We start from the raw sequence: 54736 nt of genomic DNA on the forward strand, positions 1-54736 counted from the left end.
ACGCCAAGCAATGCTTGCAGATAGAGCACTCGCGCCAGCGTCGCGTTTATGTCGTCCTTGTCAAGGAAGAGGCTCACCACGGCGGAATAGACAGGCGCTCGCACTGCATCTGGCAACGGGGCCTTAGCCTCGGCTTCCGGCCATGCGCGGGAGTAGACGCCGAAAGTGTCGAGATTGTAGGCATACGCCAGATAATCGCGCGCATCGCCGCGTATCGGATGGTCGATTCGGGTCTGCGTTATGGCGGTAAAGAACAGTACGGCTGCCAGCAGGCAAATACCGAGCATGCCGATACGCCATATCCGGCCGGAAGAGTTAAACAAAGGCATAACGTCGACTCAGTTCGTAATTGATAAACATGGCTGCGATCGATCCGAGCGTCAGCCCGACATAGTATTGCCACGGCAGCCATACAGGATTCCAGATGACCAGCGAGAACACGGACATGTTCACGATCAGGCTCACCGTCTGGCCGGCTAGATAGACCAACGGCCGCGATTTCGCCCGTGCCTTGAAAGTGTAACGCCGGTTGAGTATGAAAGTCGTGGCAACCGCAACCAGAAAAGCCCCAAGTCGAGCAAGATGGGGCGCATGCCACGCACTTTGCAGCAGCGTGAACGCGCTAGCATCGACGACAAAGCCAATCGCACCGACGGCGCCGAAACGATAAAAGTGTTGGGGCATGGAAATATGTGGGCTTATTCGGAGAATTATTTCGAGCCTACCAGCGCCTTTACCGCGCCTACCAGATCCCCCGGTAACAATACCAGCTTGCTGTTTTCCGAGGTCGAAAGTTTCTGCATGGCCTGAATGTAGCGGTCTCCGAGCAGGAATGTGGCGGAAGTGTTGTTTTCCTTAACCGCTTCCGCGATCAGGCGGATGGATGCGGCGCTGGCCTTCGCAGCGACTTCCTGCGCTTCGGCGTCTTTTCTCGCTGCTTCCAGCCGCGCTTCGGCGTTGAGGATGGTGGCTTGTTTTTCGCCTTCCGATTTGGTCACCAGCGCCACGCGTTCGCGCTCGGCCGACGCCTGCATTTCCATCGCGTGCTGCATGTTGGGTGAAGGCTTGATATCCTGGATTTCGACGGATTTCACGGTCAGGCCCCAGTCTAGCGCTTCGTCGGCGATGGCGGTTTTCAGTTCGGCCTTGATGCGGTCGCGCGAGGTGAGCGCGTGGTTGAGATCCATGCCGCCGATGATGGAGCGTAAGGAAGTTTGCACCATGTTGCGCATGGCTTCGTGGAAATTCTCGATGCCATAAACCGTGCGTTCGATGTTCGATACCTTGATGAAGGCAATGGCGTTGGCGAGAATGACGGCGTTATCCTTGGTGATCACCTCCTGCTGAGGCACATCCAGGATGATATCCTTGGTAGTTACCTTGTAGCTGATCTTGCTGAAAATCGGGTTGATGACGTGCAAGCCGGGGCTTAGCACAGCGTTGAACTTGCCCAGGCGCTCGACTACCCACTCCTCCCCTTGCGGCACGATGCGGATGCCTTTCCAGATTGCGATGGCGACGAGGATGACCAATACATACATCAACACGGACATGATGATTCCTTCTTCTTGATTAATGGCGTTTGACGCGCAGGCTGTTGCCTTCGATGGCCACGATGACGGCTTCGGCGCCTGATTCGATATTTTCGTTCGACACGGCTGCCCATTCCCGGCTGCCCATGATGCCCTGCGCAAACTGGATGCGTCCCGGCTGCCTGGCGCTGACGGGCTCGATTATGGTGCCAATGCGGCCGATCTCATCGCCTTGCGATTGGCCGATATGCAAATCGGTGGAATTCTTCCTGTAATTGCGGCGCCAGATGACGAGCGCGCCGATAGACAGGCCGGCAAAAAGGAACAATTGAAGCGCGATGGGCATGGCGGGCGCCAGCCAGGTCAGGATAGCGAGCAGGATGGCGGCGATGCCGAACCACAGGACGTACATCGTGCCGGTGAGCATTTCGAAGCCCAGCAGCGCCAACCCCAGGATGCCCCAGATCCACATGATTTCCAGCATTCGATCCTCCCCGCTTTTGTTTTCCGCCATCCTACCAGAGTTGAAAACGCCGCGGCATTGCGTGCGCGGGGGTGGAGCATTACACTCGCTGCACAACAACTATCAGCCATGTGGAGGGCGTATGGGCAGCATCCTGTTTTTGGGGTTGATCGCAGTCATCCTGGTGTACTTCATCCTGATCTATAACAACCTGGTCGCGATCAAGCACAACGTGGCCAAGGCCTGGGCCAATATCGATGTGCTGCTGAAGCAGCGTCACGACGAACTGCCCAAGCTGGTGGATACCTGCAAACAGTACATGAAATTCGAGCAGGAAACGCTGGAGAAAGTCATCAATGCCCGTGCCCGCGTGGCCGATGCACGCGAGACGCACAACATCGCGGCGCTTGGCGCGGCTGAAAGCGCATTGCGTGCCGGGCTGGGCAATCTCTTCGCGCTGGTGGAGTCGTATCCGGAATTGAAGGCCAACGAGCAATTTGTCCATTTGCAGGCACGCATCACCGGACTTGAAAACGCCATCGCCGACCGCCGCGAGTTTTACAACGAATCGGTCAATATCAACAATGTGCGCATCCAGCAGTTCCCGGATCTGGTCGTTGCGCGCATGTTCAGCTTTCCTCCCCAGCAGATGCTGCGCTTTGAAGCTTCCGAGTTGCAGGACGTGAATATCGCCCGTCAGTTCGGTTAAGCGGCTTAACGTCATGCCCCGATTTTTGCGGGACAATTATGTCAACCTGCTCACGTCGGGTAGTCATCTGGTGTTGCTGTTGGTGGCTGTGCGGATCAATGAGCGCCCAGCCTGGACGGTCTGTTTTGCCTTGATCGCCGGTATCAGCTTTTTTGCGTGGGTATCGAATTTCCGGCGTGGACGCGTCATTGCGGATACACCCACCTCCAAAATCGGATCGGCTGCGCAAGGCTATGTCGAGCTGTACGGACGTGCCAACGGCAATAAAAAGCTGGTGCAGGCCAAAGGCGGCAGTTTCCCCGGCGTCTGGTACCGCTGCACCACGTATCGGCTGAATTCGGACAGAAAATGGGTTGCTTCGGATCATGTCGTCAGCGAATCCATTTTCGAAATCAATGACGGTAGCGGCGTGTGCATGGTGGATCCCGACCATGCCGAAGTGATTACCACCCACACGCGCACCTGGTATGAAGGCGAATACCGACATGTTGAAGAGCAACTGTTCGCGAGCGACAGAATTTATGTTCTAGGCGAATTTCACACGATGGGCGGCGCTCATACGCATTTGAGTCATAAAGAGGATGTGAGCGCCCTGCTCGCAGCATGGAAGCGCGATCCCGAGCATCTGTTGAAGCGGTTCGACCTGAACAGCGATGGTGAAATCGATATTCGGGAATGGGAGCTGGCGCGCAAAGCCGCTGCTCGCGAAGTGGAAAGGAACCATCGCGAATTGCGGCAGCAACCCGGCGTGCATGTGATGCGTCGTCCAGTTTCCGGACGCATGTACTTGATTTCCAATCTTTCACCGCACCAGCTCAAGCGCAAGTACCAGCTCTGGGGCGCATTTCACATTAGCGTGTTTTTTGCGGGCCTGGCCGCCGTTATCTGGCTCGGCGTGGGCTGAGCGGCGCCGGGGCTGTGATAAAATCCCGCCCCATGAGCGAACTCGACAAATCCTTTGAACCCAAGAACATAGAAAACCGCTGGTACTCCTTTTGGGAGGGCCAAGGTTACTTTGCCGCCGGCCTGGACACGGCAAAATCCGATAACTTCTGCATCCTGCTGCCGCCGCCCAACGTCACCGGCACGCTGCACATGGGGCATGGTTTCAACCAGACCATCATGGATGCGCTGACGCGTTACCATCGCATGCGCGGCGCCAATACGCTGTGGCAGCCGGGCACCGACCACGCCGGCATCGCGACGCAGATTGTCGTCGAGCGCCAACTTGATGCGCAGGGTCTCTCCCGCCACGACCTCGGCCGCGAAAAATTCCTCGAAAAAGTGTGGGAGTGGAAAGAGCATTCCGGCTCCACCATCACCCGCCAGATGCGCCGCCTGGGTACTTCGCCCGACTGGAGCCGCGAGCGTTTCACGATGGACGAAGGTCTTTCCAAGATCGTCACCGAAACCTTCGTGCGCCTGTTCCGCGAAGGCCTGATCTACCGCGGCAAGCGCCTGGTCAACTGGGATCCCAAGCTGCACACCGCCGTGTCCGACCTGGAAGTGATCAGCGAGGAAGAAGATGGTTCGCTGTGGCACATTCGCTACCCGCTGGCCGATGGCTCGGGCTCGCTGACCGTTGCCACCACACGTCCGGAAACCATGCTGGGCGATACCGCCGCGATGGTGCATCCGGAGGACGAACGCTACGCGCATCTGATCGGCAAGACCGTGAAGCTGCCGCTGTGTGATCGCGAAATCCCTATCATTGCCGACGACTACGTGGATCGCGAATTTGGAACCGGCGTGGTCAAGGTAACGCCAGCGCACGACTTCAACGACTACGCGGTCGGTCAACGCCACAACCTGCCGATCCTGTCCATCCTGACGCTGGATGCGAAGATCAACGATCACGCGCCGGAAAAATACCGCGGCATGGACCGCTTCGACGCGCGCAAGGCAATCGTTGCCGACCTCGAAGCGCTGGGCCTGCTGGAAAAAATCGACAAGCACAAGCTCAAGGTGCCCAGAGGCGACCGTACCGGCGTGGTGATCGAGCCGATGCTGACCGATCAGTGGTTCGTCGCAATGAGCAAGCCCGGCGAAAACGGCAAATCCATTACCGAACAGGCGCTGGAAGTGGTCGCCAACGGCGAGATCAAGTTTCATCCGGAAAACTGGGTCAACACCTACAACCAGTGGCTCAACAATATTCAGGACTGGTGCATCTCGCGCCAGCTCTGGTGGGGCCATCAGATACCTGCGTGGTACGGCGTCAATGGCGAAGTGTTCGTCGCGCACAGCGAGGAAGAAGCGCGCCACCTGGCAGACAAGGAAGGCTATGCCGGCGTGCTGACGCGCGACCCGGATGTGCTGGACACCTGGTACTCCTCCGCACTGTGGCCTTTCTCCACGCTGGACTGGACACCGGAATGGCCGGAGCAGTCCAACCCAGCGCTCGACTTGTTCTTGCCTTCTTCAGTGCTAGTAACCGGCTTCGACATCATCTTCTTCTGGGTGGCGCGCATGGTAATGATGACCAGGCACATCACCGGCAAGATTCCGTTCAAGGACGTATACGTGCATGGTCTGATCCGCGATGCGGAAGGCCAGAAGATGTCCAAGTCCAAAGGCAACGTGCTTGACCCGATCGACCTGATCGATGGCATCGGCATCGAAGAACTGGTGAAAAAGCGCACTACCGGCCTGATGAACCCCAAGCAGGCCGAACAGATTGAAAAGCGCACCCGCAAGGAATTTCCCGAAGGCATCCCGGCCTTCGGCACCGATGCGTTGCGCTTCACCTTCGCCAGCCTCGCCAGCCCCGGCCGCGACATCAAGTTCGACATGCATCGCTGCGAAGGCTACCGCAACTTCTGCAACAAGCTGTGGAACGCCACCCGCTTCGTACTGATGAATTGCGAAGGCCAGGACTGCGGCATGGAGCCGTGCAAGGCCGATTGCGGGCCGGACGGCTATCTCGATTTCTCCCAGGCCGATCGCTGGATCGTCAGCCTGCTGCAACGCACCGAAGCCGAAGTCGAAAAGAGCTTTGCCGACTACCGTTTCGATTACGTCGCACAAGCCATCTACAAATTCGTCTGGGATGAGTACTGCGATTGGTATCTGGAAATCGCCAAGGTGCAGCTCGCCAACGGCAGCGACGCGCAAAAGCGCGCCACCCGCCGTACTCTGCTCCGCGTGCTGGAAACCGTGCTGCGCCTGGCGCACCCGGTCATTCCCTTTATCACTGAAGAACTGTGGCAAACGGTATCCAAGTTCACCGGTGCGGAAGGCGAAACCATTATGGTGCAACGCTACCCGCAGCCGCAGTCCGAGAAAATCGACGTGGCCGCCGAAGCCTGGGTCGCTACGCTGAAACAAGCTGTCGATGCATGCCGAAGCCTGCGGGGTGAGATGGGCGTTTCCCCGGCGCAGCGTGTGCCGCTGGTGGCTGAGGGCTCAAAAGCCGTGCTGGAGGCCTATGCCCCTTATTTCAAGGCCTTGGCCAAGCTGTCGGACATGGATATTGTCGAAGCATTACCGCAAGCCGATGCCCCGGTCGCGGTTATCGGCGACTTCCGTCTGATGCTCAAGATCGAAGTGGATGTGGCTGCGGAGAAAGAACGCCTCGGCAAGGAAATCACTCGTCTCGAAAGTGAGATCACGAAAGCCAATGCCAAGCTGTCCAATGCCGGCTTTGTTGACCGGGCGCCTGCCGCCGTCGTGGCGCAAGAGAAGGAAAGGTTGGCTGGATTTAGTGCGACCTTGGAGAAAGTGCGCGGGCAATTCGCACGACTGAGCTGAGTCGAAAGGCGGGCTTTACCCGCCTTTCAGATAAACAGATTGACGTCCGATTCGCCGGCAAACTCGAAGAACGTTGCCGCGCCACCGATTTCGATGCCGTCGATGAACTCCTCACGTTTGAAGTCGAACAGGTCCATCGTCATCTGGCAGGCAATCAACTTGACGCCAGATTCCAGACAAATTTCGCGTAGTTCTTGAATTGACGCCACGCCCTTGTCGGCGATTTTCTGCTTCATCATCATGGTCGCCATCGACTCCAGTCCGGGCAACATTTGCACCAGGTTGGGCATCGGTACTGGCATCGGCATCGCCGGGTTGCCCAGCGGGCTGACTTTGAGATCGGAGATATCCTTTTTCAGTAGCGTCAGGCCATAAAAGGTGAAAAAAATGCTGACTTCATAATCCAGCGCGGCGGCCGTGGAAGCCAGAATAAACGGCGGATAAGCCCAATCCAGCGTGCCTTTCGATGCGATCAAGGCAAGCTTTTTTGCCATGATCTACGCTCTCTTTTTCATGACGAACGTGAATTCGCCATTGGCCGCTTCATGCGAAAGCAGTTCGTGCCCCGTTTGTTTGCAGAAGGCCTGAAAATCCTTGACTGACCCGGGGTCAGTCGCGACGACCTTCAAAATCTGGCCGGGCTGTAACTCGGCCAATGACTTTTTGCAACGCAGGATGGGCAACGGACAATTCAGTCCGCGCGCATCCAGTTCCTTGTCGAATTCCATCATCAACTCCTAGCGTTTTGGTTCCAGTGCATAGCCGGCAGCGCCCCAGCCAAGCACGCCGCCACGCAAGTTGAAAACGTTTTCGCGGCCTTGGCTAGCGATGAAGCTGGAGGCCTGTGCCGAGCGTATGCCGCTGTGGCAATAAAAAACCAATGGGGTTTCACCTTCGAGCTCCTGAGTGCGAAGTGGAATGAGGTGAAGTGGGATATGAGTCGCACCGTGAATGATGCCTCTTGCTGCTTCCTCGTCAGTTCTAACGTCTACGAGCATCACATCGCTGTCACTCATCAGAGCTTGCAGACGGATGCTATCGATTTCCTGATAACTAGCCATGAGGGTTTCTAACTCTAAAATCTATACTATATCAGCGCTTACTAAAGTTCGCCTGCTTAAGGTATTGCCGTTTCGCTGCTGATTCAGGCATGTTTTGACATCATTGGACGATGTTCTTTAATGAGAGACACCGTCACGCCGTAATACTTTTACGACAGTAAGCCATAATATCTGTAAATCGAACCACATGGATCTGCGTTGCAGATACTCCCTGTCCAGCTCTACCTTTTCGGGTATCGGCAATTCATCTCTTCCGTTGATCTGGGCCCATCCCGTCAGGCCCGGCGTGAGGACATGCAATCCGTATTGCGTGCGAAGCGCTATCAAATCCTCTTGGTTGAACAGGGCGGGCCGAGGACCGACGAAGCTCATCTCACCGCGCAGAATGGACCATATCTGGGGTAATTCATCCAGGCTTGATCTTCTCAGGAATGAACCAATGGGAGTGAGGTATTGGTCAGGCTCGGCGAGCAAGTGCGTTGCAACCGCCGGAGTATCGGTCCGCATGCTTCGGAATTTGGGCATTCTGAAAAGCCGATTATGCTTTCCGACCCTTTCGCTCCAATAGAAAATCGGGCCGACGGACGTTAAGCGTACGCACAGTGCGACCATCATAATTGGCACTAGCAATATCAGCCCCACGCATATTGCTAGCAACACATCAAAAGTACGTTTCAATTATTTTCTCTGTGCCAGTCTATTGAGGTATGCAATGGGCGGCAATCATTCAGATTGCGACAAATCACCAATTGAACGAATTGTGCCACTGGATTGATCGGCTTTGAAAGCGATTTAACCTCGCGCCTGAGCCTGCTTACTTTGAAATTTAATTATTGAGGGCATTGCCGATAGCATCATTGGCTTTGAGTAATGAGGAGTCAATGTCGGTTAAAGACATTTATGAGGGCCTTTCAGCGAGACAGCGCTTCAATGATTGTATTCAGCCTATCCAGACGCTACCCGGTTTCGCCCGGACGCCTTTGCGTGATACAGCGCTTCATCCACCCGTTTGAACAGGGTATCAACATCTTCGCCTGTTTGGCATTCGGCGACACCAATGCTAACGGTTATGTGCGGAAAGTCTGGTCGGCTAAATTGTTCGACAGTCTGCCGAAGCGATTCCGCCATGGACAGAGCACCATCCAGGTTGGTTTGAGGAAGAAGAATTACAAATTCCTCACCACCCCATCGACAAACAGAATCACTTTCTCGCACTCGGGACTCCAAGGTTCTCGCAAGCAATAACAAGACCTCATCGCCTTTGCGGTGACCGTATTGGTCATTGATATTCTTGAAGAGGTCCGCATCAATCATCAGCATGCTGTAATTTTGACCGTAACGCTCAGTCTGGGTATGGGCGCTTTGGACCAAGTGAAGAAACTGACGTCGATTCCACAGGCCGGTTAGCGGGTCTTGTAATGCTTGTTGCTGCAACTCCTGCTCTAGACGCTTTTGTTCGGTGATGTCATGAATGATGCCGAGCATCAGTCGCTTACCATTCAGTATCACGGGGCTGGCATAGGTCTGAACGTATCGCGTACTTCCATCAGACAATTTATGCATGAAGCTCAAAGGCTTATGGCCACCGGGAAGTTTTGCAACCTCATTCATGACGGGAAGGACATCCCGACCCATAACGTTGATTTCCCACGTATGTTTTTGGAGCATCTCTTCTGGGGGGTAGCCATAGAACCGGATTGCAGCCAGATTTGCGTCGACTATTCGTCCATCCTCTTCGGGGTCGATAAGTAGCATTGGCGCGCTACTGGTTCGAAAAAATTGCTCATAGCAGATGTCATCAATGCAATTATCTTCCCGATGATACGACCGGCCAAAGCCGGAGGTAAGCTCCGAGGAAGCTATTTCCGAACCAGTTATTCCTTCAACGACGATGACGGGTTCCTGCCCTTCCCACTGGGCTAAAGACAGGCGGCAACTCAGTGGCTGGGTTATTCCTTCTTTTTGGACGGTCCAGATTTCGACGATTAACTCTTTTTTAGCCAGGGCGCACAGATAGGCGTCGAGCTGAGTCTGAGAGCGTGCGGAAAAGCGACCATGACGCAGATGGCCCAGATTAAGCTCTACCGATAAATTCATAGCCGCTGAATTGGCAAAGAATATTTCCTGAGTTCTCGGCAAAACCAGCCAGACAGGTGTGCTCAGGAGACTTAGTGCATCTAGTTGGGGCGCTTCCATCGGGACTGAATGGTATTCGACACCAGCAGATTACCGTAATTTGGCGCTTCAGTCTCAGCCTACTCAAATTTCACTTAAAGAGGTTCTTCATCCCCCGATGGCAGACATCCAGATTGCGGTACTACCGCTGATCGGCTTCCGATGGGAAGCCGGAGCGGAAGATGTCCTGGCCCTGGATGCGCAGGCGAAAGGCCCAGCCTTTGCCGTCCTGATGGGGGTTAGTCATGGCTCACCTCCTGGTTGGAGGCAGGGTAGGAAACAACGCGTGGGGTAAATTACAACATCACCACTCCTTTTTGTGGAGTCGCGTATCGCTTGGGAAAACGATTTTTCTCACAGTTTTTGGCGGTCAACCGAAAATATTTTCCGTTGACCGCATACAACCGCAAGGGTCACCGAGATGCGAGTGTCAGAATCCAACAAAAAGCCCAACGCAGTGGTTGGGCTATGTTGTTGATTCTACTGAATCGTATCCTGGTGGCCAGGGGCGGAATCGAACCGTCGACACGCGGATTTTCAATCCGCTGCTCTACCAACTGAGCTACCTGGCCACATCCTGCTACCCGGTGAGGGCGTCAGGAGGCGGGATTATAGCAAACTCGCTGCGTCTGGCAAAAGAATTTTCTTTCTACTCGTTTGACTCTGCCTGTTCGGTGGGGTACAAACCATTTTCACTATTTATCACCTCATGATTTTCGGATTTTCTCATGCCTGTAGCGATCGATATTTCCATTAATCCACTTCCCGATGATATCAAGCGCCAATTGCAGTCGAAGGTTGACGGCAAGACCAAGCCGCTGGGCGCTCTTGGACGTCTGGAAAGACTGGCGCTGCAGGTTGGTCAGATTCAAGGCACGCTATCGCCGAAACTGGTGAAGCCTGTGATGTTGGTGTTTGCCGGCGATCATGGTGTGGCGACGGCGGGAGTCAGCCCGTTTCCTCAGGAAGTGACGCGGCAGATGGTGCTCAATTTCCTTGGCGGCGGAGCAGCCATTAATGTTTTTGCGCGTCAGAACGGCATTGCGGTGCGCGTGGTGGATGCCGGCGTCAATTACGACTTCGGTGACGTCGAAGGTCTGATCGATGCCAAGATCGGTTTGGGCACGCGTAATTTTCTTGAAGGTGAGGCAATGACGCGCGAAGAATGCGAAGCTGCTATTTCTCGCGGCGCAGTATTGGCCGCGCAGGAAATTGCTCAAGGCACCAACGTGCTGGGCTTTGGCGAAATGGGCATCGGCAATACTTCCTCGGCCGCCATCATCACCAGCAAAATTTGCGGTTTGCCTTTGGCGCAATGCGTCGGTCGCGGCACCGGGCTAGACGATGACGGTTTACAGAAGAAGCAAACCCTCCTGGCTGAAGCTGTCGCCAGGCATGGCACAGCCATTGACCCACTGGATGTGCTGGCTGCCTTCGGCGGCTTTGAAATTGCGATGATGGCCGGCGCAATGTTGGGCGCGGCACAACGCGGCGCGTTGCTGCTGATCGATGGTTACATTGCAACCTCTGCGTTGTTGGTCGCGGCAAACCTGCAGCCTGCCATCAAGGATTACTGCGTCTTCGCGCATGAATCCGGCGAGCCGGGGCATGCACGACAACTGGCCTGGCTAGGTGTGGAGCCGCTGCTGTCTCTGGATATGCGGCTAGGTGAAGGCACCGGTGCGGCACTGGCCTATCCGCTGGTGCAAGCGGCGGTGAATTTCCTGAATGAAATGGCCTCGTTCGAGTCTGCCGGCGTGAGCGGCCGCAGCGAGCAATGAAGCAGGAATTTCGGCTGTTTTTCACGGCCTTGATGTTTTTTACCCGCATTCCCTGTGCGCGATGGGCGGGCAGTAGCGAAGACGACCTGAATCGCGCTTCCAGATATTTTCCTTTGGTTGGCGTCATCGTCGGGCTGGTGGCTGCATTGGTTTACCTGGCGGCAAAGCTTGTTTTTCCGCAGGAAGTGGCGGTACTCGCCAGCATAGCCGCGACCTTGTGGCTGACGGGGGCATTTCACGAGGATGGCCTGGCGGATGCAGCCGATGGGCTGGGTGGAGGCTGGGAGAAAGAGCAAGTGCTCACCATCATGCAGGATTCACGGCTCGGCAGTTATGGCGCATTGGCGATGATCATGGCCCTGCTCACCAAATTCCAGACACTAGCGCATTTGACGCCGGCAATGATTCCTGCAATTCTCATTGCCGGTCACGCATTCAGCCGTTTCTGCGCCGTGCTGGTGATTTCTACACAACAATATGTGCGCTCCAACGGCAAGGCCAAACCGCTTGCGACGCGGCTTTCGAAAGGCGGCCTGGCAGTCGCTGCGGTGGGTGGCTTGGCACCATTGGCATTGCTCTCGCCCAACCTGCTTTGGGCGCTGGTGCCGGTGTCGCTGGTCTGGCTGTGGTTCAGCCGGATGCTGAAGCGCCGTTTGGGCGGCTATACCGGCGATTGTCTGGGCGCGATGCAGCAATTGTGCGAGCTGGCGTTTTACCTGGGCGTACTGGGAGCGATGGGGGTGGCTGTCTGATGGAGCTTTACCTCGTGCGCCACACGACGCCCGCAATTCAGCCCGGTATTTGCTATGGGCATGCCGAGCTTGATTTGCACGCGGATGCTGACGACGAAATTGCCGCGGTGTGTGACAAATTGGCTGCCTTGCAACCTGCCGGCTTCTACACCAGCCCATTATTGCGCTGCCGCCGCTTGGCCGCGGCACTGTCGTGGGGCGAGGCGCAGCAGGATGCGCGGCTCAAGGAATTGCACTTCGGCGATTGGGAAATGCAGCGCTGGGATGCGATTCCGCGCGAGATTTTCGATTACTGGGCGCTGCGTTTTGTGGAGCACGCGCCGCCTGGCGGTGAGTCATTTCAGGCCTTGTATCAACGCGCCAGCGAGTTTTTTGCCGAGTGTGCCGAAAAGCATGCCGGTCAATCCGTCGTGGCGATTACCCACGCTGGCGTGATTCGCGCCTTGCTGGCGCATGCGCTCAAGCTGCCACTGGAAAATGTCCCGGGTTTTCACCTGGATTTCGGCGGCGTGACCAAACTCATTGTGTCCGGACCTCATATCAATGTCGCCTATGTCAATCGTTAAGTGTCCGGCGCTCCTGATCGCCGCGCCATCCTCCGGCTCAGGAAAAACCAGCGTTACGGCGGCATTGGCGCGCTATTTCACCCGTCGGGGCAAACGCGTCCGCGTGTTCAAGACCGGCCCGGACTTTATTGACCCGGGCGTGCTTGAGTGTGCTTCCGGCAATCCGGTTTATCAGCTCGACCTGTGGATGGTGGGAGAAGCGGAATGCCGTCGCCTGTTGGCCGAGGCTGCCCGAGAAGCTGACCTGATCCTGATCGAAGGCGTGATGGGCCTGTTCGATGGAACGCCCAGCAGCGCCGACCTGGCGCAGCATTTCGGCATTCCCGTTCTGGCAGTGATCGATGCTTCCGCGCAGGCGCAGACTTTCGGGGCGCTGGCGTTGGGGCTGGCGACGTACCGGCCACAACTGCCTTTCGCCGGCGTTCTTGCGAATCGCGTGGCGGGCTCCGGCCATGCCGATATGCTGAAATCCAGCCTGCCGCCGGATTTACGCTGGTTCGGCTGGTTGCCGACAGAGCCCGATGCAGCGCTGCCGGAGCGCCATCTCGGGCTGGTCGGTGCCGCCGAGCAGCCGGATCTCGACGCCAAGCTGGACAAACTGGCCGAGGCTTTGATGATGAGTGAGAGTCCGCTGCCTGCCGCAGTCGTTTTTCCTGACTATCGGCCGGACAGCCTGCCCCGTTTGTTGCAAGACACGCGCATCGCCATCGCTCGCGACCATGCATTTGCCTTCATTTATCGCGCCAATCTCGACCTGCTGGCCGCGATGGGGGCGACACTGGAATTTTTCTCCCCGCTGACAGACAAGGTGTTGCCACGGGCGGATGCGTATTACTTCCCAGGCGGTTATCCCGAACTACATCTCGATACCCTGTCGAGCAACACGGGATTGCGTGATGACCTCTTGGCGGCGCAGGCGGCGGGCACGCCTATCTTGGCCGAATGCGGCGGCATGATGGCGATGTTCGAGGGGATTACCGATGCCGCAGGGCGGCGTGCGACCATGTGGGGTTTGTTGCCAGGCGAAGTGAAGATGCAAAAGCGCCTCGGCGGCCTGGGCCTGCAAGCGGCAGAATTGCCTGAGGGCACGCTGCGCGGTCACACTTTCCATTATTCAACGACGGAAACCGCGCTGCTGCCGCTGTCTCAAGCCGTCAAGCAATCCGGCAGCGAGGGCGAGGCGGTCTATCGCGTCGGCCGGCTCACCGCATCCTATCTGCACGCCTACTGGCCCTCCAACCCTGAAGCCACCGCGCGGCTGTTTCTGCGATGAGCGATTTCAACGAATCCGAAAAAGCCGCGATCTACCGCGTAATCGCTGAACGCCGCGACATGCGGCATTTTCTGCCCGACCCGGTGTCACCGGAGCTTCTAGCACGCCTGTTGCAGGCAGCGCATCTCGCGCCCAGCGTCGGTTATATGCAGCCGTGGCGCTTTATCCGCATCGCCGACCGCGCGCTGCGCCATCAAATCCATGCGTTGGTCGAAGCCGAGCGCATTGCTACTGCCTGCGCGCTGGCGGAGCGCGAAGACGAATTCATGCGCCTCAAGGTCGAAGGCATTCTGGAGTGCGGCGAATTGCTGGTGGTGGCCTTGGCTAACGGACGCGAGCAGCATGTATTCGGTCGCCGGACGCTGCCGGAAATGGATCTCGCGTCAGCCTCCTGCGCCATCCAGAATCTGTGGCTGGCCGCCCGCGCGGAAGGGCTGGGGATGGGCTGGGTGTCGTTGTTCGATCCTGCAAAACTGGCGCAATTACTGGAGATGCCGCCCGGCGCCAGCCCCATTGCAGTGCTGTGTCTCGGCTATGTCGAGGCGTTCTACCCGCGCCCGATGCTCGAAATGGAACACTGGGCCGACCGTATCCCGCTGGAAACACTGGTTTTCGAAGATCGCTGGAAGAACTGATGTGTTGATTTTTTAATTGCTGTCAGCTTTCGGCCGGAAAATTAAGGATTTTCCACTTGCCAATCGCGGATGAACCCGACGAGTGCGTCCAATCCATCGGTTAACGCTGCCGGGCCGGGCGACAGGATCAACGGCGATTTGATCTCGAATATTTGACCGTTTTGCACGGCGGGAATCGTTTCCCAGCCCGGTCGCGCCGCGACTTGCTCCGGGCGAAACTTCTTGCCGCACCAGGAGCCGATGATGATGTCTGGTTTGCGCTGCACGACTTCCATCGGGTCGGTGATGATGCGGTTACCGGCCAGAGATTGGGAAGACAGCTCCGGAAAGCTATCCTCGCCGCCTGCGATTTCGACGAGTTCCGACACCCAGCAGATGCCGGAAATCATCGGTTCGTCCCATTCCTCGAAATACACGCGTGGCTTGCGCGGCATATCGGCAGCCGCCGCGCGGATGGTCTCGACGCGTGCCGCGAGTTCATGTGCCAGCGCTTCGCCCTTGCCCGGCTCGCCGACCAGCGCGCCTAAAGTTGCGACCATGCGCAGGATGCCCTCTACGCTGCGATGATTGAACACGTACACCTCGACCCCAGCCTGGATCAGGTCGCGTGCGATGTCGCCCTGCAAATTGGAAAACCCCAGCACGAGATCCGGCTTGAGATCGAGGATGGCTTCGGTCTTGGCGCTGGTGAACGCAGAAATCTTCGGTTTTTCCTTGCGCGCTTGCGGCGGGCGCACGGTGAAACCGGAAATGCCGACGATGCGGTCCTGCTCGCCCAGCAAGTAAAGCGTTTCGGTCGTTTCTTCGGTGAGGCAGACAATGCGTTCGGGGTAGCGGATGGTCATGGCAGCAGATAGTCCAGTTTTGCCCAGGCGCGCTCGTCGGCGGGAAGGCCGAAGCGCAGGCTGGAGGTTTCGGTAAACAGGCGGGTAAGGATGCCGAGGCGCGCGAGTTGGCTGTGAATTTCTGCTGCCTCAGACGTCTGCACCCACTGAAACAGGGCTGTTCCCCCGTCCGGTTTCAGGCCGTGGCGGGTGAGCAATTCGGCGAGCTGATGGCTTTGCCCTTTAAGCCAGAGCCGTTGTTCCGCCTGCCATTCTAGGTTAGCGAGTGCTCGCTGCGTTACCCAGCGTGTCGGGTTGGCCACGCTCCAAGGCCCGAGCTTCTCGTGCAAGTTTTTCAGCAGCGCATCCCAAGCTAGAACAAAGCCGGCGCGTATGCCGGCCAGTCCGAAGAACTTGCCGAGTGAGCGCAGGATAATCAGATTCGGTAATCCGGCATGCGCCGCCAGGCTGTATTCCGGCGTGGCGTCCATGAAAGCTTCGTCCACGATCAGCCAGCCGCCGCGCGCCGCGAGTTCGGCATGCCATTCCAGCAGTGCCGGAGCGGCAATCAGTCGGCCCGTAGGGTTGTTGGGATTCGCCAGCACCAGCACGTCCAGGACCATGCCGGGTTCGTAATTCAGGATGATTTCTACTGCATGGCCGGCCTGCCGCCATGCGTGGGCATGCTCGGCGTAAGTCGGACTCAGGATGCCGACGCGGCAGGAAGGACGCAGCCATGGCAATGCCTGGATCGCCGCCTGTGAACCGGCACAAGGCAGCAGATGTGTCGTCCCATAGTAATTGGCTGCCGCCGGCAACAGGCCATCCTCGTCTTCCGGCAAGCGCAGCCAGCATTCGGGCGGGATAGGTGGCACCGGATAGCCGATGGGATGAATGCCGGTGGAAAGATCCACCCACTTGTCGAGCGGGATGCCATGTTCGCGCGCAGCTGCGGCCAGTTTTCCGCCGTGTTCAAGCATGAACAAACACTCCGGCGATCAAGGCAAGTGCCAGCCAGAGGTAAACGCCGTGTCTGACCAACTTTAAGGCGCGTTCGATATCGCCTGCCTGCGGAGCTTCGCCTACACCAAGTTCTGGGCGCTGATGCCATTCACCGTGGTAGCGCGCCGGACCGCCGAGCTTGACGCCCAATGCGCCCGCTCCGGCCGACATCACTGGCCCGGCGTTGGGGCTGTCCCATGCCGGGGCCTGTTTTTGCCAGCAGGCAAGCGCGAGGCGAGCCTTGCCCAGCACGGCATAGGTCAGGGCCGTCAGTCGCGCCGGGATGTAGTCCAATACATCGTCCAGCCGCGCTGCCGCCCAACCGTACATCAGGAAACGTTCGTTCTTGTAGCCCCACATCGCATCCAGCGTGTTGGCGAAACGGAACAGCAGCGCACCCGCGCCGCCGAAGATGAAAAACCAGAACAGCGCGCCGAACACGCCGTCGTTGCCGTTTTCCAGCACCGATTCCACGGTGGCCGGGATCGGGTCGATGGCGGAGGAGTCGCGGCTGACCATGTACGAGGCGGCCGTGCGCGCTTGCACTTCGTCGCCGGCCTGCAAGGCGCTCGATACGGCGCGTGCATGTTCGTGCAGGCTGCGATGGCCGATGGCGAAACAGAGCAGCAACACATCCACGACCGGGCCGATGCCGGGCAAGCGACACAGCCAGAAAGCGGCCGCGCCGAAAGGGATCAGCAGCAACGCTACGCCCACGACGCCAAAAAGCCGTGTGGCAGATTTCGCGCGACGCGATTCCGGATTGAGCCACGCGGCGACGGCGTTGGCCAGCCGGCCGAACCCCACCAGCGGATGCCAGCGGCGCGGCTCTCCCAGCAGGTGATCGAGCGCCACGGCGGCCACGGCCAGCAGCGGGGTTATGGGATAATGCAAGGATGAAATCATTAATGGTTCAGGGTACGACCTCGGATGCCGGCAAGAGTACCTTGGTCGCCGGATTGTGCCGGGTATTGTACCGCAGGGGCCTTCGCGTTGCGCCGTTCAAGCCGCAGAACATGGCGCTCAACTCCGCAGTGACGGCCGACGGCGGAGAAATCGGCCGCGCACAGGCGGTGCAGGCGATGGCATGCGGGCTGGAGCCGCATTCCGACATGAATCCTGTGTTGCTCAAGCCCAATAGCGATACCGGCGCGCAGGTGATTCTGCAAGGCAAAGTGGCTTTCAACCTGGAGGCGGGTGCCTATCATGGCTACAAACCTCATGCGATGCGTGCGGTGATGGATTCGTGGCAGCGCATGGCGGCGCAATACGAGTGTGTGCTGGTGGAAGGCGCCGGCAGCCCGGCCGAAATCAACCTGCGCGAGAACGACATCGCCAACATGGGCTTTGCCGAAGCCGCCGACTGTCCGGTAGTGCTGATCGCCGATATTGACCGCGGCGGCGTGTTCGCCCATCTCGTCGGCACATTGGCGCTGCTGTCCGCGTCGGAGCAGGCGCGGATCAAGGGGTTTGTCATCAACCGCTTTCGCGGCGATATGGGGCTGCTGCAACCGGGCCTGGACTGGCTGATGCAGCATACCGGCAAGCCGGTGTTGGGCGTATTGCCCTATCTGCACGGATTGCATATCGAGGCCGAGGATGCGCTGCCACATTCTTTTGCCGCTCCAAAGGCCTCCGGTGCATTGCGCGTTATTGCGCCGGTCTTTCCACGTATCAGCAACCACACCGATTTCGATGCGCTGCGTTTGCATCCGCAAGTGGATTTTAGTTTCATCGGGCCGGATTCGCCGATTCCTGCTTGCGATCTGATAATTCTTCCCGGCAGCAAAAGCGTACGCGACGATCTCGCCTGGCTGCGTAAACAAAAGTGGGATGCCGCGATCGCGCGTCATTTGCGCTACGGCGGCAAGGTGCTCGGCATCTGCGGCGGCTTCCAGATGCTGGGTAAGGCCGTGCATGATCCTGACGGGCTGGAAGGCGTGGGCGGAAGCGCAGTCGGACTGGGATTGCTGGACATGGAAACCACGCTGATGCCGGAAAAACAGTTGCGGCGCGTACATGGTGAGTTGATGCTTGAGCGGGCAATAATCGAAGGCTATGAAATTCATCAAGGCATCAGTCGCGGCGCGTCGTTGGCGCACCCGCTGGTACAAATGGAAAGCGGCAGCGATGGTGCGATTTCCGAGGATGGACATGTGATCGGCACCTATTTGCATGGGCTGTTCGATCATCCAGATGCATGTGGCACCTTGTTGCGTTGGGGCGGGCTCGCGGATGCGGAGGTGGTCGATTACCGCCGGCACCGCGAAGATCAGCTTGACCGGTTGGCGCAGGCGATAGAAACGCACCTCGACATGCCGCGCATGCTGCAAATCCTTGATGGCAGCACCGGCACTACTCCTTGAGCGTCAGCGGCAAGCCTGCAGCGATGAAATGAACATGCTCGCATGCCGCCGCCATTGCCTGATTCAGTCTTCCCTGCTCATCCTGAAAGCGGCGATTGATCTCGCCGAGCGGAACGATGCCCATGCCGACCTCGTTGCTGACCAGAATGATTTTCCCCGGCAGCGTCGGCAGCAGATCAAGAAACGCGGTGCGTTCCTGCTCCCAGCTGCCGTCCTGTGGAGGCTTGCAGTCCGGGCATATCCATTGCGCCAGCCATAGCGTCAGGCAATCGACAATGACGCAGTGGCCGGAGGCGGCGCGCGCTTTCAGCGCGGCGGTCAAGTGAAAAGGTTCCTCGAGGAGACACCAATGGTCGGGGCGGCGCTCCTGATGGTGGCGTATGCGCGTGGCCATTTCCTCGTCCCAGACTTGCGCGGTGGCGATGTAGGTGACCGGAAAGCCGGAAAACTCCGCCCGCTTTTCCGCGAAAGCGCTTTTGCCGGAGCGGGCGCCGCCCAGTATCAGTTCTCGCATGATTCTCTCCTTACCATTCCACGCCGGGCATGGCCTGTACCCCGGCCTCAAAGGCATGTTTCACAGGCTGCATTTCGGTGACGGTGTCGGCGATGGCGACCAGTTCCGGCAGCGCGCCGCGGCCAGTCACTATGACATGCTGCATCGGCGGACGATCCGTCAGGTCGTCCAGCACGGTGTCGAGATCGAGATATTTGTATTTGAGGACGATATTCAACTCATCGAGCACCAGCACGCCGATGGAGGGGTCGTTCAGATGTGTCTTGGCGATGGCCCAGCCCTGCTCCGCTGCGGCAATGTCGCGCTCGCGGTTCTGCGTTTCCCAGGTGAATCCTTCGCCCATCACATGCCAGGTGACGTCAGGATGACGTTTGAAGAAGGCTTCTTCTCCGGTGTCGGAGCGTCCTTTGACGAATTGCACCACCGCCGCTTTCATGCCGTGCCCCAGCGCGCGGGCCAGCAGCCCGAAGGCGGCGGTGGATTTTCCCTTGCCGTTGCCGGTATTCACCAGCAACAGACCCTGTTCGGTGTTCGCGGCCGCAATCCTGCTGTCGATCAGGGCCTTTTTGCGCGCCATGCGTGCGGCGTAGCGCGCCTCCCGTTCAGGGTCGGATTGCATCACGCCTGCTTGCGGGCGTTACCGCGCACCAGCGCGAAAGCGACATGCACGATCAGTGCGATGCCGGCCCAGAACGCGAAGGAACTCAGCGTGTGCGGGAAGTATTGCACTAGACGCGTACCGAATTCGGCCAGGTTTGTCTCGGTAAAGCGATCCGAGAAGAAGTAGAAGCCGCCGCTGGTGAAAGCTTCGGCCAGAGTAATGCTGACAACCAGGCTAGCCACCAATGCCGGCAGCGCGCGCAGGCTGAAGCTGTAACGCGTCGCAAACCAGCGGCCAGCCAGCCACAGCGTGCCGTAGGCCGGCAGCAGGAAGCCATAGGCCGGGCTCACGCAGAAAGCGCTGACGCCACCGAAGGCAACCGCGATGTAGTCGATAGCGACGACTTCCGCCAGCAGCGCGCCAAATGCCCAAGCGCTACGCAGGTAAAAGCCAGCCAGGAAAAACACAACCCAGGTCGCCGGCGGCAGATTCAACGCGGTAGCAAAGTGATGGCCATGCGTGGCGGCAATCAGTGCACCCAGCGCGATGCCGATCCAGATTTGGTGGCGTTTTTCGAGATTCATCATTAGTTCTCCTTATGTTCGATTTGCAGGATTGTACTCCATGCAAAGGTTATTTCGGCTGCCAGCGCAGGCCGACGAAGAGGCTGGTGCGCGGCGTGTTGTAATAGGTTCCCGTCGAGGTGCTGGCGAGGGCGTAGTCGCGGTCGAACAGATTGTCCACGCGTGCATTGACCGACCAGTCATCATCGAGACGGTAATTGGCCGTGAGATTGACCAGCGTATATCCGGCGAGCCGCAAGGTATTCGCAGCATCGTTGTAGCGGTCTCCGCTGACGATGACTTCCCCGGTCACTTCAAGGTCGCCCATGGTCCTGCCCAGCCAGAAAGTCGCATATTGGCGAGCGCGGCGGACGAGGATGTTGCCGGTGTCGTCATTCTTGGGGCTCAGCACATCCAAATTGGCGCGAGCATGATAACTGCTGAACCAACCCTCGTATGCGAGCGTTGCACCCTTGATCGTCGCATTGCCGACATTGACCGGAAAGTCGTTGTTCAAGCCTTGCGTGCCGACGATGAGGTCTTCAATCTTATTGTGATACATCGTGGCTGAAACGCGATGATGCCCTTGATCGTAAGTCAGCGTGATCTCCTTATTACGAGAAGTTTCCGGTTTCAGGTCGGGATTCCCTTCATAAGTAAAGTGCGGGCCTGCTGGGTTAAGAAAATCAATAGGACCAAAATCCTGAAACGGCCAGTAAAGATCGTTGAACGTAGGCGCACGGAAGGCCGTGCCTACATTACCTGAAATGCGCCAAGCGTTATCGAGGCGATAGCCGTAACCCAGATTCTCCGTTTCGTGGTCGCCGAACTGCGAGTTGTCGTCACGCCGAATACCCGCGCGGAAGGCGTGAGGACCGGATTCGAGAATGTAGTTGGCGAGCCATCCGTTGTTGCTGCGGTAGTCACGAGAAAAGTCGGTGCTGCCGTCCACGCGATCTTCCAGCCTGTCATAGGCCAGTGTCAGTGTACCGGCCGGCAGTATGAGGTCGTTTTGCCAGTAATACTGTAGTTGTTTGGTCCGCAGAGTGGACGTGCCAAAGGCGCCGACGCTGCTCAAGTCGTCCATGCTTTCGCCGATCTTGAGGTGGCTGGTCCAGATATGCGTGAAGCGGTTGTCGCTGGTCAGCGCGAAGATCTGCTGGCGGGTATTCTGGTAAGCATCGAAATTGCTGCTGTCGTATTGGTTGCTGCCCTTGCTGTGGAAAAACTGGAATCCAAGCTTGTGTCCCTCGGCCAATTGTCGGGTAAGGCGGCCCGAAACGCTCAGGTTGCGGTAGTTGTCGTCGTCGCCATCCTGGCCGGCGCGGGTATCCAGGGTTGAGAACCCATTCGTATCGATCGAGCTCGCGCTTAGTGCAAAACCCGTCCCATTTATCTCGCCCGCTGCGCTGACGCTTGCCTTACGTGTGTTATAGCTTCCATAACCGAGGTTGGCTGAAAAGGCGGGCTTACCTTCCGCCTTGCGCGTGAAAATCTGGATCACGCCACCAACCGCATCCGAGCCGTATAGGCTGGAAACCGAGCCGCGCACGATCTCGATGCGCTCGATTTGCTCGGTGGGAATCTGTTCCAATGCCGTGGTTCCGTTGGTCGCCGAGCCCATGCGCATGCCGTCGATCAGGACCACGACGGCTTGCGAGTGCGTGCCGCGGAGGTGGACATTGGACGTGGCGCCGAAACCGCCGTTGGATTCTATCTGAACGCCAGGTTGTGTGCGCAGCAGCTCGACGAGGGTTGATTGCCCTGCGCGCTCGATTTCCTCGCGAGTAATGACGGAAACGTCACTCAGAACGCTATCCCGAGGCTCTTCGATGCGACTAGCGGTAACGACAACGTCGTTGGTATAGATGGATTCTTGCGCCTGGGCGGAAAAAGCGGCTAATGCACCGGCAATTGTTGCCGGAATGAGGTATTTCATGATGATATCCCTGCTGCGCATGCGACCCCGCATGCGATATAAAATACGGAAACCGCAAGGGATTCAAAGAGATCAAGATGGGGAAAGCGCGTGAGCGTGCCCAAGCCTGAACACCGACACCCCGCGGTAATTCCAACGTTTGGTTGCGCAGGCCGGTCTCCGGGCTCGCAAGTTTTGGTTCATCGCCTTCCCGTGTAAATCACAGTGGCATGTTGATGAACCCGCGCTTGCTTACCGTTGCGGGGGCAGCACAGGTATTTCACCTGTTTCCCGTTTCACCTCGTCGCTGAACAGCGAGTCGGCACCTGACAACTCCCGGCATTCTAGCGGTAAAGGAAAGTCCTTGCCAGCAAGGTGTAGTAATACTTTCACTAAATATTGTTAGCGGTTGACCTTTCAAGGTTTTTCAAATTATAGTTCCAGCATGGAAGCGGATTTGAAAGCGCTGGAAGACAAGGTCGCTCAGCTCATTAGCCTGTGCCAGCAATTGCGCACGGAAAATATCGACCTGCGTCAGGAATTGGCGCAGGCGCAGAATGACGCGCGTCAGTTAAAGGAAAATATGGCGCTTGCCGGAGACCGCATCGAGGCACTGCTGGAAACCTTGCCGGAGGACAGCAATGGCTGAAGCCAAAGGTATTGATGTCAGCATCATGGGGCGCGAGTTTCGCGTTTCCTGTACCGATGACGAATATGAAGCGCTGATGACGGCGGTTTCCTATCTGGACCGCAAGATGCGAGACATCCGCGACAGCGGCAAGGTGATTGGTGTCGAGCGTATCGCCATCATGGCTGCCCTGAATATCGCCCATGAGCTCTTGACCACAAGGAGCGGAGGGTTTGACATCGGGGACTTCAAGCGTAGAATCAATTCCATGCAGGAACAGATCGATCAGGCGGTAGCTGAGCAAAACGAGTTGTTCTGATCTCAGGCCTGCATTCGGACGTAAGTGTTGTAGTCGAGTCTTGCCAAACTAGTGTAGTTTTCGCACCTCTCCCCCGCGCCTTCGTTTGAATGCGGTACTGAAACAAAAAAGTTTTTCCGGTTTGTTCCCTGCGATGTTGCCAGATCATAGATTCCTTGAACCAATATCAAGCATCTGGTTGTGACTTAAAACGAGTGCTGTTGTGCGTGCCCCTTCGCGGGCGTGCCTGATGCGCTCCCGTTACGACCCCCTGGTCTCCCAGGTTCAGGATGCCGATCTGGCGGCATTTGCGGGGAACTCCTAATTCTCGCCCCAGGTATCCCATGCGCTACTGGTTAATGAAGTCCGAGCCCGCGGACGTTTCCATCGACGATCTCGCCTCCTTCCCCAACCAGACCGTAGACTGGTATGGCGTGCGCAACTATCAGGCGCGCAACTTCATGCGCGATCAGATGCAGGTGGGCGACGGCGTTCTGTTCTATCATTCCAACTGCGCCGAGCCGGGTATTGCCGGCATCGCCGAGGTGAGCAAACAGGCTTATCCCGACCGCACGCAATTCGATCCCAAGCACAAGTATTTCGATGAAAAGGCCACGGCGGAGAAGCCGCGCTGGTTCAATGTGGACGTGAAGCTGGTCCGCAAGACGCGACTTTTGAGTCTCAAGGAGCTGCGCGAAACGCCGGAGCTGGCGAATCTCCGTATCTTGCAGCGCGGCAACCGATTATCCATTACGCCGGTCGATCCGCGCGATTGGGAAATCATTCTCGACAAGCTGAAATAGCCATGGCGCAACGTTATTCGGAACTTAGCCAGGAACTGATCCAGTTTATCTGGAAGCAGCAGATGTTCTTTGTCGCCACGGCGCCTGCCGATGGCTACGTTAATCTCTCGCCAAAAGGGCTGGATTCCCTGCGCATACTAGACCCCAATACGGTCGTATGGCTTAACGTCACCGGCAGCGGCAATGAATCCGCCGCGCATGTGCTGGAAAACGGACGCATGACCATCATGTTCTGCGCGTTCGAGGGCAAGCCGATGATCCTGCGCCTGTATGGCAAGGCGCGTGTTATTCACCAGCGTGATGAAGAATGGGATGCCATGTTTGCCCATTTCGATGGCCTGGCCGGCGCGCGACAGATTTTCGTGCTGGATATCGAGCTGGCGCTGACTTCGTGCGGCATGGGCGTCCCCTTGTTCGATTATCACGGGCAGCGCCAGCAGCTGGTCGAGTGGGCGGAAAAGAAAGGCCCGGACGGCCTGGAAGAGTATTGGGAACGAAAAAACCAGGTCAGCCTGGATGGCAAGCCGACCGGGATTTTCTCTGACGATTAGCGACGAGTCGCTTACTAACCCAGGAACAGCTTGTACGCCGGGTTCTGGCTTTCGTCCCAATACACGTAGCCGAGCTTATCCAGAAATTCCTTGAACGCGGCATGCTCCTGCTGCGGCACCTGAATACCGACTAGCACACGGCCGTAATCGGTGCCGTGGTTGCGGTAGTGGAACAGGCTGATGTTCCAGTTGTGCCCCATGTTTTCCAGAAACTGCATCAACGCGCCTGGGCGCTCCGGGAACTCAAAGCGGAACACTACTTCGTTTTTCACCTGTGGCGCATGGCCGCCAACCAGGTGACGCAGGTGCAGCTTGCCCATTTCGTTGTCGGTCAGATCCAGCGCTGGAAGATCATGCCGTTCGAGCATTTCAACCAGCTTGGCTGATTCGCCCTGCTGGTGCGTGGTGACACCGACGAAAATATGCGCCTGAGCCGGATCCGAGTAGCGATAGTTGAACTCGGTGATGTTGCGGTGGCCGAGCAGGCTGCAGAACTTCTTGAACGAGCCCGGTTTTTCGGGAATCGTGACGGCGAGCACCGCTTCGCGTTTTTCGCCGACCTCGGCACGCTCGGCGACGAAGCGCAGGCGATCAAAATTTGTGTTGGCGCCGGATGCGATGCCGATCAGGGTCTTGTCGTGCAGTTTGTTTCGCTTGGCGTACTCTTTCAGCCCGGCGATTGCCAATGCGCCCGAAGGTTCGAGAATGGAGCGCGTATCCTCGAACACATCCTTGATCGCGGCGCAGATGGCGTCGTTGTCGACCAGGATCATCTCGTCCACGTATTGCTGGCACAGGCGAAAAGTTTCGACGCCGACCTGCTTGACCGCCGTGCCGTCGGCGAACAGGCCGACCTGGTCGAGCGTTACGCGCTCCCCCGCGGCGAGTGAGCGCGTCATCGCATCGGCATCGATGGTTTCGACGCCGATGATCTTGGTTTCCGGGCGCAGGCGCTTGATGTAGGCGGCAACGCCGGAAATCAGGCCCCCGCCGCCCACGGCGCAGAAAATGGCATGGATGGGATCGGGATGGTCGCGCAGGATTTCCATCGCGATCGTACCCTGTCCGGCGATGACATAGGGGTCGTCGTAAGGATGCACGAAGGTGAGTTTTTCCTGCTTCTCCAGCTCCAGCGCGTGGGTGTAGGCATCGGAGTAGGAGTCGCCCGCCAGAACGACTTCCGCGCCCCGGTTTTTCACTGCTTCCACCTTGATCATCGGCGTGGTAGTCGGCATCACGATGACCGCGCGGCAGCCCAGTTTCTGCGCGGCGAGTGCCACGCCTTGTGCATGATTGCCCGCACTGGCGGCGATTACGCCGCGCTTCAATTGGGCAGGCGTTAAATGCGCCATTTTGTTGTAAGCGCCGCGCAGCTTGAAGGAAAACACGGGCTGCATGTCCTCGCGCTTCAGCAGCACCGTATTGCCTACGCGCCGCGAAAGATTGGGCTGCGCGTCCAGCGGGGTTTCCACGGCGACATCATAGACGCGGGCGGTAAGGACTTTTTCGAGGTAGTCGTTTTTCATCGATGGGCGGGGCGTGTATCATTGAGTTATTGGTTAATCCAGCGATTATAAAGAAAACGCAAGCGCGAAAGGGTAAAGAATGGCAACGCAAGACGAACTCAAACAACAGGTTGCACAAGCAGCCGTGGCTTATGTAAAGGGCGGCATTATCGGTGTGGGCACCGGCTCGACTGCCAACTTCTTCATCGACGAGCTGGCCAAGGTCAAGCACAAGATCGACGGCGCCGTAGCGAGTTCCGAAGCAACCGCCCAGCGCCTGCGTGCACACGGCATCGAAGTATTCGATCTCAACAGCGTGAGCGGCATGGAAATCTATGTCGACGGTGCCGATGAAATCACCGAGCACCTGCATATGCTGAAGGGCGGCGGCGGCGCGCTGACGCGGGAGAAGATCGTAGCGGCCTGTGCCGGCAAGTTCATCTGCATCTGCGATGCTACCAAGCTGGTGCCGGTGCTGGGCAAGTTTCCGCTGCCGGTGGAAGTGCTGCCGATGGCGCGCAGCTATGTGGCGCGCGAACTGACCCGCATGGGCGGCCAGCCGGTGTTGCGCGACTTCACGACCGACAACGGCAACGTGATTCTGGACGTGCACGGCCTGACCATCCTCGATCCGGTCGCAACGGAAGCCCAGATCAACCAGATCGTCGGCGTCGTGACCAACGGCCTGTTCGCAGCGCGGCCGGCCGATGTATTGCTGCTGGCGACCGAAAATGGCGTCAAGACTTATACTCGCTAAGGCTGCAACAAAAGTGTCACAGTGGCGGACTAAACTGCTAGGTTGACACTCATTCTAAAGGACCACTTCATGCAATCCGAACATACCTCCAAGCAATACGATGCCGAACTCGAGTCCGTCCGCGCCAAGGTGTTGCAGATGGGCGGGCTGGTCGAGCAGCAGATTGCCCAGGCGCTGGAAGCGCTCGTCAGCGCCAATCCCAAGCTTGCCGACGAAGTGATCTCCAACGACCATCGCGTCAATGCGCTCGAAGTTTCGGTGGATGAGGATTGCAGCCATATCATCGCGCGTCGCCAGCCTGCCGCCGGCGACTTGCGCATGATCATGATGGTGGTGAAGACCATCACGGACCTGGAGCGTATCGGCGACGAGGCGACCAAAATCGCGCGCGTCGCACAGAAAATCTATGAATCCGACCGCATGTACTCGCCGCGCTTCACCGAAATCAAGAACATGACGGCGATGACACGCGAAATGCTGCGGACTTCACTGGATGCATTCGCGCGTCTGGACGTCACCAAGACAGTTGAGGTGGCCCGCCAGGACGAGCAGGTGGACGAGCATTTCCGCGCCATCATGCGCCAGCTCATCACCTTCATGCTGGAAGATCCGCGCACGATTTCTATGTCGCTGGAAGTACTGTTTGTCGCCAAAGCCATCGAGCGCATCGGCGACCACGCCAAGAACATCGCCGAATATGTGGTGTACATGGTCAAGGGTAAGGATGTGCGACACACCAGCGTGCAGGAGATGGAGCGCGAAGCACTGCAGTAATCCGGTTGCGGGCAGGCATGAATCCGTCAATGAGCTTGCCCGCAATCATTCCTTCTGACCGTTTATACGGAGCCTCGGCATTGACCAAGAATGCGATGCCTTCCGAAATCGCTGCGGTCGATCTCGGTTCTAACAGTTTCCGCCTGCAAATGGCGCGGCTGATTGACGGCCAACTGGTTTTTCATGATTCCTTACGTGAAATGGTGCGGTTGGGTGCGGGCTTAAGCAAGGACAAGTTGCTCGATGCCGACTCCCAGACGCGTGCCATCGAGTGTCTGAAGCGCTTCGGCGAACGCCTGCGCGGTTTGTCGCCGAGCGGTGTCCGTGCCGTCGCCACCAATACCTTTCGCGTTGCCAAAAATGCCCCCCAGTTATTGAAGGAGGCGGAAGCCGCGCTCGGTTTCCCGATAGAGATCATCGCCGGGCGCGAGGAGGCGCGGATGATTTTCGTCGGCGTTACGCACGGGCTGACGACGGAAGCGCAAAAACGGCTGGTTATCGATATCGGCGGCGGATCGACCGAGTTCATCATCGGCAGCGGGTTCGAGCCGCAGGTGATGGAAAGCCTGTACATGGGCTGTGTCAGTTTCAGCATGAAATATTTTGCCGATGGCCGGCTGAGCGAGGGCAATCTCAGGCGAGCCGAAATCGCTGCCCGAGCCGAAGTGCAAGGCATACGCCGCACTTATACCGCTGGGCACTGGGAAGAGGCGGTTGGCTCTTCCGGTACGGCGCGTGCGCTGGGCGAAGTGCTACGAACGCACGGCTGGAGTGACGGGCAGATTACCCTGCAAGGCCTGGAAAATCTGCGTCATCTACTTCTGAAGGCCAAGGACATCAAAAAACTCCAGCTGGAAGGCCTGAGCGCCGAGCGCTTGCCTTCTTTCCCCGGCGGTTTCTGCATCATGCTCGCTGCCTTCCGGGAGCTGGGGATAGAGCACATGACGGTGGCCAGCGGCGCCTTGCGCGAAGGCGTGCTCTATGAGCTGGTGGGCCGCATGCATCATCACGACACGCGCGAGGCCACCGTGGCGCGGTTCAAACGCCGCTATCATGTGGATGCGCAGCAGGCGCGCCGTGTGGAGTCTCTGGCGCTGAATCTTTTCAAACAGGTGGCGCACGGAATGAAAAGCGGTGAAATAGCCGGGCGCTATCTTTCCTGGGCGTCGCGCCTGCACGAAATCGGTACCTCCATCGCGCATAGCGGCTATCACAAGCATTCATCCTATATCGTCGAAAACGCCGACATGCCCGGATTTTCGCGCATGGAGCAGCAGACCCTGGGTTTGCTGGTGCGCTGCCAGCGTCGTTCGTTGCCGAAGGCGCTGCTGCCTGCACTGGAAGACGATCGCTGCGCGCTGATCGCCGCTCTGCGGCTGGCGGTGTTATTTCATCGCAACCGCATGGATAGCGCGTTGCCCAGATTATCGTTCGATTGGAGTCGTGCGGGGTTTCATCTGACCGTAGACGCCGAGTGGCTGAGCAACAACCCGCTGACCGAAAGCGCGTTGATTGCCGAAACCGCTTACTGGAAAGACGCCAGTATCAGCTTTACGCTGGGCTGATCGGCACTTCATTCACGACCAGCTCCTGGCCGTATATGCCAAGCAGGCGCTGCTGGGCGTTGAACGGCGTGCCGCGTGAGCTTTTCAGGCGATAACTTCCTTCCTGCAGCATTTCCCACGCATTGGTGTTGTCCTTGAGGTAGGGCTGCAGTCCTTCCTTGATCACGCGTTTTTTCAGCTTGGGGTCGAGCAGCGGGAAGCAGGCTTCGATGCGGCGGAAGAAATTGCGGTACATCCAGTCGGCGCTGGCGAGGTACAGGTCTTCGGCTTTGTCGTTGTAGAAATAGAAAATGCGCGTGTGTTCCAGAAAGCGGCCGACGATGGAGCGCACGCGAATGTTTTCCGACACGCCGGGAATCCCGGGGCGCAGGGCACAGACGCCGCGCACGATGAGGTCGATCTGCACGCCGGCGGCGGACGCCTCGTATAGCGCGGCGATGATTTCAGGGTCGAGCAGCGCGTTCATCTTGGCGATGATCTGGGCTTTCTTGCCGGCGCGGGCGAATTCCGCTTCATTCTGGATGGCCTTGACCATTTGCTGATGCAGCGTGAAAGGCGATTGCCACAGGTGCTTGAGCTTGCTTGCCTTGCCGAGGCCGGTCAGCTGCGCGAAAAGAGCGTTCACGTCCTCGCAGATATCTTCATTGGCGGTCAACAGGCCGAAATCGGTGTAGAGACGCGCCGTGCGCTGGTGGTAGTTGCCAGTGGAGAGATGCACATAGCGGCGCAGGCGATCTTCTTCGCGCCGTACCACCATCGCCATCTTGGCGTGCGTCTTGTGGCCGACGACACCGTAGACCACATGCGCGCCGGCGTTTTCCAGCTTGGCGGCCCAGTTGATGTTGGCTTCCTCGTCGAAGCGCGCCATCAGCTCCACCACCACGGTGACTTCAGTGCCGCGCTTGGCGGCCTCGATCAGCGAACTCATCAGGGTGGAATCGGCGCTGGTGCGGTAGATCGTCATCTTGATCGCCAGCACATTGGCGTCGTTGGCCGCCTGCTGGATGAATTCGACGACGGGGTTGAACGACTGGAAGGGGTGATGCAGAAGGATATCGCCCTTGCGGATCGCCTTGAAAATATCGTCCTGCTTGACGATTTCCTTGGGCATGCAGGGAATGAAAGCCGGAAACTTCAGGTCGGGGCGATCCACCCAGTCCGGCACCTGCATCAGACGCACCAGATTGACCAGGCCGTTGACCTGATAGAGATCGTCCTGCTCCAGCCCGAACTGGCCGAGCAGAAATTCCGACATGGCCTGCGAACAGTTATCGGCCACCTCCAGGCGTACCGCATCGCCATATTGCCGGTGCGTCAGTTCGCCCTGCAAGGCGAGCCGGAGATCGGTCGTGCTTTCGTCGTCCAGCGAGAGTTCGCTGTTGCGCGTGACACGGAACTGATAGCAGCCGCGCACGTGCATGCCGGAAAACAATTCGCCGACGTGGGCGTGCAGGATGGACGACAGGAACACCAGTCCGTACTCTTGCCCGGCGATCTCCTTGGGCAGGCGGATCACACGCGGCAAGGCGCGTGGTGCCTGCACGATGGCCATGCCGGAATTGCGCCCGAAGGCGTCCTTGCCTTCCAGTTCTACCGCAAAGTTGAGACTTTTGTTGAGTACGCGCGGAAACGGATGCGAAGGGTCGAGCCCGATCGGCGTCAGGATAGGCATCAGTTCGCGGAAGAAGTAAGCGCGTATCCACTCCTGCTGCGCCTCGTTCCAGTGCGTGCGGCGCAGGATGCGGATGTCCTGCTCCGCCAGGCGCGGCAGGACGACATCGTTCAGTACCTGATACTGACGCGCCACCAGCTGATGGGCTTCGGCACTGACGCGGGCCATCACCTGGCGTGGTGTCAGTCCATCCGGCGCGGTACTGGGCGCGCCGAACTCGATCTGCTCCTTGATATCGGCGACACGCACCTCGAAAAATTCGTCGAGGTTGCTGCTGACAATGCACAGGAATTTCAGCCGTTCCAGCAGCGGGTTGCGCTCGTCTTCTGCTTGCGCCAGTACACGGCGGTTGAACTCCAGGATACCGAGTTCGCGATTCAGAAAGTATTCCGGCGACATAGTGAGCTTAGGCGGGGCCATCTAAAGCTCAGCAGCGTAACAGTGCTATGTGACGGATTTGTGACAATCCTGTTATTGCGCGGGAGGCACGTAGCCGGAAGCCTGCTCCGCGCCGCCGCCGAAGAAGTAAGCCTCGGTCTGTTCCTTCAGGTATTGGCGGGCACGCGGGTCGGCCAGGCTGAGGCGATTTTCGTTGACCAGCATGGTCTGGTGCTTGAGCCAGCCCGCCCAGGCTTCCTTGGAGACGCTTTCATAGATGCGTTTGCCGAGTTCGCCGGGGTACGGCGGGAAGTCCATGCCTTCCGCTTCGCGGCCGAGTTTTACGCAGTTCACCATTCTTGCCATTTTGAATACCTCAGGACGATTCTTGAAAAGGGACATGATAGCCGATGCTGCATGGCAGGGCGAGGCCGCAGCGGTGATGCTGCGGTGATTTACCCCTCACCCCGCCCTCTCCCACAAGGGGAAAGGGCGTCGAGAGGCTTAGAACTCGCCGCGTACTCCGAGCATCACGGAGCGGCCACCCAATGGTGCGATATCCTTCAGAACGGACGTATGCTCCCGCGCTTCTTCATCCAGCAGGTTGGTTGCTTTCACGAAAGCGTCGAGATGCAGCTTCGTCGGCAGGTGATAGCTGACGGTGGCATCGACCATCGTGTAGCCGTCGGTCGGCAACTCGTTGTCCGCAACGCGGTTCTGGCCGAACGTGCGCGTCACATCCAGGGCAGCGTCGAAGCGGCTGAAGGAGTAATCCAGCCCGAAGCCGAGACGCAGGGGTGAAATACGCGGCAAGGGGTCGCCGGTACGGCGGTTGGTGGCACGCACGTAATCACCCTTGAGGCGCAAATCCAGCGCACCGACGCCTTCGTACATATGGAACTTGCTAGCAATCTCCATCCCCTTGAACACCGCCGGTACGGCCTGGATCTGCGATTCCGGCAATTCGCCGCTGACGTTGTCGATCAGGCCATCTTCTGTGCGCAGGTTGCCGGTCAGCAGCGAGGTGATGTAGTTATCGAAGCGCGTATAGAACCCGCTTACGCTGAAGTTGTTGCCGCCCTTGCGCCAGCGCAATTGCAGGTCCAGGCCGTTCGATTTTTCCACCGAAAGGCTGCGGTCGCCCACTTCGTACTGGCCGGTAGCCGCGTGCGGTCCGTTGGAGAAAAGCTCATAGTATGTGGGCGCTCGCTCGCTGTGCGAAACATTGCCGGCCAGCGACCAGGCAGAGTTCAGATGATACAAGGCGCCGCCGGAAAAGCTGGTGGGCGTGAAATCCTGGCTTTCGGCACTGCCGAAACGCGGCGTACCCGGATTGTTGGGGTCGTCAGGACCGCCGCCGATGGAGGAAACCTTGGCACGCTCGACGCGTGTGCCGAAGGAAAGCTTGAGCGCTTCGTCGAACGCCGCGATGGGCCACTCTTCGTAAATGTACGCAGCACGGGTGTCGGTTTGTACTTTGGGAATCAGCGCTTCCTCCCCTTCCGCGCTGAAATCGCTGCGATGGAATTGCAGGCCAATCACGCCGCTGAGCGGGCCGATCTTGCCGTGCGAGGCTTCCAGCGAGCCTTCCCAGCCGCGATTCTCGAAGGTCGTGCCGACTTCGCCGTCATCGATTTCCTTATGCTCGTAGTCCACGCGGGCCAGCCGCATCTTTACGCGGCTGATGACCTCGCCGAGGTCGCGTGCTTCGCCTGCCAGATCCCAGCGCGTGCTGTTCATGTCGATGCGCACGGTGGGTTCGGCCACGGTGCCGTAATTGGAGTTGAACGTCGAGAACGAAATCCCGGCGTAACCGTGCTCGAAGGTCAGGGATGCGCCCAATGCGCCCCCATCACTTTGCGAGGAGCTATTGCGCAGGGTGCCGCGCGATTCATTTGGTTGAGGATCGGCTGCGCGCAAACGCGAGGAGCGTGCAAATCCGGGAATATCGAGATCGTCGGTGTCGCGGGTATAACCGTCTGCATGGATGGCGAACAGGCCATTGCCGGCTTCGATCAGCGCGGAAGTGCTGCGCTGCTTGTCGGCTCCGCCGATGCGGGCTTCGGCACGGCCGCCTATGCCATCGATAGGATCGCGCGGGATGCGGTTGTCGATGGTATTGACCACGCCGCCGACAGCGCTGCCGCCATATTGCAAGGCCGCCGGACCGCGTACGACATCGATCTGTTCAACCGTCAGCGGATCGAGTGGAACCGCGTGATCGGGACTGAGCGAGGAGGCGTCGATCAGGCCGATGCCATTCTGCATCAGGCGGATGCGGTCGCCGTCGAGCCCGCGGATCACGGGGCGCGAAGCATTGGGGCCGAAATAGCTGGAGTGGACGCCGGGCGTGCCGTTCAGGGTTTCGCCCAGCGTGCTTTCCTGCTGGAGCATCAGTTCGCGGCCGTTGAGTACGGAGACGGGCGGAACCAGTTCATCTATTGCGCTGCCGAGAGGATTGGCGGTGACCGCCGTCGTCGGCAGTTCGATGTGCATGGAGTGGTCGTGTTCGTCTTCTGCATGCGCTGGCTTGGCCAGCACGGCAAGAGCGGCGGCAAGCGCAATGGATAAAGCACGCGCTCGCGGCGCGTCGAATAAAGGATTCATGGCATTTCTCGCTGAAAATCAAAATGGAACGCCGGGCCCGCAGGGACCGGTCGTAATTTTTAGCCTGTCGGGCAGGCGTTTGATCCTTCAGGAGAAAACGGGAGGTGCGCGGGCGGAATATGCGAGAAGATAAAGTGGGCAAACCGTGACGGTTTGCGCCGCAACGGCAAAGTATTCGCCAGTGGATGGCGGCAATACGAATGTCGCAGAGGGTACGGCGCTCGCCAGTTTGGCGTAGACCACGCACTGCTCGCAGGCGGCGGTACTGTGGGTCTTCTTGTCCTGTTGCTGTTCCTGCGTGTCCGCATAGTGCGAGATGGCGTGCATCGCCGCGCCCTGCTGGCCGAGGCCGAACAGGAATGCAAGGGTGAAAATGAGAAACATGCGCCGCAACATGGGCGGAATTCTAGCAGATAAGTCTGAGGAATCGGCAGCCGGTACTAAATGCAATTACTTGAAGAGGCTGGGAATATGCTCCGGCGGCAAGGGCTTGCTGAAAAGATAGCCTTGCATCTGGTCACAGTCGAAAGCGCGCAGATAGGTTAATTGCTCTTCCGTTTCCACGCCTTCTGCGATGATTTCCAGCTTGAGGATGTGGCCGAGCTGGATGATGGCGCGGACGATTTCCTGATTGTCGGTATCTTCGCACAGGTCACGCACGAAGGTCTGGTCGATCTTGAGCTTGTCCACCGCGAGGCGCTTGAGATAGGCCAGGCTGGAATAGCCGGTGCCGAAATCGTCGATGGACAGTTTCACGCCGATTTCCTTGAGAGTGTGCAAGGTTTTGATCGATGTCTCGGTATCCTGCAGCAGTATGGATTCAGTCAGCTCCAGTTCCAGCGAGGAAGGCGCGAGGCCGGTTGTTCTGAGCGCTTCGGCTACCGTCTCCACGATGTTGCCGTGCCGGAATTGCACGGCCGACAAATTCACGGCCATGACGAGATCGGGCAGCCCCTGCTTTTGCCACATCACCGCCTGCCGGCAGGCTTGCTCCAGCACCCATTCGCCGATGGGAATGATCAGCCCGCTTTGCTCCGCAACCGGAATGAACTGTCCCGGCGGAACGAGTTCGCCATTTGCATGTTGCCAGCGAAGGAGTGCTTCCATTCCGATGATTCGGCCGTTGCCGATGTCGATCTGCGGCTGATAATGCAATCGGAAATCCGGATTGCGCAGGGCGCTGTGCAGGTCGGTCTGAATCTGCATGCGCCGTTTGGCATCGATGTTCATCTGCTGCGTGAAAAAGCGGTAATTGTTGCGGCCGCTCTCCTTGGCGCGGTAGAGCGCAATGTCGGCATTCGTCCGCAAAGTTTCGAAATCGGCGCCATCGCTGGGGTACATGCTGATGCCGATACTGAAGGACGTGTGCAGCGTGTTGTTCCCGATATCGAAGCTCTCGCAGGCGGCATCCAGCATTTTCTGAGCGATGCGGCCAGCCTGTTCGATATCGGCGATATTGGGCAGCAATACGACGAACTCGTCGCCCCCCTCGCGGCTGATGGTGTAACTGGCATCGAGGCATTGCTGCAAGCGTTTCGCCACGCTCACCAGCAGCTCATCGCCGAGCGCATGCCCCAGGCTGTCGTTGATTTCCTTGAAGTTGTCGAGATCGAGAAACAGCATGGCGAGCTTGTTGTCGTTCGCGCTCGCGATGGCACTGTCGAACCGCGCGCGCAGCAGAACGCGATTGGGCAGCCGGGTCAGGGGATCGTGATGCGCCAGAAAGGCAAGCTTGTCTTCGGCAACCTTGCGTTGGGCATGCGTTCTTAATGTGCAGATGCCGAACGCAAGATCGTCGGCCATTTCTTCCAGCAGTTTCACTTCTTCCGGAAAGAAACTGCAGGGCTCTGCCGAATAAATTGCCAGAGAGCCGAATGCTGCCCCGCCTTCCTTGAGCGGCAAGGAAATGCTGGATTGATAACCGCGCTGGATGGCCGCTTCCCGCCAAGGCCGCATCCTGGGATTGGTAAGGTAATCCTGGTTGACCGAGGTGCGGCATGTACGGATAGCCGTGCCCGTCGGGCCGCGTCCGGCATCGGTATCCGCCCACGATATATGGATGCTGTTCAGATAATCCTGTCCGTAGCCGTATTCTGCGACCGGCCGTACGGTTTTTTCCTCATCGTGTTCGGCAAATCCCACCCATGCCATCAGGTAACCGCCGGTTTCGACGATCAGGTGGCAGATATCGTCGAGCAGCTTCTGCTCGTCCTGCGCATGAATCAGGATCTGGTTGCACAGGCTCAGCAAACGAAGTGCACGATTCAGGCGGGCTTGAGCACCCTCGGCGGATTTGTGATCCGTGATGTCATGTATCGTGGAAACCACCGCAATCGCATCCGTTGGGTCCGCAGAAGGGATGGGCTGGGAATTGACCGATATCCAGATCAGGGTGCTGTCCGGGCGATGGAAGCCCATGATGACCTTGTGCTGCGGCTGTCCGGTACGCAATGCGACCATGGGAGGGTATTCGTGCGCCGGGAATGGGCGGCCGTCCTCGTATATCGTTTGCCAGATCGGCGAATTGGAAGTCAGTCCCAGCATTTCTTCCGGCGATCGGCCGATAATCCGCGCCGCGGCTGGGTTGATAGCGGTAATTCTGCCGTCGACGGATTGGCCGATAACACCTTCGGCCATCACGGTAACGACGGTATGGTAAAGCGATTCGCTGCGTCTCAGCTCTTCTTCGGCACGCTTCAGGTCGGTTACGTCGATGGCTGTCAGCAAAACAAACTCGGTCACGCCGTTATCGCCAGAGACCGGCTCCAGCATCCAGTCCCAGTACATGACTTCCTCCTGGCTGGGCAAATGATGCCGCTGCGCCGTGATGCTAGAAGAGTGCCCCGTATCGATGGTTTTTTCCAGCAATTGGCGAGTTTCCAGGAATTGCGGGACATTATCCGGAAAAAGCTCGGAGTAATGACGACCTGCGAATTCCATGGCGCTTTTGCCGAACAGGCGTGCGTAGCTGTCATTGACGCGGATGAAATGACAGTTGCGATCGAGTATGGCGAGAGAAAATACCGGCCGTGCGAAAATGGCTTCGATAAACTTGAACTGAGTGCGCGTCGCGTCCTGGCATAACAGGCTGTCAGTCAGGTCACCTGACATGAATGGGGATATGTCGTTCGGCATTCAGTTCGTCGCCATCATTACATGTATTTGTTAGGAGAATATTAAACCCATACTCAGAGTATGACTAAAAGAATATCTTCTTAAACCGAGCGACACAATCGCAGAAAATATTTTTGCGATCTTAAATGATTTTGCTGGTCTATTTCAGCCAGATTGAATATTGCATTGGATGCGAAACCATAACTATCCATATTGATAGTTTTTTTCGGGATTGCATGAAGGCATACTGGAGAAATCAAGAGCCGGAGGCATGAATGCTGGACGACAAGAGTAATGACCGTGATACGGAAAACGACGACGACCTGACGGACTCGCTGAGCCGGCTGTTCGAAGTGAACGCAGAGAATTTCCCATATCCCGTTCTGTTGGCGCGTGCGGACGTGGGGGACACCCTGCAACTATTGCCGCATCCGGATAAGGATACGCTGCTGGTGTTCTACCGAGAGCAGGTCGCCGGCTATATTTCATTGCACGGTCACGCCGGCTTTGTCGAGCGCGCGCGGAACGGCGAGCGCTATGAAGCGGTGATCAGCGAGAATTACGGTGGCCGCTGCCGGGTACTTGTCCGGCGAGTCAATTAACTGTTGACCACGGCTCCATGCGCCTGCTCGTCGGCGCGATAGCTGCTGCGCACATCAGTTCAGGCGGCCTGGTGAGTCTTTTCGCCAGCGACTGTTCTTCAAAACCCAGGTATCGTCCCAGGGTTCCCCATTCGAATAAGCACTATAAAATTAAATAAGCATGTTTCAGATACGTTAATTTAAAAAATAATTCGAATGCCAATGAAGTTTTTGCCCGTTTTTTTGACTGTAATGGTCAGCCTTTCCGGATGTGCATCCGGCACCAACAAACAAACTGTCCGCATCTGTGATGAGCAAGGCTGTTCAGATCGCCCTCGCAACTCATCCACATTTGTTCCCGGCTCCTCCGTCACGCCGGAAGAAAAGCAGAAGATCCGGCAACTCACCGCGCTGGCAGAGAAAGACCCTCGCGCAGCCTTTGATCTTGGGCTGAGGTATTTTCGCGGCGATGGCATCACCCGCAACTCATATCAAGCGCTGACCTGGATGCGCCATGCAGCAGAACGTGGGGATGTTGATGCCCAGCTGGCAGTTGGTCGCTTTTACCTGATGGGCCTGGAAGAAATGGGTTCCGACCCGGCTGAGGCTGAATCCTGGCTGAGCATGGCTACAGCCAAAGGCAGCCAGGAAGCACAGACACTGCTGAAACAGGCACAGGAAGCCAAGAGAAATGAAGTGGAATACCAAAAATGGCTGAATCTTTACCGCCCCGATTGGTATGGATACTGGTATAGCGGATATGCCTACCGCAGTTACTGGCGCGGCTCGGCTTGGTATTTTTATTGATTACCTCACCCCCAACCTTAGCGAGAAATTGCATGTTCAAGAAAAAACTCAACCTGGCAATGGTCCTGTTGCCTCTGGCATTATCCGCTTGTGTGAGTACCGACGGCCCCGGCCTGGGCGGTATGCTCTCCACGGGATCATCTCCAACTGCGGCATCCGGTGCAGCTGCAGGCAGCACCAGTGCAAATGCAAACTCCAAGCTGGAGCGTTGTGCTGCGCCCTTGGGCACGATTGCCGTGGATGATGGCCGTGACAAGGAATGGTTTGCCACCTTTGGTGCAGCAACCAAGGTCACCAGCATTGAGCCGCTGCTGCGCCTTGCAGTGCAACAATCCAACTGCTTTGTGATCACTGCGATCGGCAATAGCCGTACCGATAACCGCATTTCTGCGATTACAGATAAACAGCGCAATTCCGGTGAATTCCGTGCCGGTTCCAGGCAACAGAAAGGTCAACGAGTTGCTGCTGATTACTTTCTTGAACCAGCCATCATCATCGATAATGATTCCACCGGGAAAATTGCAGGTGCTCTCGGCAGCCTGATTGGCAACGGGGTTGGCAGGGTTGCTGGCTCTCTGGAATCCAAGGTATCCGTCGTCACATTAACACTGTACGACATTCGCTCTTCAGTCCAGATCGGCATCTCGGAAGGCAATGCAACAGCCACCAATTTTGGTGCAGCGCTCGGTGCATTTGGTGGTGGCGCAGCTGGCAGCCTGGGAGGCTTCTCCCGCACCCCTGAAGGCAAGGCAACCGTTGCTGCGTTCGTTGATTCCTACAACAACATGGTCGTATCCCTGCGCCATTACAAGGCGCAGGAAGTTGAAGGTGGTCTGGGCACGGGCGGCAAGCTGAAAGTGGGCAAGTAATTCACCTGCAACCATACCAAGGGAGAATACGTTAGGTATTCTCCCTTTGCATTTCCAGAATAGCCCCGTGCGCCTGCTGGTCGGCGTGATAGCTGCTGCGCACCATCGGGCCGCAGGCGGCCTGGGTGAATCCCATCGCCAGCGCCTGCTCTTCAAACCACTTGAAGCGATCCGGCGTCACAAAACGTAGCACCGGCAAATGATGCGCGCTGGGTTGCAGGTATTGTCCCAGGGTCAGCATATCCACGTTGTGCGCACGCAGGTCGCGCATCACGTCCAGAATCTCTTCATCCGTTTCACCCAAACCCAGCATCAGGCCCGACTTTGTCGGAATATGCGGGAAGCGCGTCTTGAAATCGGCCAGCAGTTTCAGCGAGTGCGCGTAATCGGCGCCGGGGCGGGCCTGCTTGTAAAGGCGCGGCACGGTTTCGAGATTATGATTCATCACGTCGGGCGGCGCTTCCGATAGCACTTCCAGCGCAGTATCGAGGCGGCCGCGGAAATCCGGTACCAGCACTTCGATCCTGAGGCTGGGCGAGTGCTCGCGTGAGGCGCGGATGCAATCGACAAAATGCTTCGCTCCACCGTCGCGCAGGTCGTCGCGATCGACGCTGGTGATGACGATGTATTTCAGGCGCATCTGGGCAATGGTCTGTGCCAGCTTTTGCGGCTCTTCCGCGTCTGGCGGCAGCGGCTTGCCGTGTGCAACATCGCAGAACGGGCAGCGCCGCGTGCAGACGTCACCCAGAATCATGAAGGTCGCCGTGCCACCGCTGAAGCATTCGCCGATATTGGGGCAGGAAGCTTCTTCGCATACCGTATGCAGGTTGTTATCGCGCAGGATCTGCTTGATTTCGCGGAAGCGCGCGCTGTCCGGCACCTTCATGCGTATCCATTCCGGCTTGCGCATGGCGGGCTGCGGCACGATTTTGATCGGGATGCGCGCTGTCTTGGCTGCGCCTTTTTCCTTGCGGAGGGTGCTTTCGCTCATGATTCCAGTTTATTTAGCTCAATTGATTTTGCAACAGCGCGATCAGGCGCTGCGCAAGCGTATCGCAGTCGACAGCAATGCCGAGGTTACGGGTTTGCGTCACCTGTAGTCCACGATAGCCGCAAGGGTCGATGGCCTTGAAAGGCGACAGATCCATGTCCACGTTCAGGCTCAGCCCATGATAGCAGCAGCCGTTCTTGAGGCGCAGGCCAAGTGAGGCGATCTTGCTGCCGTTCACATAGACGCCCGGCGCGTCGGGGCGGCCTTCCGCTGATACGCCATGCTCCGCCAGCAAGGTTATGATCGCGCCTTCCATGCGATCTACCAGTTGGCGCACTGTCAGACCTTGGCGCTTGATATCCAGCAACAGGTAAATAACGATCTGGCCGGGGCCGTGATAGGTGATCTTGCCGCCGCGGTCGGTGCGCACCAGCGGGATGTCGGCGCGCCACGGCATGCGCACGTCCTTGCGGTTGAGGCCCAGCGTGTAAACGGGCGGGTGCTCGGTCAGCCACAGTTCATCCGGCGAATCGGGCGTGCGCTGTGCGGTGTAAGCCTGCATCGCTTGCCACGTGGTTTCGTAGTCGGTATTACCCAGTCGCCGGACGAGCGCCGGTTTCGTAGCGCAGGCGTCCTCGCCTGCATCGCTTCGGTTGACCAGGGGAATGCAGGCGAGGACGCCTGCGCTAACGGCTTGCGGCATCGCTTACAGTACCACCTTGACCATTGGATGGCTGGTCAAGGCGCGGTAAAGGTTATCCAGTTGTTCTTTTGATGTTGCCGTGACAGTGCAGGTCAGGCTGATGTAGTTGCCGCCCGAGCTGGCGCGCATTTCCATGCGCGCTGCATCGAAGTCCGGAATATGGATGCTCACTACACGCCGGATTTCCTCGGCAAAGCCGTCCTGTGTCGCTCCCATCACCTTCAGCGGAAACTCGCAGGGGAATTCAAGCAAGGTGTCTTTATCGTTTTCTGCCATGTTTATTCCGGCGCGCGCATGACGCGCGCCTTGTAATCCTGATAGAGCGCATGCATGCGCCAGAACATCGGACCGGGTTTGCCGGAGGCTATGGGTTGGCCGTCCAGCGTGGTGATGGCCAGCACTTCCTTGGTCGAGGAGGTCAGCCACAACTCGTTGGCCTGACGAATGCGGGCCTGATCGAATTTTCCGACTTCCACGGGAATGCCATTGGCTACCGCAAGCTCCAGCACCAGGTCGTAGGTAATGCCCGGGAGCATGTGGTTGTCCTTGGGCGGCGCGAGGATGACGCCATTTTCCACCGCGAAGATATTGCTGGCCGAGCCTTCGGTCAGGGTACCGTCGCGGAACATCACGGTTTCCGTGGCGCCGGCATCGATTGCCAGCTGGCGCAGAAGCACATTGGGCAACAGCGAAATGGCCTTGATGTCGCAACGATCCCAGCGGTTATCGATGGCGGAAATCGCCGCAACACCGCTTTCGAAAAGCTCGCGCGGTGCGATGACGAGCGGGTTGCTCATCATGAATACCGTCGGTGCCGCGTCCTTGGGAAATGCATGGTCGCGCTTGGCGACGCCGCGGGTAATGTGCAGATAAACGTATTGGTCTTCGGGTTCGTTCCGGGCGATCAGCTCGCGGATAAGCCTGGACCACTCTTCATTATCGTAGGGGTTGTCGATGCGAACGCTATCCAGGCTGTGCTGCAAGCGCACCAGATGCTCGTCAAGGCGAAATGGCCGATGCGAATAGACCGGAATGACCTCGTAGATTCCGTCGCCGAAAATGAAACCCCGGTCGAGCACCGGCACGAACGCCTGCTCGATCGGGAGAAACTTTTCGTTGAGATAGACGATTTGAGACATCGTGTGAGCCTGGGATGCAGCAACGGCTCTTATTGAAGCATGAGCTTCAGGCTATCCCACAGGCGGCCGAAGATGCCGGCCACCGGCATCTCCTGCGAGGCGACCAGCGGACGCTCGAGTATCTGTTTGCCGTCCAGCGAGAAGCGGATCGCGCCGATTTCCTGGCGTGCGGCGACCGGAGCGATCAGCGGCTGCTTGCTGGCTACGCTGGCCCTCATGCGGGCAAGCTGGTTCTTGGGCAGGGTGACATAGAGATCGTCCGCCACCGTAGCGGCCAGTGTGTCATCGCGACCCTTCCAGACCTTGAGCTTGCTGACGGCCTGACCGCGTTTGTAGATTAAACGCGACTCAAAGAACTGAAAGCCGTAATTCAGCAGTTTCTGGCTTTCCACCGCACGCGCAGTATCCGACGGCGCGCCCAGCAGAATGGAAATCAGGCGCATATCGCCGCGTTTGGCGGAGGACACCAGGCAGTAACCCGCGCTGGAAGTATGGCCGGTTTTCATGCCGTCGACGAAAGGATCGACCCACAGCAGGCGATTGCGGTTGGCCTGCTTGATGTTGTTGAAGGTGTAATCCTTGAGCGAGTACAGGCGCTTGTATTGCTCGGGATAGTCGCGGACCAGTGCGGCTGCCAGGATAGCCAGATCGGAGGCCGTCGTGTAATGGTTGGGGTCGGGCAGGCCGGTGGAATTCACGAAATGCGTGCCCTTCATGCCAAGGCGCGCGGCTTCTTTGTTCATCAGGTCGGCAAAGGCTTCTTCGGAACTGGCGATGCCTTCAGCCAGCGCGACGCTGGCATCGTTGCCGGAGATGACGATCATGCCGTGCAGCAGCTGATCAACGGTGACGGGTTTGTTGGGTTCGATGAACATGCAGGAACCCGCGCCGCCGCCGCAACCCGCGCCGCCGCCCTTCCAGGCCTTCACGCTGACCGGCAATGTTTGTTCAAGCTGCAGATGGCCATTCTTCAGCGCCTTGAAGCTGAGATACGCCGTCATCAGCTTGGTCAGCGAAGCGGGGTCTACCCGTTCGTTGGCATTCTGCTGGGCCAGCACCGCGCGGCTGTTGAAATCCAGCAGCAAGTAGGCTTTGGCCGCCAGCGTCGGCGGTGGAGGAATATCGTCCAAAGCAAAGGCAATGGAGGATAGAAACAGTAATGGCAGAAGCAGGAGTCTCATGAGTTTCATTTGTTTGTCGTAACGAGGGTGGAAATTCCGAGCGTCTGGCGGATGTTGGAGGCGGCGCGCTCGGCTTCGTCGCGGCTGGCGTAGGGCCCCAGCCGGACACGGTAGATGCCGTTATTATACCAGTTCTCCATGGACACATCCTGAGCGAGGCCGTTCTGGCGCAAGCGCTCGTTCAACTGTTCCGCGTTTGCGCGCGACCGGAAGGCGCCTGCCTGGACATAATTGCCGGTGGCCGCAACCGGTGGTTTCGCCGAAGGTGTTTTTGCCGCCGCTGGGATGATGGCCTGCTCGGGCGGGCGTGTATCAATAGCCTCGACTTCCACAATGCCGCTGCCATTGCCGACGATCCCCAGCCGATGCGCCGCCGCATAGGAGAGATCGATCAGGCGTTCTTTACGGAAAGGGCCGCGATCATTGACGCGGACCACGACTGATTTTCCGTTGGCAGGGTTGGTGACGCGCACATAGCTGGGAATCGGCAGCGTGGGATGGGCCGCCGACATGCTGTACATATCGTAGATTTCGCCGGTGGAAGTCTTGTTGCCGTGATAGCGCTTGCCGTACCAGGAAGCCAGGCCGCGGGCCTTGTATGGCTGGTATTCGGTCATCGGCGAATAATTTTGTCCAAGCGCGACATAAGGGCGATTAAAGCGAGTCTGCAGGGGTTCGTATCTGGGGATGGCGTCCGGAATATCGTCGAGATTGGCCGGAGGATTATCTCCCGGGCCATCGTCCAGATAATAGCCGCCGCGGTTTGGGGCGGTCGCAGATTTGGAAGCGTCCGGTTTGGCAGCTTCCTGCTTGGGCGCGGATGCTTCCGGTTTGGTCGCGACGCCGCCGCCGCAACCGGCAAGCAGCAGAAGCGCCATGCAGATAAGGGTAATTTTCAGGTTCATCAACTCGTTACCAGTTTCTTGTGGGTTTGTATGCTCATCAAGATACCAAAGCCGATCATCAGCGTCACCAGCGAGGTTCCGCCGTAGCTGATCAGCGGCAAAGGCACCCCGACCACCGGCAGAATGCCGCTTACCATGCCCATGTTCACGAAAGCGTAGGTGAAGAAAGTCAGCGAGATGCTGCCTGCCAGCAGGCGGCAGAATGCATTCGGTCCATTTGCGGCGATCACCATGCCGCGCCCGATAATCACCGCGAACAGCAGCAACAGCAGCAGGTTGCCGACCAGTCCGAACTCTTCGCCGAACACGGCAAAAATAAAATCGGTATGCCGCTCAGGCAGAAAGTCGAGCTGCGATTGCGTGCCGTTCAGCCAGCCCTTGCCGGACAGGCCGCCCGAGCCCAGCGCAATCGTGGCCTGGATGGTATGGTAGCCGGCCCCCAGCGGATCCTGTGTCGGATCCAGCAGGATCTCGATACGCCGTCGCTGGTAGTCGTGCAGCATGTGCCACAAAAACGGCATCGCCGCTGCGCCCGCTACAGCCATTCCTATCATCAGGCGCCAGCTGAGGCCGGCCAGGAACAACACATAAAAGCCCGAGGCGCCGATCAGTATCGATGTACCCAGGTCCGGCTGTTTCACCACCAGGCCAACCGGTAACGCCAGCAAAATCGCGGCGATCACGTAATCCGAAAAGCGCAGCGAAGCATCGCGCCGGTCAAAATACCAGGCCAGCATCATCGGTACCGCGATTTTCATCAATTCGGACGGCTGGATACGCGCTACACCCAGATCCAGCCAACGTCGCGCGCCCTTGGAAATATCGCCGAAAAGAAACACGCCGATCAGCAGCACCATGCCCAGCAGGTAGAGCGGAACGGCTATTCGCTGCAAATGCTGCGGCGGAATGTTGGCGAAAATCCAGAGGGCGCCGAGCGCCACCAGGATATTGACCATTTGCGTGCTCATTCGATCCATGCTCTGACCGGATGCGCTGAACAGCACGATCAACGCGATGGTCAGCGTCAGCATCAAGATACCCAGCAGAAACTGGTCGAAATGCTTGCCCAGTTGTTTGAACAACATTCTAATCGTGAGCATCGGTTTCTTCCTCTGCTACCGGCGCGGCATTGGGGAGAGCCTCGGGCGGCGGTGCCGGAGGTTCCTTGCCGAGCAGATAGTAATCCATCACTTGGCGTGCGATGGGGCCGGCAGCCGAGCCACCGTGTCCGCCATTTTCCACGATTACGGCCAGCGCGATCTTGGGCGACTCGGCCGGTGCGTAGGCAATGAACAGGGCATGGTCGCGGTGACGCTCGGCAACGGCGCTCTCATTGTATTTTTCGTTCTGCTTGATGCCAATCACTTGTGCTGTCCCGGTTTTCGCGGCGATCAGGTAAGGTGCGCCGGCGCCTACGCTGGATGCGGTGCCGCCGGGTTGCGTTACATCCAGCATGCCCAGTTTTACCAGGTCGGTGTGTGCGGGGTCGAGCTTGATCCTGTCCAGGATTTCCGGTGCCATCGGACGCAACCCGCCCGTGCCGCCCGGTTGGACGCCGGCGACCAGCCGCGGCCGGTAAGCGATGCCGTTATTGGCAAGAATCGCCGTGGCCTGCGCCAGTTGCATCGGTGTGGTCAGGGTATAGCCCTGGCCGATGCCGACGATCAGCGTTTCGCCCGGATACCAGGGCTGCTTGAAGCGTTTCTGTTTCCAGGCGGGGGTCGGCAGCAGCCCACTCAGTTCGCCGGTCAGGTCGATGCCTGTTTTCTTGCCAAAGCTGAAATGCCCGATGAAACTGCTCATACGCTCGATGCCGAGCTCGTGCGCCAGGCCATAGAAAAAGGTATCGCACGATACTGTGATGGCCTTGCGCATGTCCACCGAGCCATGCCCGCCCGGCTTCCAGTCGCGGTAGCGATGGCTGCTGCCGGGTAATTTATAGAAACCGGGGTCGCTGATGCTGAACGGCGGTTCGCGAAGACCGGCTTCCAGCCCCGCCAGCGCGACAAAAGGCTTGAAGGTCGAGCCGGGCGGATAAATGCCGCGTAGCGGACGATTGATGAGCGGCTTGTCGAGCGATTCGTTGAGCGCTTTCCAGCTATCGGGGTCGATGCCGTTCACGAACAGGTTGGGATCGTAGGTGGGCATGCTGACATAAGCAAGTATTTGCCCATTGTTGGGGTCGAGCGCGACAAGCGCGCCGCGCCGAACGCCGAATGCCTTTTCCGCGATGTCTTGCAGTTTGCTGTCGATGGACAGCACCAGGTTATCGCCGGGCACCGGGGCCGAGCTTGAAAGAACGCGTACCGCATGGCCGTCGGCATCGGTCTCGACCTGCTGCGTGCCGGTAATGCCGTGCAGGGTGCGCTCGTAAAACTGCTCGACGCCCGACTTGCCGATGTGATCCGAGCCCAGGTAATTGGGGAATTCACCGTTTTTTTTCAGCGACCGCTGGTCGTTGTCGTTAATGCGGCCGATGTAACCGATGAGATGGGCACCCAGCGGGCCTTTCGGATAATGACGGAACAGGCGCGAGCGGATTTCCACGCCGGGAAAACGATATCGACTCACCGCAAAGCGAGCTGCCTCGGCTTCGGTGAGCTGCATGCGCAAGGGAATGCTTTCGAAACTGTGGCTTTGCTCGCGCAGTTTCTTGAAGCGCTTGCGATCGGAAGGGCTCACCTCCACCAGCACGGCAATGTCGTTGATGGTCTGTTCCAGATCCTTTACCTTGGCCGGCGTGATTTCCAGCGTATAGGCGAAAAAATTATGCGCCAGTACAGCCCCGTTGCGATCCATGATCACGCCGCGCGTCGGCGCGATCGGCACCAGCGAAATGCGGTTATTTTCCGCCAGCGTGTGGTAATAATCGTAGCGCAGGAACTGGAGATGGAAAAACCGTGTGGCGAGAATGCCGAAGCAGATCAGCATGACGACACCCGCCACCCCCAGGCGCAGGCGGAAAAAATGCTGCTCTTGCCGGTGATTTCTCAGCTCGAATCGCGAATTCATGCGGTTTGGGCCGAGATCAAGATGCGTTTTTGGCGTCGGGGTCGATGACGCGCGAGAACACCAGCAATTGCCAGAGCAGCACACCGCTCAGGCTGGACAGGAAATAGCACCATCCCGGCAGAGCATTGCCGGCCATCAGCTTGATGACCAGCAGGACGATCTGCGACACGAGCAGCAACAGCATTACATAGCCGACTTGCTGCCAGGCGCTGAACAAGACCAGTCGACGCTGGTAATAAATGGCAAAAAACGCGGTCACGCTGTAGGCGAGCGCGTACTGCCCGAAGAGGCTGCCGCTGGCGATATCGAGCCACAAGCCCATCATCCAGGCGGTGCCGACATTGCAAAGGTGCGGCGCGCGCAGCATCCAGTAAAGCAACACCAGAAGCACGAAATCCGGCCGCAGCAGCAGCCCGAAGCCTGCCCATGGCAGCAGGTAGAGCATGTAGGCCGCAAACAGCGTGAGATAGATGAGCTTAAGGCTTACGGGGCGCATTGCGGGGGCTCTTCTTGGATGGCTTGGCGGAAGGCTTTTCCGGTTCCGGCAGCGGAGGCACGTTTTCCGCGGCCGGGATCAGCAGCACTTGGCGATGCGTCTTGATGCCGGCAATGGGCACGCAGGCAATGCGGGCAAACGGTGCATATGTCTTGCGGTCGATCTGCACGACCTTGCCCACGGCGAGACCGGCCGGATAAACGCCATCGATACCGGAAGTGACCAGCCGGTCGCCGACCTGAATGTCGACGTTCACCGGCAGGTAAGGCAGGTCGATCGCCGAATTGCGGCTGTTGCCGAAAGCAATGGCGCGCAGGCCGCTGCGCTCGATTTGCACTGGAACGGCCAGATCCTTGTCGGTGACCAGCGTGACTTCGCTGCTGAGGGGATAGATCTGGGTGACTTGACCGACTACGCCCAGTTCGTCGATTACTGCCTGGCCGGAAGTGATGCCGTGACGTGCGCCGAGGTTGACGATGACCTTCTGGCTGAAGGGGTCGCGTCCGCTGTGTACGATTTCACCGAGGCGCGCCGGCTGGGGCATTGCGGGCAGTGCAGAAAGCATGTTGCGCAGATGCGCATTCTCGGCTTGCAGGGTGCGGAAACGTTGCAGATCGGCGCTGTCCAGCAGCGCGCGCTGGCGCAGTTGGCGATTTTCGTGGACCAGATTGGTCTGCGTGGTGATGTACTCGTTGACGTAAAGAAATGCATTTACCGGCGCGCGCACCGCCACTTCGAGCGGGTGCAGCACGACCGACACGCCTTGCCGGATTTCGGTGAGGTAATGCAGCCGCGCATCGACCGCCATGAGGACAATCGACACGGCAGCGAAAAACGTCAGCCGCGCGAGCGGGCTTGGGCCGCGGACGAAAAACGCCGGCGGGTGCTGGTGATCCATCGTGGACGGCACGTGCAGCCGCCCTTACGAAATATCATTCATTGGCAAACACGTTGCCCAGTTTGTCCATCTCTTCCAGCGCACGACCGCTGCCGCGGGCGACACAGGTGAGCGGGTCTTCCGCCACGATTACCGGCAGGCCGGTTTCTTCCATCAGCAGGCGATCCAGGTCGCGCAGCAATGCACCGCCGCCAGTCAGCACCATGCCCTTTTCGGCGATGTCGGCACCCAGTTCCGGCGGGGTTTGCTCCAGTGCGGACTTGACCGCGCCGACGATGGCGTTGAGCGGTTCGGTCAGTGCTTCGAGGATTTCATTGCTGGAGATGGTGAACTTGCGCGGCAGGCCTTCGGCGAGGTTGCGGCCGGTGATTTCGAGTTCGAGCACTTCGGAGCCGGGGAATGCGGAGCCGATCTTTTTCTTGATCAGTTCTGCGGTCGGTTCGGAAATCTGCATGCCGTAGTTGCGGCGGATGTAGTCGATGATGGCCTGGTCGAATTTGTCGCCGCCGACGCGTTCGGATTTGGCGTACACGATGCCGCCCAGCGAGATCACGCCCACTTCGGTGGTGCCGCCGCCGACGTCGACAACCATGGAGCCGGTCGCATCAGCAACCGGCAGGTCGGCGCCGATCGCGGCTGCCATCGGCTCTTCGATCAAATACACCTGGCGCGCGCCGGCACCGATGGCCGATTCGCGGATCGCGCGGCGTTCGACCTGGGTGGAGCCGACCGGTACGCAAATAATGATGCGCGGGTTCGGCGAGAACAGGCGCGACTCGTGAATCTTGCGGATGAAATACTTGAGCATCTGCTCGGTGATCGTGAAGTCGGCGATCACGCCGTCCTTCATCGGGCGAATCGCCGAAATGTTGCCGGGCGCACGGCCCAGCATGCGCTTTGCTTCGATGCCGACTGCAAGTATCGTTTTCTTGACGGTGGGGCCGCCTTCGTGACGGATGGCGACGACAGATGGCTCATCCAGCACGATACCCTTGCCCCGCACATAAATCAGCGTGTTGGCGGTACCGAGGTCGATGGCGAGATCATTCGAAAAATAACTGTTTAGAAAACCGAACATTATGTGCGTATCCCAAGCATGTCGCCGCACACGGAATATGTGCGGCTGAAGGTGCAATGTAAATCACGTTATAATACCGTATATCGCTTTGAAATTTAAGATTTGCAAAAGGCTACGTCCCAAAATGTCGCTTGATCTCTCCGATGTAAAACGTATTGCGCATCTGGCGCGCATCGAAATCGACGATGCCGGCGCCGAAACTGCGTTGCACCAGCTTTCCGGCATTCTCGGCCTGATCGAGGAAATGCAGGCGGTCAACACCGACGGCATCGCGCCGATGTCGCACTCACAGGATGTGACACAGCGCTTGCGTGAAGACGTCGTCAGCGAAACCAATCAACGCGAACTGTTCCAATCCATCGCGCCTGCCGTCGAAAACGGCCTGTACCTCGTTCCCAAAGTCATCGAATAACAAGCCCATGATCAACAGCAGCCTCAAAGAGCTGGCGACCCTGCTCGCCGGCAAGAAAATCTCCAGCCTGGAACTCACGCGCGAATTCCTGGCGCGCATCGGCCGTTTCAACCCGAAGATCAACGCCTACGTGACGCTGGATGAGGAAAAGACCCTGGCTCAGGCGCATGCCGCCGACGCACGCATCGGCCGCGGCGAAGCCGGTCCGCTGACCGGCATTCCCATTGCGCAGAAAGACATCTTCTGTGCCAAGGGCTGGACCACGACCTGCGGCTCGAAAATGCTGGAAAACTTCGTCGCGCCCTACGATGCGCACATCATCGAGCAGTTTGACCGTGCCGGTGCGGTGAATCTGGGCAAGACCAACATGGACGAATTCGCGATGGGATCAAGCAATGAGACCTCCTATTTCGGCCAGGTAAAGAACCCGTGGGACAAGAATCGCGTGCCGGGCGGGAGCTCGGGCGGCTCTGCGGCGGCCGTGGCTGCACGTATGTGCGCCGCCGCGACCGGCACGGATACCGGCGGCTCGATCCGTCAGCCCGCCTCGCTGTGCGGCCTGTCCGGGCTCAAGCCGACTTACGGCGTGTGTTCGCGCTATGGCATGATCGCTTTCGCTTCCAGCCTCGATCAGGCTGGCCCAATGGCCAAGTCGTCCGAGGACCTGGCGCTGATGATGAACGTGATGGCCGGTTTCGATCCGCGCGACTCCACCAGCCTGCAGCGCGACAAGGAAGACTACACTCGGAGCCTGAACAAGCCGCTGGCGGGTCTACGCATCGGCTTGCCCAAGGAATATTTCGCCGACGGCCTGGATGCCGGCGTGGCAAAAGTCGTGGAAGATGCGATCGCCGAATATCGCAAGCTGGGCGCTGAGACCGTCGAAGTCAGCCTGCCCAACACGCGCCTGTCGATTCCCGTGTACTACGTGCTGGCCCCGGCGGAAGCTTCCAGCAACCTCGCGCGTTTCGACGGCGTGCGTTACGGCTATCGTGCGCCGGAATACACCGATCTGCTCGACATGTACTGCAAGACGCGCGCGCAGGGTTTCGGCGAAGAAGTGAAACGTCGCATCATGATCGGCACTTATGTATTGAGCGCCGGTTACTACGATGCCTATTACCTCAAGGCGCAGAAGATTCGCCGTTTGATCGCGCAGGATTTCACCGAAGCCTTCAAGCAGTGCGATGTCATCATGGGCCCGGCTGCGCCCGGTACCGCGTTCAAGGTCGGCGAAAAGACCGCCGATCCGGTGTCGATGTATCTTGAAGATCTATACACTATCGCCGTCAATCTGGCCGGTCTGCCGGGCATGTCGATTCCGGCTGGCTTCTCTCATGGCTTGCCGGTCGGCTTGCAGATTATCGGCAACTACTTTGACGAGGCGCGCATGCTCGGCGTCGGACATCAATATCAACAAGCTACCGACTGGCATAAGCGTATGCCGGAGGGAATGTAATCATGCAGTGGGAAGTCGTTATCGGGCTGGAAACACATACCCAGCTTCAAACCAATACCAAGATTTTTTCGGGTGCCTCCACCGCGTTTGGTGCGGAGCCGAATACCCAGGCCTGCGTCGTGAGCATCGCCCTGCCCGGCGTGCTGCCGGTGCTGAACAAGGAAGCCGTGCGCTGCGCGATCAAATTCGGCCTGGCGATTGATGCCGAAATTGCGCCGCGCTCGGTGTTCGCGCGCAAAAATTACTTTTATCCCGACCTGCCCAAAGGCTATCAGATCAGCCAATACGAGCTGCCGATTGTCGGCAAGGGGCGTCTGACCATCCAGGTTGGCGATGAAGAGAAGGTCATCAATATCACCCGCGCCCACCTGGAAGAAGACGCCGGCAAGTCCGTGCACGAAGATTTCCACGGCATGACCGGGATCGACCTAAATCGCGCGGGAACGCCACTGCTGGAAATCGTGACCGAGCCGGATATGCGGTCTGCTGCCGAAGCGGTGGCTTATGCGAAGAAACTGCACGAACTGGTGCAGTGGATCGGCATCTGCGACGGCAATATGCAGGAAGGCTCCTTCCGTTGCGACGTCAACGTGTCGGTACGCCCCAAGGGTTCCGACAAGCTGGGCACGCGGCGCGAGATCAAGAATCTCAATTCCTTCCGCTTCATGCAGCAGGCCATCGAATACGAAACCCGCTGGCAGATCGAGACGCTGGAAGACGGCGGCACCATCCAGCAGGCGACCGTGCTGTTCGACCCGGACACCGGCGAGACGCGCGCGATGCGCAGCAAGGAAGAGGCCAACGATTACCGCTATTTCCCGGACCCGGACCTCTTGCCACTGGAAGTGACGGCGGACGATATCGCCAAGGTCAAGGCCACGATGCCCGAACTGCCGGAAGCGATGAAGGCGCGTTTCGAGCAGGAATACGGACTCTCCGCATACGATGCCAGCACGATCACCGCTTCGCGTTCGATGGCGGATTATTTCGTTGCTGCCGCTGCCGATTTCGGCGGCGAGGCGAAACTGGTCGCCAACTGGGTAATGGGCACGGTGGCCGCCAAACTGAACGAAGAAGGCCGCGAAATTGCAGTGTCGCCGGTTACTCCGGTACAACTGGCCGGCTTGCTGAAGCGCATACAGGACGGCACCATTTCCGGCAAGATCGCCAAGGATGTGTTCGCCGCGATGTGGGCGGGTGAAGGCAATGCCGACACAATCATTGAAAAACAGGGCCTGAAGCAGGTCTCCGATTCCGGCGCCATCGAAAAAATCGTTGATGAAGTGCTGGCCGCGAACGCTGCGATGGTTGCGGAATACAAGGCCGGTAAGGAAAAAGCTTTCAATGGCCTGGTCGGCCAGTGCATGAAGGCCAGCAAAGGCAAGGCCAATCCGGCGCAGGTCAACGAAATCCTGAAGCAAAAACTGGCTTGAGTCTGTTTTGCCGGGCTCGGGCAGGGCGGGTTATATGCTCTCCTTTAGCCGCGTAATCTCGCGCCATTGCGCCAGTCGCGCGGTTAAAGGAATCGTCGCATTTGCCGGGCTGGTCGAGGGGAGTCTGATCAGTTCGATGGGTGGCAGATGCGCCAAGGTCGGCAAGGCGTAGCGGCGGAAGGCTTGTTCCGCTTTGGCGCCGTTGAAAAAAACATGTCTGATTTGCGTGTGCCGCGCAAAGAAGCCGGCGAAATCGTTGGCAATAATTGACGCTTCAATAATGTCTGAATCCAGCGCACTTTCGCGGAAGCATTCTTTCAGTACATCCCATAGCGCAACCCCTTCCATCTGCAACACCTCCAGCCTTTTGCCGTAAGATAACTCCAGGCCTGCCCCAAACAGTTCTCCCATGATCGGCCAGAACAGATTGCGCGGATGGGCGTAATACTGGTTGGCCGCGAGCGAGGCCTTGCCCGGCATGGAGCCGAGGATGAGCAATCGGGCATCGGGCGCGGCAACCGGCGGGAAACTGCAGACGATCATGATTTCATGGCGTTAAAAAGGCGATGCCGCGCGTGCAGCATCGCCCGGGATTTTTTGTGGCGGCGAATCAGTCCGGCATCTCACCCAGCGCGGATTGCTGGTAGTTTTGCAGGCCCAGGCGTTCGATCAGGCCTATTTGCGTCTCCAGATAATCGATATGATCTTCGGTATCGTCCAGAATTTCGGTGAGGATGTCGCGCGAGACATAATCCTTCACCGATTCGCAGTAATGAATGGCGTCGATGTAATGTACCCGTCCGCCGATTTCCAGGTCGAGGTCGCATTTCATGCATTCTGGCACGTTCTCGCCTATCAGCAGCTTGTTGAGGTCTTGCAGGTTGGGCAGGCCATCGAGGAACAGAATGCGCTCGATCAGTTTGTCCGCGTGCTTCATTTCTTCGATGGATTCTTCGTAAACTTTCTTGGCCAGCGCCATCAGGCCCCAATTCTTGTACATGCGCGCATGCAGGAAGTACTGGTTGATCGCCGTGAGTTCGAGGGTGAGCGCCTTGTTCAGGTGCTGGATGACTTTCTTGTCACCTTTCATGATGTGCCTCCGCAAATTGGGTATTAAACCCTCAGGATAGACCTGCTGGCCAGGGGAGGCAATAGCCGCAGAGGCTGGGAAAGTTTAGCCGTAAGCGACGGCGTTGTCGGAGGGCGATTGAACGCTGGTTTGCTGTTGACCGCGCAGAATGCCGAGCGCGCATTGTGAGCAGCGGCCGCACTCGGAAGCGACGCCAAGGCGTTGACGCAGTTCGCGCATCGAGCACGCGCCGTCGCAGATCGCATCGCGAATCTGGCTATCGGTTACAGCACGGCAAACGCAAACGTACATACATGCACCTTGAATGAGTGAAGCTCAAGGTGCATTTTATCTAAATGAGAATCGTTGTCAATACTATTTGCAAATCCGCGCGCAGCCAGTTACGGCGGATTTTTCAGATAACGCCGAATTCCGTTCGGTACCGCTCCACGGCCGGTTTGTAGGTTTGAAGTTCCGGCGCACCCTCCAGATAACGGATCAGGTCTGCCAGGCTGGCAATGCTGATGACCGGGATACCGTTGTCGCGCTGCACCTCCTGAACCGCG

Annotated in this window: 59 protein-coding genes, 1 tRNA gene, 1 other RNA gene and 1 riboswitch (2 of these 62 only partly in view); of the genes, 23 read left to right on the forward strand and 38 right to left on the reverse strand. The window is 58.2% G+C overall.

Annotation, left to right across the window (positions count from 1 at the left end; translation table 11 throughout):
• The 4 genes in view from A7976_RS07335 to A7976_RS07350 are tightly spaced (at most 26 nt apart) and all read right to left on the reverse strand, a layout consistent with a single transcriptional unit that may run on beyond the window.
• Positions 1 to 329, reverse strand: the 5' end (the start) of a protein-coding gene (locus tag A7976_RS07335; protein ID WP_082878036.1) for a glycosyltransferase family 39 protein. It extends 976 nt beyond the left edge of the window; the window shows 329 of its 1305 coding nt (coding positions 1-329); it begins with the start codon at positions 327 to 329; its stop codon lies beyond the left edge, outside the window.
• Positions 316 to 684 (reverse strand): GtrA family protein, encoded by a 369-nt coding sequence (locus A7976_RS07340; RefSeq protein ID WP_067109480.1) that lies wholly within the window; start codon positions 682 to 684, stop codon positions 316 to 318. The genes A7976_RS07335 and A7976_RS07340 overlap by 14 nt, the downstream gene beginning before the upstream one ends.
• A 26-nt stretch (positions 685 to 710) precedes the next feature.
• The gene (locus A7976_RS07345) at positions 711 to 1553 is read right to left on the reverse strand and encodes an SPFH domain-containing protein (protein WP_067109483.1); all 843 of its coding nucleotides are present in this window, start codon (positions 1551 to 1553) and stop codon (positions 711 to 713) included.
• Between the two features lie 19 nt (positions 1554 to 1572).
• The gene (locus tag A7976_RS07350; RefSeq protein WP_067110211.1) at positions 1573 to 2016 is read right to left on the reverse strand and encodes an NfeD family protein; all 444 of its coding nucleotides are present in this window, start codon (positions 2014 to 2016) and stop codon (positions 1573 to 1575) included.
• Between the two features lie 121 nt (positions 2017 to 2137).
• Between A7976_RS07350 and A7976_RS07355 the strand changes: the two genes are divergently transcribed.
• From A7976_RS07355 to A7976_RS07365, 3 genes are read left to right on the forward strand one after another with little or no spacing between them, the layout of a single operon-like run.
• Positions 2138 to 2704, forward strand: a complete 567-nt coding sequence (locus A7976_RS07355) for a LemA family protein (protein WP_067109487.1) — start codon at positions 2138 to 2140, stop codon at positions 2702 to 2704.
• A gap of 13 nt (positions 2705 to 2717) precedes the next feature.
• Positions 2718 to 3608 carry a hypothetical protein gene (locus A7976_RS07360; protein WP_067109491.1) on the forward strand — a complete coding sequence of 297 codons (891 nt, stop codon included), beginning with the start codon at positions 2718 to 2720 and terminating at the stop codon, positions 3606 to 3608.
• A 32-nt stretch (positions 3609 to 3640) separates the two neighbouring features.
• Positions 3641 to 6454: a valine--tRNA ligase gene (locus A7976_RS07365; protein ID WP_067109494.1), complete on the forward strand. Its 2814-nt coding sequence runs from the start codon at positions 3641 to 3643 to the stop codon at positions 6452 to 6454.
• 26 nt (positions 6455 to 6480) lie between these two features.
• On the opposite strand, the gene A7976_RS07370 is transcribed toward A7976_RS07365, so the two are convergent.
• From A7976_RS07370 to A7976_RS07395, 6 genes are all read right to left on the reverse strand, one after another.
• Positions 6481 to 6948 carry a DsrE/DsrF/DrsH-like family protein gene (locus A7976_RS07370; RefSeq protein ID WP_067109497.1) on the reverse strand — a complete coding sequence of 156 codons (468 nt, stop codon included), beginning with the start codon at positions 6946 to 6948 and terminating at the stop codon, positions 6481 to 6483.
• A 3-nt stretch (positions 6949 to 6951) separates the two neighbouring features.
• Entirely contained in the window at positions 6952 to 7182 is a 231-nt protein-coding gene (locus A7976_RS07375) for a sulfurtransferase TusA family protein (RefSeq protein WP_067109500.1), read from the reverse strand.
• A 9-nt stretch (positions 7183 to 7191) separates the two neighbouring features.
• Positions 7192 to 7515: a rhodanese-like domain-containing protein gene (locus A7976_RS07380; RefSeq protein ID WP_067109503.1), complete on the reverse strand. Its 324-nt coding sequence runs from the start codon at positions 7513 to 7515 to the stop codon at positions 7192 to 7194.
• A 117-nt stretch (positions 7516 to 7632) separates the two neighbouring features.
• Entirely contained in the window at positions 7633 to 8193 is a 561-nt protein-coding gene (locus A7976_RS07385) for a sugar transferase (protein ID WP_067109507.1), read from the reverse strand.
• 267 nt (positions 8194 to 8460) lie between these two features.
• Positions 8461 to 9711: a sensor domain-containing diguanylate cyclase gene (locus A7976_RS07390; protein ID WP_067109510.1), complete on the reverse strand. Its 1251-nt coding sequence runs from the start codon at positions 9709 to 9711 to the stop codon at positions 8461 to 8463.
• Between the two features lie 475 nt (positions 9712 to 10186).
• Positions 10187 to 10262: transfer RNA gene (locus A7976_RS07395), tRNA-Phe, on the reverse strand.
• Positions 10263 to 10418: 156 nt separating this feature from the next.
• Here A7976_RS07395 and cobT point away from each other — a divergent pair.
• The 5 genes from cobT to bluB are packed head-to-tail and all read left to right on the forward strand — an operon-like array spanning position 10419 to position 14697.
• Positions 10419 to 11471, forward strand: a complete 1053-nt coding sequence (gene cobT, locus A7976_RS07400; protein WP_067109513.1) for a nicotinate-nucleotide--dimethylbenzimidazole phosphoribosyltransferase — start codon at positions 10419 to 10421, stop codon at positions 11469 to 11471.
• Complete coding sequence (locus tag A7976_RS07405; RefSeq protein WP_067109515.1) at positions 11468 to 12223, forward strand: adenosylcobinamide-GDP ribazoletransferase; 756 nt, start codon at positions 11468 to 11470, stop codon at positions 12221 to 12223. Before cobT ends, A7976_RS07405 begins: the two co-directional genes overlap by 4 nt.
• On the forward strand, positions 12223 to 12789 hold the full coding sequence (gene cobC, locus A7976_RS07410; protein ID WP_067109518.1) for an alpha-ribazole phosphatase: 567 nt from the start codon (positions 12223 to 12225) through the stop codon (positions 12787 to 12789). The genes A7976_RS07405 and cobC overlap by 1 nt, the downstream gene beginning before the upstream one ends.
• Positions 12776 to 14062, forward strand: a complete 1287-nt coding sequence (locus A7976_RS07415; RefSeq protein WP_067109521.1) for a cobyrinate a,c-diamide synthase — start codon at positions 12776 to 12778, stop codon at positions 14060 to 14062. The genes cobC and A7976_RS07415 overlap by 14 nt, the downstream gene beginning before the upstream one ends.
• Positions 14059 to 14697 carry a 5,6-dimethylbenzimidazole synthase gene (gene bluB, locus A7976_RS07420; RefSeq protein ID WP_067109524.1) on the forward strand — a complete coding sequence of 213 codons (639 nt, stop codon included), beginning with the start codon at positions 14059 to 14061 and terminating at the stop codon, positions 14695 to 14697. The genes A7976_RS07415 and bluB overlap by 4 nt, the downstream gene beginning before the upstream one ends.
• A 41-nt stretch (positions 14698 to 14738) precedes the next feature.
• On the opposite strand, the gene A7976_RS07425 is transcribed toward bluB, so the two are convergent.
• The 3 genes from A7976_RS07425 to cbiB are packed head-to-tail and all read right to left on the reverse strand — an operon-like array spanning position 14739 to position 17429.
• Positions 14739 to 15542, reverse strand: coding sequence for a cobalamin-binding protein (locus tag A7976_RS07425; RefSeq protein ID WP_067109527.1), 804 nt, complete (start codon positions 15540 to 15542; stop codon positions 14739 to 14741).
• A complete protein-coding gene (cobD, locus tag A7976_RS07430; protein ID WP_067109530.1) occupies positions 15539 to 16501 on the reverse strand; it encodes a threonine-phosphate decarboxylase CobD in 963 nt (320 codons plus the stop codon). Before cobD ends, A7976_RS07425 begins: the two co-directional genes overlap by 4 nt.
• Positions 16494 to 17429, reverse strand: coding sequence for an adenosylcobinamide-phosphate synthase CbiB (gene cbiB, locus A7976_RS07435; protein WP_067109532.1), 936 nt, complete (start codon positions 17427 to 17429; stop codon positions 16494 to 16496). The genes cobD and cbiB overlap by 8 nt, the downstream gene beginning before the upstream one ends.
• A gap of 2 nt (positions 17430 to 17431) precedes the next feature.
• Here cbiB and A7976_RS07440 point away from each other — a divergent pair, with 2 nt between their 5' ends.
• Positions 17432 to 18889 (forward strand): cobyric acid synthase, encoded by a 1458-nt coding sequence (locus A7976_RS07440; RefSeq protein WP_205633477.1) that lies wholly within the window; start codon positions 17432 to 17434, stop codon positions 18887 to 18889.
• Here the strand turns inward: A7976_RS07440 and cobU are convergent.
• From cobU to A7976_RS07460, 4 genes are read right to left on the reverse strand one after another with little or no spacing between them, the layout of a single operon-like run.
• Positions 18879 to 19406 (reverse strand): bifunctional adenosylcobinamide kinase/adenosylcobinamide-phosphate guanylyltransferase, encoded by a 528-nt coding sequence (gene cobU / locus A7976_RS07445; RefSeq protein ID WP_088178404.1) that lies wholly within the window; start codon positions 19404 to 19406, stop codon positions 18879 to 18881. The genes A7976_RS07440 and cobU overlap by 11 nt on opposite strands.
• 7 nt (positions 19407 to 19413) lie before the next feature.
• Positions 19414 to 20022, reverse strand: coding sequence for a cob(I)yrinic acid a,c-diamide adenosyltransferase (cobO, locus tag A7976_RS07450; protein WP_067109540.1), 609 nt, complete (start codon positions 20020 to 20022; stop codon positions 19414 to 19416).
• A complete protein-coding gene (locus tag A7976_RS07455) occupies positions 20022 to 20591 on the reverse strand; it encodes a cobalamin ABC transporter (protein WP_067109543.1) in 570 nt (189 codons plus the stop codon). Before A7976_RS07455 ends, cobO begins: the two co-directional genes overlap by 1 nt.
• Before the next feature lie 46 nt (positions 20592 to 20637).
• Positions 20638 to 22506 carry a TonB-dependent receptor domain-containing protein gene (locus A7976_RS07460; RefSeq protein WP_067110214.1) on the reverse strand — a complete coding sequence of 623 codons (1869 nt, stop codon included), beginning with the start codon at positions 22504 to 22506 and terminating at the stop codon, positions 20638 to 20640.
• Positions 22507 to 22638: 132 nt separating this feature from the next.
• Positions 22639 to 22830: riboswitch (cobalamin riboswitch) on the reverse strand.
• 100 nt (positions 22831 to 22930) lie between these two features.
• On the opposite strand from A7976_RS07460, the gene A7976_RS07465 reads away from it, so the two are divergent.
• The 5 genes from A7976_RS07465 (at position 22931) to A7976_RS07485 (ending at position 24765) form a co-directional block, all read left to right on the forward strand.
• On the forward strand, positions 22931 to 23134 hold the full coding sequence (locus tag A7976_RS07465; protein WP_067109552.1) for a hypothetical protein: 204 nt from the start codon (positions 22931 to 22933) through the stop codon (positions 23132 to 23134).
• Positions 23127 to 23432, forward strand: a complete 306-nt coding sequence (locus tag A7976_RS07470) for a cell division protein ZapA (RefSeq protein WP_067109561.1) — start codon at positions 23127 to 23129, stop codon at positions 23430 to 23432. Before A7976_RS07465 ends, A7976_RS07470 begins: the two co-directional genes overlap by 8 nt.
• Before the next feature lie 122 nt (positions 23433 to 23554).
• A non-coding RNA gene (gene ssrS / locus A7976_RS07475) (6S RNA) lies at positions 23555 to 23732 on the forward strand.
• 23 nt (positions 23733 to 23755) lie between these two features.
• Positions 23756 to 24214: an EVE domain-containing protein gene (locus A7976_RS07480; RefSeq protein WP_067109564.1), complete on the forward strand. Its 459-nt coding sequence runs from the start codon at positions 23756 to 23758 to the stop codon at positions 24212 to 24214.
• A gap of 2 nt (positions 24215 to 24216) precedes the next feature.
• A complete protein-coding gene (locus A7976_RS07485) occupies positions 24217 to 24765 on the forward strand; it encodes a pyridoxamine 5'-phosphate oxidase family protein (protein ID WP_067109566.1) in 549 nt (182 codons plus the stop codon).
• Between the two features lie 14 nt (positions 24766 to 24779).
• On the opposite strand, the gene ilvA is transcribed toward A7976_RS07485, so the two are convergent.
• On the reverse strand, positions 24780 to 26291 hold the full coding sequence (ilvA, locus tag A7976_RS07490; protein WP_067109578.1) for a threonine ammonia-lyase, biosynthetic: 1512 nt from the start codon (positions 26289 to 26291) through the stop codon (positions 24780 to 24782).
• A gap of 79 nt (positions 26292 to 26370) precedes the next feature.
• On the opposite strand from ilvA, the gene rpiA reads away from it, so the two are divergent.
• From rpiA to ppx, 3 genes are all read left to right on the forward strand, one after another.
• Entirely contained in the window at positions 26371 to 27027 is a 657-nt protein-coding gene (gene rpiA, locus A7976_RS07495; protein WP_067109581.1) for a ribose-5-phosphate isomerase RpiA, read from the forward strand.
• A gap of 69 nt (positions 27028 to 27096) precedes the next feature.
• The gene (phoU, locus tag A7976_RS07500) at positions 27097 to 27801 is read left to right on the forward strand and encodes a phosphate signaling complex protein PhoU (RefSeq protein WP_067109583.1); all 705 of its coding nucleotides are present in this window, start codon (positions 27097 to 27099) and stop codon (positions 27799 to 27801) included.
• A gap of 95 nt (positions 27802 to 27896) precedes the next feature.
• A complete protein-coding gene (gene ppx / locus A7976_RS07505) occupies positions 27897 to 29366 on the forward strand; it encodes an exopolyphosphatase (protein ID WP_067110217.1) in 1470 nt (489 codons plus the stop codon).
• Here the strand turns inward: ppx and ppk1 are convergent.
• The 5 genes from ppk1 to A7976_RS07530 all read right to left on the reverse strand — a co-directional run bounded on the left by ppk1 (position 29353) and on the right by A7976_RS07530 (position 37158).
• On the reverse strand, positions 29353 to 31458 hold the full coding sequence (ppk1, locus tag A7976_RS07510; RefSeq protein ID WP_067109585.1) for a polyphosphate kinase 1: 2106 nt from the start codon (positions 31456 to 31458) through the stop codon (positions 29353 to 29355). The genes ppx and ppk1 overlap by 14 nt on opposite strands.
• A 51-nt stretch (positions 31459 to 31509) precedes the next feature.
• Complete coding sequence (locus A7976_RS07515) at positions 31510 to 31782, reverse strand: oxidative damage protection protein (RefSeq protein WP_067110220.1); 273 nt, start codon at positions 31780 to 31782, stop codon at positions 31510 to 31512.
• A gap of 138 nt (positions 31783 to 31920) precedes the next feature.
• The gene (locus A7976_RS07520; protein WP_067109587.1) at positions 31921 to 34023 is read right to left on the reverse strand and encodes a TonB-dependent receptor; all 2103 of its coding nucleotides are present in this window, start codon (positions 34021 to 34023) and stop codon (positions 31921 to 31923) included.
• An 87-nt stretch (positions 34024 to 34110) separates the two neighbouring features.
• The gene (locus tag A7976_RS07525) at positions 34111 to 34419 is read right to left on the reverse strand and encodes a DUF2946 family protein (protein ID WP_067109589.1); all 309 of its coding nucleotides are present in this window, start codon (positions 34417 to 34419) and stop codon (positions 34111 to 34113) included.
• Between the two features lie 54 nt (positions 34420 to 34473).
• On the reverse strand, positions 34474 to 37158 hold the full coding sequence (locus A7976_RS07530; RefSeq protein WP_067109591.1) for an EAL domain-containing protein: 2685 nt from the start codon (positions 37156 to 37158) through the stop codon (positions 34474 to 34476).
• A gap of 254 nt (positions 37159 to 37412) precedes the next feature.
• Between A7976_RS07530 and A7976_RS07535 the strand changes: the two genes are divergently transcribed.
• The 3 genes from A7976_RS07535 (at position 37413) to A7976_RS07545 (ending at position 39394) form a co-directional block, all read left to right on the forward strand.
• Positions 37413 to 37739, forward strand: coding sequence for a hypothetical protein (locus A7976_RS07535; RefSeq protein WP_067109593.1), 327 nt, complete (start codon positions 37413 to 37415; stop codon positions 37737 to 37739).
• Positions 37740 to 37940: 201 nt separating this feature from the next.
• A complete protein-coding gene (locus tag A7976_RS07540; RefSeq protein ID WP_205633478.1) occupies positions 37941 to 38525 on the forward strand; it encodes a tetratricopeptide repeat protein in 585 nt (194 codons plus the stop codon).
• 32 nt (positions 38526 to 38557) lie between these two features.
• The gene (locus tag A7976_RS07545; RefSeq protein ID WP_082878038.1) at positions 38558 to 39394 is read left to right on the forward strand and encodes a hypothetical protein; all 837 of its coding nucleotides are present in this window, start codon (positions 38558 to 38560) and stop codon (positions 39392 to 39394) included.
• A 31-nt stretch (positions 39395 to 39425) separates the two neighbouring features.
• On the opposite strand, the gene lipA is transcribed toward A7976_RS07545, so the two are convergent.
• The 11 genes from lipA to A7976_RS07600 are packed head-to-tail and all read right to left on the reverse strand — an operon-like array spanning position 39426 to position 49797.
• Complete coding sequence (lipA, locus tag A7976_RS07550) at positions 39426 to 40385, reverse strand: lipoyl synthase (protein ID WP_067109599.1); 960 nt, start codon at positions 40383 to 40385, stop codon at positions 39426 to 39428.
• 13 nt (positions 40386 to 40398) lie between these two features.
• Positions 40399 to 41088, reverse strand: a complete 690-nt coding sequence (gene lipB / locus A7976_RS07555; RefSeq protein WP_082878039.1) for a lipoyl(octanoyl) transferase LipB — start codon at positions 41086 to 41088, stop codon at positions 40399 to 40401.
• 3 nt (positions 41089 to 41091) lie between these two features.
• Positions 41092 to 41364 carry a YbeD family protein gene (locus A7976_RS07560; RefSeq protein ID WP_067109602.1) on the reverse strand — a complete coding sequence of 91 codons (273 nt, stop codon included), beginning with the start codon at positions 41362 to 41364 and terminating at the stop codon, positions 41092 to 41094.
• Positions 41365 to 41366: 2 nt separating this feature from the next.
• Positions 41367 to 42227: a D-amino acid aminotransferase gene (locus A7976_RS07565; RefSeq protein ID WP_067109605.1), complete on the reverse strand. Its 861-nt coding sequence runs from the start codon at positions 42225 to 42227 to the stop codon at positions 41367 to 41369.
• A 29-nt stretch (positions 42228 to 42256) separates the two neighbouring features.
• Positions 42257 to 43408: a D-alanyl-D-alanine carboxypeptidase family protein gene (locus tag A7976_RS07570; RefSeq protein ID WP_088178401.1), complete on the reverse strand. Its 1152-nt coding sequence runs from the start codon at positions 43406 to 43408 to the stop codon at positions 42257 to 42259.
• A gap of 5 nt (positions 43409 to 43413) precedes the next feature.
• Complete coding sequence (locus A7976_RS07575) at positions 43414 to 44313, reverse strand: septal ring lytic transglycosylase RlpA family protein (RefSeq protein WP_067109609.1); 900 nt, start codon at positions 44311 to 44313, stop codon at positions 43414 to 43416.
• On the reverse strand, positions 44313 to 45413 hold the full coding sequence (rodA, locus tag A7976_RS07580; RefSeq protein WP_067109611.1) for a rod shape-determining protein RodA: 1101 nt from the start codon (positions 45411 to 45413) through the stop codon (positions 44313 to 44315). Before rodA ends, A7976_RS07575 begins: the two co-directional genes overlap by 1 nt.
• A complete protein-coding gene (gene mrdA / locus A7976_RS07585; protein WP_067109614.1) occupies positions 45400 to 47325 on the reverse strand; it encodes a penicillin-binding protein 2 in 1926 nt (641 codons plus the stop codon). Before mrdA ends, rodA begins: the two co-directional genes overlap by 14 nt.
• Positions 47326 to 47341: 16 nt before the next feature.
• On the reverse strand, positions 47342 to 47821 hold the full coding sequence (gene mreD / locus A7976_RS07590; RefSeq protein WP_067109617.1) for a rod shape-determining protein MreD: 480 nt from the start codon (positions 47819 to 47821) through the stop codon (positions 47342 to 47344).
• Entirely contained in the window at positions 47802 to 48731 is a 930-nt protein-coding gene (gene mreC / locus A7976_RS07595) for a rod shape-determining protein MreC (protein WP_067109620.1), read from the reverse strand. Before mreC ends, mreD begins: the two co-directional genes overlap by 20 nt.
• A 22-nt stretch (positions 48732 to 48753) precedes the next feature.
• Positions 48754 to 49797, reverse strand: a complete 1044-nt coding sequence (locus tag A7976_RS07600) for a rod shape-determining protein (protein WP_067109624.1) — start codon at positions 49795 to 49797, stop codon at positions 48754 to 48756.
• A gap of 124 nt (positions 49798 to 49921) precedes the next feature.
• Between A7976_RS07600 and gatC the strand changes: the two genes are divergently transcribed.
• The 3 genes from gatC to gatB are packed head-to-tail and all read left to right on the forward strand — an operon-like array spanning position 49922 to position 53101.
• The gene (gene gatC, locus A7976_RS07605; RefSeq protein ID WP_067109626.1) at positions 49922 to 50209 is read left to right on the forward strand and encodes an Asp-tRNA(Asn)/Glu-tRNA(Gln) amidotransferase subunit GatC; all 288 of its coding nucleotides are present in this window, start codon (positions 49922 to 49924) and stop codon (positions 50207 to 50209) included.
• Between the two features lie 7 nt (positions 50210 to 50216).
• Positions 50217 to 51668 (forward strand): Asp-tRNA(Asn)/Glu-tRNA(Gln) amidotransferase subunit GatA, encoded by a 1452-nt coding sequence (gene gatA, locus A7976_RS07610; protein ID WP_067109629.1) that lies wholly within the window; start codon positions 50217 to 50219, stop codon positions 51666 to 51668.
• 2 nt (positions 51669 to 51670) lie between these two features.
• Positions 51671 to 53101: an Asp-tRNA(Asn)/Glu-tRNA(Gln) amidotransferase subunit GatB gene (gatB, locus tag A7976_RS07615; protein WP_067109632.1), complete on the forward strand. Its 1431-nt coding sequence runs from the start codon at positions 51671 to 51673 to the stop codon at positions 53099 to 53101.
• A gap of 30 nt (positions 53102 to 53131) precedes the next feature.
• Here the strand turns inward: gatB and A7976_RS07620 are convergent, their stop codons facing one another.
• The 4 genes from A7976_RS07620 to pyrE form a co-directional block, all read right to left on the reverse strand.
• The gene (locus A7976_RS07620) at positions 53132 to 53644 is read right to left on the reverse strand and encodes a DNA-deoxyinosine glycosylase (RefSeq protein WP_067109635.1); all 513 of its coding nucleotides are present in this window, start codon (positions 53642 to 53644) and stop codon (positions 53132 to 53134) included.
• Between the two features lie 67 nt (positions 53645 to 53711).
• Complete coding sequence (gene bfr / locus A7976_RS07625; protein WP_067109638.1) at positions 53712 to 54191, reverse strand: bacterioferritin; 480 nt, start codon at positions 54189 to 54191, stop codon at positions 53712 to 53714.
• Between the two features lie 84 nt (positions 54192 to 54275).
• Positions 54276 to 54482 carry a (2Fe-2S)-binding protein gene (locus tag A7976_RS07630; protein ID WP_067109640.1) on the reverse strand — a complete coding sequence of 69 codons (207 nt, stop codon included), beginning with the start codon at positions 54480 to 54482 and terminating at the stop codon, positions 54276 to 54278.
• Positions 54483 to 54585: 103 nt separating this feature from the next.
• Positions 54586 to 54736, reverse strand: partial view of an orotate phosphoribosyltransferase gene (gene pyrE, locus A7976_RS07635; RefSeq protein ID WP_067109643.1) — the 3' end only. The gene runs 491 nt beyond the window's last position; the window shows 151 of its 642 coding nt (coding positions 492-642); its start codon lies off the right edge, out of view; it ends in the stop codon at positions 54586 to 54588.

Source organism: Methylobacillus sp. MM3, from assembly GCF_001645185.1.
Taxonomy (GTDB): domain Bacteria; phylum Pseudomonadota; class Gammaproteobacteria; order Burkholderiales; family Methylophilaceae; genus MM2.

What these genes read in the sequence shown, in the direction of transcription:
- A7976_RS07540 (WP_205633478.1), top strand. Translation starts at nt 37,941, where the DNA reads ATGAAGTTTTTGCCCGTTTTTTTGACTGTAATGGTCAGCCTTTCCGGA.
- A7976_RS07425 (WP_067109527.1), bottom strand. Translation starts at nt 15,542, where the DNA reads ATGACCATCCGCTACCCCGAACGCATTGTCTGCCTCACCGAAGAAACG.
- cobO (WP_067109540.1), bottom strand. Translation starts at nt 20,022, where the DNA reads ATGCAATCCGACCCTGAACGGGAGGCGCGCTACGCCGCACGCATGGCG.
- cobD (WP_067109530.1), bottom strand. Translation starts at nt 16,501, where the DNA reads ATGCTTGAACACGGCGGAAAACTGGCCGCAGCTGCGCGCGAACATGGC.
- A7976_RS07355 (WP_067109487.1), top strand. Translation starts at nt 2,138, where the DNA reads ATGGGCAGCATCCTGTTTTTGGGGTTGATCGCAGTCATCCTGGTGTAC.
- A7976_RS07440 (WP_205633477.1), top strand. Translation starts at nt 17,432, where the DNA reads ATGGTTCAGGGTACGACCTCGGATGCCGGCAAGAGTACCTTGGTCGCC.
- A7976_RS07365 (WP_067109494.1), top strand. Translation starts at nt 3,641, where the DNA reads ATGAGCGAACTCGACAAATCCTTTGAACCCAAGAACATAGAAAACCGC.
- cobT (WP_067109513.1), top strand. Translation starts at nt 10,419, where the DNA reads ATGCCTGTAGCGATCGATATTTCCATTAATCCACTTCCCGATGATATC.
- A7976_RS07375 (WP_067109500.1), bottom strand. Translation starts at nt 7,182, where the DNA reads ATGGAATTCGACAAGGAACTGGATGCGCGCGGACTGAATTGTCCGTTG.
- A7976_RS07340 (WP_067109480.1), bottom strand. Translation starts at nt 684, where the DNA reads ATGCCCCAACACTTTTATCGTTTCGGCGCCGTCGGTGCGATTGGCTTT.
- gatA (WP_067109629.1), top strand. Translation starts at nt 50,217, where the DNA reads ATGATCAACAGCAGCCTCAAAGAGCTGGCGACCCTGCTCGCCGGCAAG.
- A7976_RS07350 (WP_067110211.1), bottom strand. Translation starts at nt 2,016, where the DNA reads ATGCTGGAAATCATGTGGATCTGGGGCATCCTGGGGTTGGCGCTGCTG.
- bfr (WP_067109638.1), bottom strand. Translation starts at nt 54,191, where the DNA reads ATGAAAGGTGACAAGAAAGTCATCCAGCACCTGAACAAGGCGCTCACC.
- mrdA (WP_067109614.1), bottom strand. Translation starts at nt 47,325, where the DNA reads ATGAATTCGCGATTCGAGCTGAGAAATCACCGGCAAGAGCAGCATTTT.
- A7976_RS07390 (WP_067109510.1), bottom strand. Translation starts at nt 9,711, where the DNA reads ATGGAAGCGCCCCAACTAGATGCACTAAGTCTCCTGAGCACACCTGTC.
- ppx (WP_067110217.1), top strand. Translation starts at nt 27,897, where the DNA reads ATGCCTTCCGAAATCGCTGCGGTCGATCTCGGTTCTAACAGTTTCCGC.
- phoU (WP_067109583.1), top strand. Translation starts at nt 27,097, where the DNA reads ATGCAATCCGAACATACCTCCAAGCAATACGATGCCGAACTCGAGTCC.
- A7976_RS07480 (WP_067109564.1), top strand. Translation starts at nt 23,756, where the DNA reads ATGCGCTACTGGTTAATGAAGTCCGAGCCCGCGGACGTTTCCATCGAC.
- bluB (WP_067109524.1), top strand. Translation starts at nt 14,059, where the DNA reads ATGAGCGATTTCAACGAATCCGAAAAAGCCGCGATCTACCGCGTAATC.
- A7976_RS07415 (WP_067109521.1), top strand. Translation starts at nt 12,776, where the DNA reads ATGTCAATCGTTAAGTGTCCGGCGCTCCTGATCGCCGCGCCATCCTCC.
- A7976_RS07520 (WP_067109587.1), bottom strand. Translation starts at nt 34,023, where the DNA reads ATGAATCCTTTATTCGACGCGCCGCGAGCGCGTGCTTTATCCATTGCG.
- A7976_RS07455 (WP_067109543.1), bottom strand. Translation starts at nt 20,591, where the DNA reads ATGATGAATCTCGAAAAACGCCACCAAATCTGGATCGGCATCGCGCTG.
- A7976_RS07630 (WP_067109640.1), bottom strand. Translation starts at nt 54,482, where the DNA reads ATGTACGTTTGCGTTTGCCGTGCTGTAACCGATAGCCAGATTCGCGAT.
- cbiB (WP_067109532.1), bottom strand. Translation starts at nt 17,429, where the DNA reads ATGATTTCATCCTTGCATTATCCCATAACCCCGCTGCTGGCCGTGGCC.
- A7976_RS07460 (WP_067110214.1), bottom strand. Translation starts at nt 22,506, where the DNA reads ATGAAATACCTCATTCCGGCAACAATTGCCGGTGCATTAGCCGCTTTT.
- A7976_RS07345 (WP_067109483.1), bottom strand. Translation starts at nt 1,553, where the DNA reads ATGTCCGTGTTGATGTATGTATTGGTCATCCTCGTCGCCATCGCAATC.
- A7976_RS07575 (WP_067109609.1), bottom strand. Translation starts at nt 44,313, where the DNA reads ATGAACCTGAAAATTACCCTTATCTGCATGGCGCTTCTGCTGCTTGCC.
- A7976_RS07545 (WP_082878038.1), top strand. Translation starts at nt 38,558, where the DNA reads ATGTTCAAGAAAAAACTCAACCTGGCAATGGTCCTGTTGCCTCTGGCA.
- ppk1 (WP_067109585.1), bottom strand. Translation starts at nt 31,458, where the DNA reads ATGGCCCCGCCTAAGCTCACTATGTCGCCGGAATACTTTCTGAATCGC.
- A7976_RS07525 (WP_067109589.1), bottom strand. Translation starts at nt 34,419, where the DNA reads ATGTTGCGGCGCATGTTTCTCATTTTCACCCTTGCATTCCTGTTCGGC.
- A7976_RS07465 (WP_067109552.1), top strand. Translation starts at nt 22,931, where the DNA reads ATGGAAGCGGATTTGAAAGCGCTGGAAGACAAGGTCGCTCAGCTCATT.
- A7976_RS07535 (WP_067109593.1), top strand. Translation starts at nt 37,413, where the DNA reads ATGCTGGACGACAAGAGTAATGACCGTGATACGGAAAACGACGACGAC.
- cobC (WP_067109518.1), top strand. Translation starts at nt 12,223, where the DNA reads ATGGAGCTTTACCTCGTGCGCCACACGACGCCCGCAATTCAGCCCGGT.
- A7976_RS07530 (WP_067109591.1), bottom strand. Translation starts at nt 37,158, where the DNA reads ATGCCGAACGACATATCCCCATTCATGTCAGGTGACCTGACTGACAGC.
- A7976_RS07380 (WP_067109503.1), bottom strand. Translation starts at nt 7,515, where the DNA reads ATGGCTAGTTATCAGGAAATCGATAGCATCCGTCTGCAAGCTCTGATG.
- A7976_RS07370 (WP_067109497.1), bottom strand. Translation starts at nt 6,948, where the DNA reads ATGGCAAAAAAGCTTGCCTTGATCGCATCGAAAGGCACGCTGGATTGG.
- A7976_RS07360 (WP_067109491.1), top strand. Translation starts at nt 2,718, where the DNA reads ATGCCCCGATTTTTGCGGGACAATTATGTCAACCTGCTCACGTCGGGT.
- lipA (WP_067109599.1), bottom strand. Translation starts at nt 40,385, where the DNA reads ATGAGCGAAAGCACCCTCCGCAAGGAAAAAGGCGCAGCCAAGACAGCG.
- lipB (WP_082878039.1), bottom strand. Translation starts at nt 41,088, where the DNA reads ATGCCGCAAGCCGTTAGCGCAGGCGTCCTCGCCTGCATTCCCCTGGTC.
- A7976_RS07515 (WP_067110220.1), bottom strand. Translation starts at nt 31,782, where the DNA reads ATGGCAAGAATGGTGAACTGCGTAAAACTCGGCCGCGAAGCGGAAGGC.
- A7976_RS07620 (WP_067109635.1), bottom strand. Translation starts at nt 53,644, where the DNA reads ATGATCGTCTGCAGTTTCCCGCCGGTTGCCGCGCCCGATGCCCGATTG.
- A7976_RS07600 (WP_067109624.1), bottom strand. Translation starts at nt 49,797, where the DNA reads ATGTTCGGTTTTCTAAACAGTTATTTTTCGAATGATCTCGCCATCGAC.
- A7976_RS07405 (WP_067109515.1), top strand. Translation starts at nt 11,468, where the DNA reads ATGAAGCAGGAATTTCGGCTGTTTTTCACGGCCTTGATGTTTTTTACC.
- gatC (WP_067109626.1), top strand. Translation starts at nt 49,922, where the DNA reads ATGTCGCTTGATCTCTCCGATGTAAAACGTATTGCGCATCTGGCGCGC.
- ilvA (WP_067109578.1), bottom strand. Translation starts at nt 26,291, where the DNA reads ATGAAAAACGACTACCTCGAAAAAGTCCTTACCGCCCGCGTCTATGAT.
- rpiA (WP_067109581.1), top strand. Translation starts at nt 26,371, where the DNA reads ATGGCAACGCAAGACGAACTCAAACAACAGGTTGCACAAGCAGCCGTG.
- A7976_RS07565 (WP_067109605.1), bottom strand. Translation starts at nt 42,227, where the DNA reads ATGTCTCAAATCGTCTATCTCAACGAAAAGTTTCTCCCGATCGAGCAG.
- mreD (WP_067109617.1), bottom strand. Translation starts at nt 47,821, where the DNA reads ATGCGCCCCGTAAGCCTTAAGCTCATCTATCTCACGCTGTTTGCGGCC.
- gatB (WP_067109632.1), top strand. Translation starts at nt 51,671, where the DNA reads ATGCAGTGGGAAGTCGTTATCGGGCTGGAAACACATACCCAGCTTCAA.
- A7976_RS07485 (WP_067109566.1), top strand. Translation starts at nt 24,217, where the DNA reads ATGGCGCAACGTTATTCGGAACTTAGCCAGGAACTGATCCAGTTTATC.
- A7976_RS07470 (WP_067109561.1), top strand. Translation starts at nt 23,127, where the DNA reads ATGGCTGAAGCCAAAGGTATTGATGTCAGCATCATGGGGCGCGAGTTT.
- A7976_RS07570 (WP_088178401.1), bottom strand. Translation starts at nt 43,408, where the DNA reads ATGAGACTCCTGCTTCTGCCATTACTGTTTCTATCCTCCATTGCCTTT.
- rodA (WP_067109611.1), bottom strand. Translation starts at nt 45,413, where the DNA reads ATGCTCACGATTAGAATGTTGTTCAAACAACTGGGCAAGCATTTCGAC.
- A7976_RS07560 (WP_067109602.1), bottom strand. Translation starts at nt 41,364, where the DNA reads ATGGCAGAAAACGATAAAGACACCTTGCTTGAATTCCCCTGCGAGTTT.